The sequence below is a fragment of the Sporosarcina sp. Y838 genome, from assembly GCF_056786515.1.
In genome coordinates, this window is the sequence record NZ_JBXCJD010000023.1 from 1 (window position 1) to 45,354 (window position 45,354).

At 40.7% G+C, this 45,354-nt stretch carries 45 protein-coding genes, 3 tRNA genes, 1 pseudogene and 1 riboswitch; of the genes and pseudogenes, 32 read left to right on the forward strand and 17 right to left on the reverse strand.

Going from position 1 to position 45,354, the window contains the following annotated elements; all coding sequences use genetic code 11:
* Nucleotides 1-19: 19 nt before the first annotated feature.
* The 3 genes from AC1TO4_RS17525 to AC1TO4_RS17535 all read left to right on the forward strand — a co-directional run bounded on the left by AC1TO4_RS17525 (nucleotide 20) and on the right by AC1TO4_RS17535 (nucleotide 272).
* A tRNA-Asn gene (locus AC1TO4_RS17525) sits at nucleotides 20-94 on the forward strand.
* A gap of 7 nt (nucleotides 95-101) precedes the next feature.
* Nucleotides 102-192: transfer RNA gene (locus AC1TO4_RS17530), tRNA-Ser, on the forward strand.
* Nucleotides 193-200: 8 nt separating this feature from the next.
* A tRNA-Glu gene (locus AC1TO4_RS17535) sits at nucleotides 201-272 on the forward strand.
* A gap of 308 nt (nucleotides 273-580) precedes the next feature.
* Here the strand turns inward: AC1TO4_RS17535 and AC1TO4_RS17540 are convergent.
* Together AC1TO4_RS17540 and AC1TO4_RS17545 are read right to left on the reverse strand one after the other, a co-directional pair.
* The gene (locus AC1TO4_RS17540; protein WP_482106339.1) at nucleotides 581-1,321 is read right to left on the reverse strand and encodes a TraR/DksA C4-type zinc finger protein; all 741 of its coding nucleotides are present in this window, start codon (nucleotides 1,319-1,321) and stop codon (nucleotides 581-583) included.
* 178 nt (nucleotides 1,322-1,499) lie between these two features.
* On the reverse strand, nucleotides 1,500-2,414 hold the full coding sequence (locus AC1TO4_RS17545; RefSeq protein WP_482106340.1) for a 1,4-dihydroxy-2-naphthoate polyprenyltransferase: 915 nt from the start codon (nucleotides 2,412-2,414) through the stop codon (nucleotides 1,500-1,502).
* A gap of 208 nt (nucleotides 2,415-2,622) precedes the next feature.
* On the opposite strand from AC1TO4_RS17545, the gene AC1TO4_RS17550 reads away from it, so the two are divergent.
* From AC1TO4_RS17550 to AC1TO4_RS17570, 5 genes are read left to right on the forward strand one after another with little or no spacing between them, the layout of a single operon-like run.
* Nucleotides 2,623-4,008 (forward strand): isochorismate synthase, encoded by a 1,386-nt coding sequence (locus tag AC1TO4_RS17550; RefSeq protein ID WP_482106341.1) that lies wholly within the window; start codon nucleotides 2,623-2,625, stop codon nucleotides 4,006-4,008.
* Nucleotides 4,001-5,713: a 2-succinyl-5-enolpyruvyl-6-hydroxy-3-cyclohexene-1-carboxylic-acid synthase gene (gene menD / locus AC1TO4_RS17555; RefSeq protein WP_482106342.1), complete on the forward strand. Its 1,713-nt coding sequence runs from the start codon at nucleotides 4,001-4,003 to the stop codon at nucleotides 5,711-5,713. The genes AC1TO4_RS17550 and menD overlap by 8 nt, the downstream gene beginning before the upstream one ends.
* Nucleotides 5,706-6,551: a 2-succinyl-6-hydroxy-2,4-cyclohexadiene-1-carboxylate synthase gene (gene menH / locus AC1TO4_RS17560; protein WP_482106343.1), complete on the forward strand. Its 846-nt coding sequence runs from the start codon at nucleotides 5,706-5,708 to the stop codon at nucleotides 6,549-6,551. The genes menD and menH overlap by 8 nt, the downstream gene beginning before the upstream one ends.
* Entirely contained in the window at nucleotides 6,548-7,366 is an 819-nt protein-coding gene (gene menB, locus AC1TO4_RS17565; protein ID WP_482106344.1) for a 1,4-dihydroxy-2-naphthoyl-CoA synthase, read from the forward strand. Before menH ends, menB begins: the two co-directional genes overlap by 4 nt.
* A 53-nt stretch (nucleotides 7,367-7,419) precedes the next feature.
* Nucleotides 7,420-8,877: an o-succinylbenzoate--CoA ligase gene (locus AC1TO4_RS17570; protein ID WP_482106345.1), complete on the forward strand. Its 1,458-nt coding sequence runs from the start codon at nucleotides 7,420-7,422 to the stop codon at nucleotides 8,875-8,877.
* Between the two features lie 372 nt (nucleotides 8,878-9,249).
* Here the strand turns inward: AC1TO4_RS17570 and AC1TO4_RS17575 are convergent, their stop codons facing one another.
* Together AC1TO4_RS17575 and yidD are read right to left on the reverse strand one after the other, a co-directional pair.
* On the reverse strand, nucleotides 9,250-10,206 hold the full coding sequence (locus AC1TO4_RS17575) for a metal ABC transporter solute-binding protein, Zn/Mn family (RefSeq protein WP_482106346.1): 957 nt from the start codon (nucleotides 10,204-10,206) through the stop codon (nucleotides 9,250-9,252).
* Nucleotides 10,207-10,357: 151 nt separating this feature from the next.
* Complete coding sequence (yidD, locus tag AC1TO4_RS17580) at nucleotides 10,358-10,594, reverse strand: membrane protein insertion efficiency factor YidD (RefSeq protein WP_482106347.1); 237 nt, start codon at nucleotides 10,592-10,594, stop codon at nucleotides 10,358-10,360.
* A gap of 98 nt (nucleotides 10,595-10,692) precedes the next feature.
* Here yidD and AC1TO4_RS17585 point away from each other — a divergent pair, with 98 nt between their 5' ends.
* From AC1TO4_RS17585 to AC1TO4_RS17605, 5 genes are all read left to right on the forward strand, one after another.
* Entirely contained in the window at nucleotides 10,693-11,142 is a 450-nt protein-coding gene (locus AC1TO4_RS17585; protein WP_482106348.1) for a Dps family protein, read from the forward strand.
* Nucleotides 11,143-11,204: 62 nt separating this feature from the next.
* The gene (locus tag AC1TO4_RS17590; protein ID WP_482106349.1) at nucleotides 11,205-11,387 is read left to right on the forward strand and encodes a putative motility protein; all 183 of its coding nucleotides are present in this window, start codon (nucleotides 11,205-11,207) and stop codon (nucleotides 11,385-11,387) included.
* Nucleotides 11,388-11,474: 87 nt separating this feature from the next.
* Nucleotides 11,475-11,783 carry a transposase gene (locus AC1TO4_RS17595; protein WP_482100083.1) on the forward strand — a complete coding sequence of 103 codons (309 nt, stop codon included), beginning with the start codon at nucleotides 11,475-11,477 and terminating at the stop codon, nucleotides 11,781-11,783.
* A gap of 46 nt (nucleotides 11,784-11,829) precedes the next feature.
* Nucleotides 11,830-12,291 carry an NUDIX domain-containing protein gene (locus AC1TO4_RS17600; protein ID WP_482106350.1) on the forward strand — a complete coding sequence of 154 codons (462 nt, stop codon included), beginning with the start codon at nucleotides 11,830-11,832 and terminating at the stop codon, nucleotides 12,289-12,291.
* Entirely contained in the window at nucleotides 12,281-13,066 is a 786-nt protein-coding gene (locus tag AC1TO4_RS17605; protein WP_482106351.1) for an alpha/beta hydrolase family protein, read from the forward strand. The genes AC1TO4_RS17600 and AC1TO4_RS17605 overlap by 11 nt, the downstream gene beginning before the upstream one ends.
* 123 nt (nucleotides 13,067-13,189) lie before the next feature.
* Here AC1TO4_RS17605 and pckA read toward each other — a convergent pair whose 3' ends face one another.
* A complete protein-coding gene (gene pckA / locus AC1TO4_RS17610) occupies nucleotides 13,190-14,776 on the reverse strand; it encodes a phosphoenolpyruvate carboxykinase (ATP) (protein ID WP_482106352.1) in 1,587 nt (528 codons plus the stop codon).
* Between the two features lie 187 nt (nucleotides 14,777-14,963).
* A riboswitch (SAM riboswitch) is annotated at nucleotides 14,964-15,082 on the forward strand.
* Nucleotides 15,083-15,273: 191 nt separating this feature from the next.
* Between pckA and metK the strand changes: the two genes are divergently transcribed.
* The gene (gene metK / locus AC1TO4_RS17615) at nucleotides 15,274-16,470 is read left to right on the forward strand and encodes a methionine adenosyltransferase (protein WP_482106353.1); all 1,197 of its coding nucleotides are present in this window, start codon (nucleotides 15,274-15,276) and stop codon (nucleotides 16,468-16,470) included.
* 106 nt (nucleotides 16,471-16,576) lie between these two features.
* Here metK and AC1TO4_RS17620 read toward each other — a convergent pair whose 3' ends face one another.
* Complete coding sequence (locus AC1TO4_RS17620) at nucleotides 16,577-17,089, reverse strand: gamma carbonic anhydrase (protein ID WP_482100078.1); 513 nt, start codon at nucleotides 17,087-17,089, stop codon at nucleotides 16,577-16,579.
* 114 nt (nucleotides 17,090-17,203) lie between these two features.
* Here AC1TO4_RS17620 and AC1TO4_RS17625 point away from each other — a divergent pair, with 114 nt between their 5' ends.
* From AC1TO4_RS17625 to AC1TO4_RS17635, 3 genes are all read left to right on the forward strand, one after another.
* Entirely contained in the window at nucleotides 17,204-17,998 is a 795-nt protein-coding gene (locus AC1TO4_RS17625; protein ID WP_482106354.1) for an alpha/beta hydrolase, read from the forward strand.
* Nucleotides 17,999-18,054: 56 nt separating this feature from the next.
* Entirely contained in the window at nucleotides 18,055-18,621 is a 567-nt protein-coding gene (locus AC1TO4_RS17630; protein ID WP_482106373.1) for a histidine phosphatase family protein, read from the forward strand.
* Between the two features lie 162 nt (nucleotides 18,622-18,783).
* Entirely contained in the window at nucleotides 18,784-20,784 is a 2,001-nt protein-coding gene (locus tag AC1TO4_RS17635; protein ID WP_482106355.1) for a methyl-accepting chemotaxis protein, read from the forward strand.
* 197 nt (nucleotides 20,785-20,981) lie between these two features.
* Here AC1TO4_RS17635 and AC1TO4_RS17640 read toward each other — a convergent pair.
* Nucleotides 20,982-21,230 (reverse strand): annotated as a pseudogene (locus AC1TO4_RS17640) (transposase); the annotation flags it as partial.
* A gap of 394 nt (nucleotides 21,231-21,624) precedes the next feature.
* Here AC1TO4_RS17640 and lepB point away from each other — a divergent pair.
* From lepB to nhaC, 8 genes are all read left to right on the forward strand, one after another.
* Complete coding sequence (gene lepB, locus AC1TO4_RS17645) at nucleotides 21,625-22,152, forward strand: signal peptidase I (RefSeq protein ID WP_482100075.1); 528 nt, start codon at nucleotides 21,625-21,627, stop codon at nucleotides 22,150-22,152.
* Nucleotides 22,153-22,392: 240 nt separating this feature from the next.
* Nucleotides 22,393-22,938 carry a GNAT family N-acetyltransferase gene (locus AC1TO4_RS17650; RefSeq protein WP_482106356.1) on the forward strand — a complete coding sequence of 182 codons (546 nt, stop codon included), beginning with the start codon at nucleotides 22,393-22,395 and terminating at the stop codon, nucleotides 22,936-22,938.
* A gap of 63 nt (nucleotides 22,939-23,001) precedes the next feature.
* Nucleotides 23,002-23,190: a hypothetical protein gene (locus AC1TO4_RS17655; RefSeq protein WP_482106357.1), complete on the forward strand. Its 189-nt coding sequence runs from the start codon at nucleotides 23,002-23,004 to the stop codon at nucleotides 23,188-23,190.
* A gap of 252 nt (nucleotides 23,191-23,442) precedes the next feature.
* A complete protein-coding gene (locus tag AC1TO4_RS17660) occupies nucleotides 23,443-25,599 on the forward strand; it encodes an ATP-dependent helicase (protein ID WP_482106358.1) in 2,157 nt (718 codons plus the stop codon).
* On the forward strand, nucleotides 25,596-25,973 hold the full coding sequence (locus AC1TO4_RS17665) for a fluoride efflux transporter FluC (RefSeq protein WP_482106359.1): 378 nt from the start codon (nucleotides 25,596-25,598) through the stop codon (nucleotides 25,971-25,973). Before AC1TO4_RS17660 ends, AC1TO4_RS17665 begins: the two co-directional genes overlap by 4 nt.
* Nucleotides 25,970-26,320 (forward strand): fluoride efflux transporter CrcB, encoded by a 351-nt coding sequence (gene crcB / locus AC1TO4_RS17670; RefSeq protein ID WP_482106360.1) that lies wholly within the window; start codon nucleotides 25,970-25,972, stop codon nucleotides 26,318-26,320. The genes AC1TO4_RS17665 and crcB overlap by 4 nt, the downstream gene beginning before the upstream one ends.
* A 33-nt stretch (nucleotides 26,321-26,353) precedes the next feature.
* Entirely contained in the window at nucleotides 26,354-27,088 is a 735-nt protein-coding gene (locus tag AC1TO4_RS17675; RefSeq protein WP_482106361.1) for a thermonuclease family protein, read from the forward strand.
* Nucleotides 27,089-27,473: 385 nt separating this feature from the next.
* On the forward strand, nucleotides 27,474-28,862 hold the full coding sequence (nhaC, locus tag AC1TO4_RS17680; protein ID WP_482106362.1) for a Na+/H+ antiporter NhaC: 1,389 nt from the start codon (nucleotides 27,474-27,476) through the stop codon (nucleotides 28,860-28,862).
* Nucleotides 28,863-28,977: 115 nt separating this feature from the next.
* Here nhaC and AC1TO4_RS17685 read toward each other — a convergent pair whose 3' ends face one another.
* Complete coding sequence (locus AC1TO4_RS17685) at nucleotides 28,978-29,184, reverse strand: hypothetical protein (protein WP_482100067.1); 207 nt, start codon at nucleotides 29,182-29,184, stop codon at nucleotides 28,978-28,980.
* A 949-nt stretch (nucleotides 29,185-30,133) separates the two neighbouring features.
* Here AC1TO4_RS17685 and AC1TO4_RS17690 point away from each other — a divergent pair.
* On the forward strand, nucleotides 30,134-31,429 hold the full coding sequence (locus AC1TO4_RS17690; protein WP_482106363.1) for a hemolysin family protein: 1,296 nt from the start codon (nucleotides 30,134-30,136) through the stop codon (nucleotides 31,427-31,429).
* 94 nt (nucleotides 31,430-31,523) lie between these two features.
* On the opposite strand, the gene AC1TO4_RS17695 is transcribed toward AC1TO4_RS17690, so the two are convergent.
* Complete coding sequence (locus AC1TO4_RS17695) at nucleotides 31,524-32,057, reverse strand: isoprenylcysteine carboxyl methyltransferase family protein (RefSeq protein ID WP_482106374.1); 534 nt, start codon at nucleotides 32,055-32,057, stop codon at nucleotides 31,524-31,526.
* Between the two features lie 12 nt (nucleotides 32,058-32,069).
* Entirely contained in the window at nucleotides 32,070-33,149 is a 1,080-nt protein-coding gene (locus AC1TO4_RS17700) for a type III polyketide synthase (protein WP_482106364.1), read from the reverse strand.
* A 132-nt stretch (nucleotides 33,150-33,281) separates the two neighbouring features.
* On the opposite strand from AC1TO4_RS17700, the gene AC1TO4_RS17705 reads away from it, so the two are divergent.
* A complete protein-coding gene (locus tag AC1TO4_RS17705; protein ID WP_482106365.1) occupies nucleotides 33,282-34,286 on the forward strand; it encodes an LLM class flavin-dependent oxidoreductase in 1,005 nt (334 codons plus the stop codon).
* A 229-nt stretch (nucleotides 34,287-34,515) separates the two neighbouring features.
* On the opposite strand, the gene AC1TO4_RS17710 is transcribed toward AC1TO4_RS17705, so the two are convergent.
* Together AC1TO4_RS17710 and AC1TO4_RS17715 are read right to left on the reverse strand one after the other, a co-directional pair.
* Entirely contained in the window at nucleotides 34,516-34,962 is a 447-nt protein-coding gene (locus tag AC1TO4_RS17710; protein ID WP_482106366.1) for a YaiI/YqxD family protein, read from the reverse strand.
* Between the two features lie 60 nt (nucleotides 34,963-35,022).
* The gene (locus tag AC1TO4_RS17715) at nucleotides 35,023-36,348 is read right to left on the reverse strand and encodes a M28 family peptidase (RefSeq protein WP_482106367.1); all 1,326 of its coding nucleotides are present in this window, start codon (nucleotides 36,346-36,348) and stop codon (nucleotides 35,023-35,025) included.
* Between the two features lie 107 nt (nucleotides 36,349-36,455).
* Between AC1TO4_RS17715 and AC1TO4_RS17720 the strand changes: the two genes are divergently transcribed.
* Both AC1TO4_RS17720 and AC1TO4_RS17725 read left to right on the forward strand, forming a co-directional pair.
* The gene (locus AC1TO4_RS17720; RefSeq protein WP_482100061.1) at nucleotides 36,456-36,689 is read left to right on the forward strand and encodes a hypothetical protein; all 234 of its coding nucleotides are present in this window, start codon (nucleotides 36,456-36,458) and stop codon (nucleotides 36,687-36,689) included.
* A gap of 97 nt (nucleotides 36,690-36,786) precedes the next feature.
* Entirely contained in the window at nucleotides 36,787-37,290 is a 504-nt protein-coding gene (locus AC1TO4_RS17725; protein WP_482100060.1) for a DinB family protein, read from the forward strand.
* 256 nt (nucleotides 37,291-37,546) lie between these two features.
* Here the strand turns inward: AC1TO4_RS17725 and AC1TO4_RS17730 are convergent, their stop codons facing one another.
* Both AC1TO4_RS17730 and AC1TO4_RS17735 read right to left on the reverse strand, forming a co-directional pair.
* Nucleotides 37,547-38,575, reverse strand: coding sequence for a DUF4097 family beta strand repeat-containing protein (locus tag AC1TO4_RS17730; protein WP_482106368.1), 1,029 nt, complete (start codon nucleotides 38,573-38,575; stop codon nucleotides 37,547-37,549).
* Nucleotides 38,568-38,891 (reverse strand): PadR family transcriptional regulator, encoded by a 324-nt coding sequence (locus AC1TO4_RS17735; protein WP_482100058.1) that lies wholly within the window; start codon nucleotides 38,889-38,891, stop codon nucleotides 38,568-38,570. Before AC1TO4_RS17735 ends, AC1TO4_RS17730 begins: the two co-directional genes overlap by 8 nt.
* A 213-nt stretch (nucleotides 38,892-39,104) precedes the next feature.
* On the opposite strand from AC1TO4_RS17735, the gene AC1TO4_RS17740 reads away from it, so the two are divergent.
* Nucleotides 39,105-39,503: a hypothetical protein gene (locus AC1TO4_RS17740; RefSeq protein ID WP_482106369.1), complete on the forward strand. Its 399-nt coding sequence runs from the start codon at nucleotides 39,105-39,107 to the stop codon at nucleotides 39,501-39,503.
* Here AC1TO4_RS17740 and AC1TO4_RS17745 read toward each other — a convergent pair whose 3' ends face one another.
* Nucleotides 39,504-40,178, reverse strand: a complete 675-nt coding sequence (locus AC1TO4_RS17745) for a DNA alkylation repair protein (RefSeq protein ID WP_482106370.1) — start codon at nucleotides 40,176-40,178, stop codon at nucleotides 39,504-39,506. It lies immediately after the preceding gene.
* 321 nt (nucleotides 40,179-40,499) lie between these two features.
* Between AC1TO4_RS17745 and AC1TO4_RS17750 the strand changes: the two genes are divergently transcribed.
* Complete coding sequence (locus AC1TO4_RS17750; protein WP_482106371.1) at nucleotides 40,500-41,885, forward strand: leucyl aminopeptidase family protein; 1,386 nt, start codon at nucleotides 40,500-40,502, stop codon at nucleotides 41,883-41,885.
* 154 nt (nucleotides 41,886-42,039) lie between these two features.
* Here the strand turns inward: AC1TO4_RS17750 and AC1TO4_RS17755 are convergent, their stop codons facing one another.
* Nucleotides 42,040-42,924 carry a TRM11 family SAM-dependent methyltransferase gene (locus AC1TO4_RS17755; RefSeq protein ID WP_482106375.1) on the reverse strand — a complete coding sequence of 295 codons (885 nt, stop codon included), beginning with the start codon at nucleotides 42,922-42,924 and terminating at the stop codon, nucleotides 42,040-42,042.
* A gap of 74 nt (nucleotides 42,925-42,998) precedes the next feature.
* Nucleotides 42,999-43,580, reverse strand: coding sequence for a branched-chain amino acid aminotransferase (locus AC1TO4_RS17760; protein ID WP_482106372.1), 582 nt, complete (start codon nucleotides 43,578-43,580; stop codon nucleotides 42,999-43,001).
* 754 nt (nucleotides 43,581-44,334) lie between these two features.
* Here AC1TO4_RS17760 and AC1TO4_RS17765 point away from each other — a divergent pair.
* A complete protein-coding gene (locus tag AC1TO4_RS17765) occupies nucleotides 44,335-45,123 on the forward strand; it encodes an LCP family protein (RefSeq protein WP_482106376.1) in 789 nt (262 codons plus the stop codon).
* Nucleotides 45,124-45,354: the final 231 nt, after the last annotated feature.

A 45,354-nucleotide genomic window follows, 5' to 3' on the forward strand; every position in this document is an offset into this window, starting at 1 on the left:
GTCCACTTAGGCCCACCATTCCGCAGTAGCTCAGTGGTAGAGCAATCGGCTGTTAACCGATCGGTCGTAGGTTCGAGTCCTACCTGCGGAGCCATTTATATGGGGAAGTACTCAAGCGGCTCAAGAGGTGCCCCTGCTAAGGGTATAGATCGCGAAAGCGGTGCGAGGGTTCGAATCCCTCCTTCTCCGCCATATAATTTGGCCCCTTGGTCAAGCGGTTAAGACACCGCCCTTTCACGGCGGTATCACGGGTTCGAATCCCGTAGGGGTCATAATAAAAGCAGTAATACAAGTTTTTTATTAAACTTGCATTACTGCTTTTTTATTGTTTAGAAAGATAATTTTAATGATTGGATTTCATGTCTGGACTCGCCGTTTACTGCTTGTGGGGACAAGTCTTTTCCTACTACTATGAATCGGTACATTTGCTTAATTATCTTGTGTATTGTAAACCTGAATATACTTTTTTGACTTGGTTTTGTACTCAACAATTGCTAATAGATACAATGGAATCTACTTCCATTGTATCTAGCACCGTAAATTAAAAACCTATACCAATTGACTCAATTAACAAATTAATTCATTTTCTTTTGCCGTCAACATAACCATCGCTTTCATGATATGGAATGTCACCAAGTGGGGATTCAATACCTTCATTATCCAATTCATCTTCGTATTTGTCAGAAGCATCAGATCGTACAAAACCCCTTGATTGACCATTTATATCGGTGCCAATGAATTCTTCAATTTCTTCAGCTGCCCCGTCTGAAATCTCGTTGTCGTATAGTGTATTGTAGCTGGCGTGATCCCCACTAAAATCTGAAGGGGTTTCAGATGTACCGGATTTTGCAATTTCCTGAAAGCTATCTTCACTTTCCCGAGTTGTTCCCAACTTTCGATCGGCGAATGAGTTAGGGTTGGCCATGGTAAGAGTATCTTCTTCTACGGGTCTGTCTAGAGGTACTTCTTGCTCTGTCGCATGTTCAATGCAAAGAGTGGTATAAGGAACTGCCTCAAGCCGCTCAAATGGTATATCCGTTTGACATACTTCGCATTTTCCATAAGAACCATCCTCCATTGCTTGTAAGGCGTTTTCTACTTTATTAAGCTCAGAGCCTGCATGCACGTTCAGTGCTACGTCTTTCTCTCTCTCAAACAGTTCAGTACCCATGTCAGCAGGATGATTGTCATACATAGAAAGTTCTCCGACTTCTTCTAACGGACTATCTTTAATATCCGTTTCTTTTTCTGTTTTGGTTAAATGATCCATCATTTCATGTAACTCTTTTTTTAATGTCTCTGTTTGTTTCGCATCTAACATGTTTTGCCACGTCCTTTTCAGTAATAGTATCAGTATGCTCATTAATAACTTGCTTAATGAGCATGGAATGGATTGTTGTCTATTCTTTTTACTTTCCTTCTTGAAGTCCTTTTTAAACATTCGAACAAAAAAAGTCCGAGCCATCAGAGTGATGGTTCAGACTTTTTTTGATTAAATATTAAAAAAGAAGATGTCCAATGAAGATTCCAATGCCTAATAGTAATCCAAACAGCGTGTTTGTGATTGCAGTGTTTTTCATGGCAGGGTTCACATGTATGGGTAGGTGGCTATTTCGGAATACGGCGATTGCAGATGCCGGTTTTTTTAGACTTAAGAATACGATTAACGCCCATGGAGTGAGATGTCCAAAGAGAATCAGTGCCACAACCCAACCATAAGATACGATGAAAAATAGCATTAGGATGGTAATTGCATTAGAACGGCCAACTAGAATCGCAAGCGTCTTCCGTCCGCCTTCCTTATCTCCTTCCAAATCACGTATATTGTTTGCCATCATAATACCCGCGACAAGCAACATACTTGGTATGGATAGAAGTACTGCTTCTGTCGTGATCGTTCCTGTCTGAATATAGAATGCAATGAGGATAAGTAGCATTCCCATGACAACTCCGGAAAAGAGTTCCCCAAAAGGCGTGTATGCGATTGGATATGGACCGCCTGTATAAAAATAACCAATTATCATGGATATGCCACCGACCATTGCAAGCATCCACGACGTTTCCATGCATATGTATACTCCTATAAGAATGGAGATTCCGTAAAGCATAAAGGCAAGGTTCAACACCGTTTTCGGTTTAACGCCATTCCGGACAATTGTACCTCCGATACCTATGGATTGTTCTGTATCGAGACCTCTTTTGAAATCATAGTATTCATTGAACATATTTGTCGCCATTTGAATGAATATACTTGCAATAAGCATAGCGAAAAATAGAGGAAAATGAATGTCCCCATATGTCAACGCAATCATTGTACCGAGGAAAACTGGTGCAAAAGCTGCAGTGAGTGTATGAGGTCGGGTTAGCTGCCACCAAATTCGCCAACCTGAATCCGCTTCTATTTTCTGTTGCATTATGATTCTCTCCCTACATTTGTGATTAAGCCAAGAACACCCATGATTTCAGTCGTAGGAGGTTCATAATGACCTCATCCATTGTACTCCATAATTGGTGGAGTGAACAGAGAGACTGCATATTATGTGCCGAAACGCTACAGATTCGGTATAATAGAATAAAGGAATAAGCTCAAAATTTGACGTATGAATGTGCGGAGGGAAAATAATGAATCGGAAGTTGACCACTACCCGCGAATCTAAATTAAAAGTTAGTCAGCATGAATTGCGCTTTTTCACAGAAACTGTTGATGCGGATCGAATATCACCACTTGCATTTTTTGAGGCAGGGGATTCATGTTATAAAGATGAACGGTTTTATTGGCAAAATGCAGATAAAACATTAACACTTGTTGGAATTGGACATGCTACAGTATTGACCAGTGAAGAAACGGAGAATCGTTTTGAGGTTATTTCAGAAAGCTGGAAAAACTTGTGTGCGGCGCTTATAAAGGAAGAAAATGATCGGGAGCCTGTTCTTTTCGGAGGTTTCTCATTTGATCCTAAAAGTAATAAGGGAACAGAGTGGGATGCATTTCCATCTGCTCATTTTGTTGTGCCTGCTTTCCAGCTATCAATTACAAATGGCAAGACTGCCATCTCCATAAACCTAGTTACGAAAAGCAATGATGCTGCGGAGCAGTTTGAAAAGTTGCGCGAGGAAAGGGATCGTCTTATCCATATTGCACAAGTGGAAGAATTCGCTCTTCATACCAAGCCAGAAGTTGTATCTATTGAGGAGCTAGCGAAAAATCATTATATGGAAACGTTAGTTGATATTACAGAACGAATTAATAATGGTGAAGCGGAGAAGGTTGTAATTGCAAGAGCGATAAAATTAAACTTTAAAGATAAAGTACCTGCTGTCACGGCACTTCACCATATTACGAACGAACAACAAGAAAGTTACCACTTCGGTTTGCAAAAAGAAGGTCAACTATTTTTCGGTGCTACTCCAGAGAGGCTTATAGAAATATCAAACGGACGGGCGTACTCTGCATGTGTAGCAGGGTCTATCAAACGTGGTAAATCAGCGGCTGAAGACCGGAAACTTGGTGATCAACTTCTTGAAGATCGTAAAAATAGGGAAGAGCATCAATACGTTGTAAATATGATTTCACAAGTATTTGAAACTTTTTGTACAGATGTCAAAGTTTCAAAAGTACCGAAATTAATGAAAGTTCGTGATATACAACATCTGTTAACACCAGTTGAGGGGAAAGTTGAACGTGGGACTGATATTTTTAGCATGGTTCAGGCGCTCCATCCAACTCCGGCACTTGGCGGTGTTCCGACAGAAAAATCGATGGAACTGATTCGCACTGAGGAAAACATGGATCGAGGATATTATGCAGCACCAATCGGCTGGACGGATACAGCAGGAAATGGTGAATTTGCTGTGGCTATCCGCTCTGCACTACTCGATGGGGATAGTGCATATTTGTATGCGGGGGGCGGTATTGTGGCGGATTCTGAACCTGATAAGGAATACGACGAAACATGGGTGAAATTCAGACCGGTCATACGTGCACTTGGGGGTAAATTGAATGGATAACCGAATAGTTTTGACTGATTATGTTCGACGAATGACAAGTGCTTTGATGATGGCCGGTGTGAAAACTGTAGTCATTAGTCCAGGCTCTCGTTCGACACCACTCGCATATGCATTTGCCTCAACAGATGAGCTTGATGTGTATATGCAAGTAGACGAACGCTCAGCAGCCTATTTTGCACTTGGAATGGCAAAGGCCTCTTCTGATCCTGTCGTTCTCCTATGTACATCAGGTACAGCGGCGTCCAACTATCATCCTGCGATAACAGAAGCGTACTATGCGCGAATCCCACTAATTGTTATTACTGCGGATCGCCCACACGAACTAAGAGAAGTTGGAGCACCACAGGCAATCGATCAAATACGAATGTACGGTAAGCATGTGAAACATAGTGTAGACTTCCCACTTGCAGAAAAAAATACAGACATTGATGACTTTATCGACAGACATATAAGTCGGGCATTATCGGTAGCAACTACAGCTCCACGCGGACCGGTCCATTTAAATGTTCCGTTCCGTGAACCGCTACTCATTGATTTTGATCGTGAGATACCCAAAATGACTTTCCAGAAAAGGATTCAAAGTGTAGATAGTCTGGATCTAGAAACGATTCAACAGATTACCTTGTTGCTTGCTCGTTCAGAAAAGGGAATAATTATTGCTGGGGAAATGCCAGTAGGATTAAATAAAGAGCTTTTCTGGAGCTTTGCAAAAGCGCTGGAATGGCCGGTATTGTGCGATCCGATATCAAATCTTCGTACGGAAATACCAGAGCAATGCCGTTCACTATGTATTGATCATTATGATGCAATATTAAAGAGCGAGTTATTCAAAGGGAAATCTGTACCTGATACTGTGATTCGATTCGGTACACAACCGGTTTCGAAACCACTTTCACTATATTTGAAAGCAATGCGACCAGCGAACGTTATCACGGTTGATGAATCACCGGAATTCCGAGATTCACTTGGTATTGTTACCCATCATATCCAGGCTTCACCTGAAACGGTATTAAGAATATTGGTCGAAAAACAAAAGACATCTTTTTCGGAGTCGTGGACACTAGCGAATGATGCTGCATCTGCAATCACCGATGAATACACGGGAGTTGACGGAGATGAAGGGATTTTTGCAAAGTTGCTTTTTGAGCATCTTCCCTCCGGCAGCGACTTAATTACTGGTAGCAGTATGCCAATCCGTGATGTTGATACGTTTTTTAGGAAAACGACCAAAGATATAGCGATTTTTGCCAACCGTGGGACGAACGGAATTGATGGCGTTGTCTCGACAGCTTTCGGTGTCCACACCAATAGAAAGAGACCGGCGTGGCTATTAATAGGCGATCTGTCGTTCTTGCATGACGTCAATGGGCTTATTGTAACTCGTTTTCATGAGGTTGACTTGACTATTGTAATTATCAATAATGACGGTGGTGGTATATTCTCATACCTTCCACAAGCTGAAGCAGGCCGTCATTTTGAAGAATTATTTGGTACACCTACAGGGTTAACGTTTGGTCACATAGCAGCTATGTATGACGCTCAGTATGCAGCGATAACAACCCCAGAAGAGTTTGGGATAGAGTTAGCTAAAGTGAAAAATAAACCAGTGCGCATCATAGAAGTATTTACAAATCGACAGGCAAACGTCGTTGCACACCGTGACCTATGGAAACAAATTACCGATAGGATTGAGCAGGATGAGTAACAAGACGATTCGCATTCGGGGCATAGATATAAATGTAGAAATTTCGGGTGAAGAACAGTTACCCTCTGTCGTTCTACTACATGGATTCACAGGTAGCACTGCTTCATGGCGTGAAATAGTTGAATTATTCAAAGGTAAATACCGAACAATAGCTGTCGATTTGACTGGACACGGGAAATCGAGTATTCCAGATGATGTAAACAGATACACGATGGAACAGCAATTAGCCGATCTCGAGGAATTATTTACTGCTTTATCACTCAAACATTTCATATTGATTGGTTATTCCATGGGTGGGCGTATCGCTCTGGCTTATACAATTAATTATCCGGATCGGATTTCATCATTAATTCTAGAAAGCTCTTCTCCAGGTTTAAAGACAGAAAATGAAAGAAATGAAAGAAAAGCAGCGGATAAACGTTTGGCAGAAAGAATATTGAAAGATGGGTTACCTTCATTCGTCGACTTTTGGGAAAACGTTCAGTTATTTGCAACACAGAAAAGTTTACCTAAAGAAAAACAGATAGAAATCAGAAATGAGCGGCTAGGTCAAAGGGGTAATGGACTAGCCAACAGCCTACTCGGCATTGGCACAGGCAGCCAACAGTCTTATTGGGAATGTCTTGAGACGATCAATCTGCCTGTTTTGCTAATAACGGGAGAACTCGACACTAAGTTCGTAAATATTTCCCGGGAAATGCATGTTAAATTTCACAATGTCCGCCATGAAACGATAAAACACGTTGGGCATGCAATTCATGTGGAAAAACCGGGTACATTTGCTACAATGGTAGAGCAGCATGTTTCAGAGTTGAAAAATCGAGGAGGGTCACTATGACACGTCAATGGGAAACGATACGTACATACGAAGACATCAAATACGAACAGTATGGCGGGATTGCAAAAGTAACAATCAACCGTCCGGAAGTGCGCAATGCATTCCGACCTAAAACGGTATCAGAGTTAATCGACGCATTTTCACGCGCACGGGACGACCAGAGCATTGGAGTCATCGTATTAACAGGGGAAGGCGAGAAAGCATTCTGTTCAGGCGGAGACCAATCAGTTCGTGGTCACGGCGGCTATGTCGGTGAAGATGAAATACCGCGTCTTAACGTTCTGGACTTGCAGCGCCTAATCCGGGTTATTCCAAAACCGGTTGTGGCAATGGTTGCAGGATATGCAATCGGCGGCGGACACGTTCTGCATGTTGTCTGTGATTTGACGATTGCTGCAGAAAATGCAGTTTTCGGACAAACAGGACCGAAAGTCGGTTCATTCGACGCAGGTTACGGTTCAGGATACTTGGCACGAATCGTCGGTCATAAGAAAGCGCGTGAAATCTGGTTCTTATGCCGTCAATACAACGCACAGGAAGCACTCGACATGGGGTTAGTTAACACTGTGGTTCCTTATGAACAATTGGAAGACGAGACTGTCCAGTGGTGTGAAGAGATGCTTGGCATGAGCCCAACTGCACTTCGTTTCGTAAAAGCAGCAATGAACGCAGATACGGACGGACTTGCTGGACTTCAACAATTAGCTGGTGATGCAACACTTCTTTATTACACAACGGATGAGGCGAAAGAAGGCCGCGATGCGTTCAAAGAAAAACGTAAACCGGAATTCGGACAGTTTCCTAGATTCCCTTAATAAAACTGCATGAATACTTAAAGAGCTGCCTTTAATCGGGTGGCTTTTTCTGAATGGATGGTGATTGGATGATTCCAAATTGGTTAATACAGCGGGCATATTTAACGCCCGATAAAACAGCTTTTTCATTTAAGGATGATAAGTGGACATTTATACAATTAAAAAATCGTGCAATGACTCTTGCGCAGAAAATGAAAGACAATGGTTTAAATGACGGGGATCGAATTGCACTACTTGGGGCTTCCAATGCTGAAATGGTATTTGTCATTCATGCCTGTATGCTATTGGGATTAGAAATTGTCATGTTGAATAGCCGGTTGACGAAAAAGGAGATTGAGTATCAATTCGACGACTCAAGTGCTACCACGCTAATTGTAGCGGATGATTTACATGGCATGGTTGCTGACATGCCAGTACAGAAGTTATACTTTTCTGCAATTTACGCGAGCCCTGAAAGGCCATTTATTATTCAGGATAGTTGGAAAACCGACAGAACCATTACAATTATGTATACATCGGGTACGACAGGATTTCCGAAAGGTGTCCGTCAAACCGCTGGGAATCACGTTTCGAGTGCACTTTCATCCGTCCTTAATCTGGGGCTTAACGAACGGGATGCGTGGCTATGTGCTATGCCACTTTTCCATATTAGTGGCTTTTCGATTCTAGTCCGTTCTGTTCTTTATGGAATGGAAGTCGTATTGCAGGAGAAGTTCGATGCAGTTAAATCTGCCAGTGCAGTAGAGAATGGGTTAGTCACATATATGTCCGTCGTATCACTTATGCTTGATAAAGTTTTGCGTGAAATGGAAGAGAGGAATAAGGTTGCTCATCCTATATTCAAAGCAATGCTAGCCGGAGGTGGACCTCTTCCAATCGATTATTTGAATCGAGCAAAAGCCCTTGGAGTTCCAGTTCTTCAAACATATGGCTTAACGGAAACAAGTTCTCAAACAACAACTTTGGCGGCAAACGATGCCATCCGTAAGATGGGTTCTGCCGGCAAACCTTTGTTTTTAAATCAAATCAAAATCAAAAATACTGAAACACCATTAGAAAAAGGTGAAGTTCTAATACGTGGATCCCACGTCACACCAGGATACATCGGTCGTTTCGGAGGGGTAGATCCTTTGGAGGATGGATGGTTCCCGACAGGCGATATCGGCTACTTGGATGATGAAGGCTATTTATATATCGTTGACAGAAGATCCGATTTAATCATTTCAGGTGGCGAAAATGTCTATCCGGCTGAAATTGAAAATGTGTTAGTTGCGCATCCAAGTATCCGTGAGGCAGGCGTTTGTGCTAAAGAACATTCAGAGTGGGGAAGTGTCCCCATTGCATTTGTTGTCGTTTCAGGAACAGTAACGGCTGAAGAGTTAACATTATTTTGCGAAGAGCGATTGGCTCGCTATAAAGTACCGAAGGCGTTCCATTTTGTCGAAAAGCTCCCGCGTAATGGGTCTAATAAGCTAATGCGTCGTAAATTGAAAGAGTTGGATGGATACTGAATAAGGAGTCGTCTCAAGTAGGCAAAGCCTGCACCCGCACTAGGAGTGCCGCCTCTAGCAGGTTATTCACAAGTCTAAGTTTTAAACTTTCTATATAGGTTGAACTTATGATTCTTTCTACTTTCCAGTTGATTGGAGTGTAGAGCGGCGACTCCAGCGGGAAAAGCGCGTAGGAAGAGAAAATCACTCTTCCTTGGCAAAAAGCCCCGCAGGAACGTAGTGACGAGGAGATTGAAGCCGTGCCCGCGGAAAGCGTCCGCTCGGAACGGAAATCAACGGTTAGTAGGATTCTTTATTTCAACATATTTAGCAACAAAATAGGCTATCAAGCAACCCGGATTTAATCTGGATTACATGATAGCCTTTTCGCATTTACTTCGTATTTAACGCTTTCTCAAGCGTCTCAATATTTTTATTCATCAAAGTGAAATAGGTTTCATTATTTTTTATATCATCGACGGTTAATACGCCTAGATTATGAAGCATGAGTGACTCTGCTCCAATTTCATTTCTTAGGACATCAGTCAATTTTGAAGAAACATTCTGCTCAAATAATACATACTGAACATTCTGCTCCTTCGCTGCTTTAACAATTTTAGTTAATTGTTTTTGTGAAGGTTCGCTTTGCGAATTCAATCCCGCAATTGCAATTTGTTCAAGGCCGTATGAATTTGCAATATAACCAAAAGAAGCATGAGAAACAAAGAATGTCTTCGAAGGTGCATTCAGAGCCATTTCTTTAAATTTATCATCGAGTTCATCAAGTTCTAGTTTCAATTGTTCATAGTTCTCTTCAAATTCAATTTCCATTTCAGGCTTTGATACAATTAATGCGTCTTTAATAGAAGATGCAAGTTCAATACTTAGTTTTGGCGAAATCCATACGTGCGGATCAATGCTGCCATGATTATGCACTTCGTGTTCATCCTGTTCTGCATCATGGCCATGTGCTTCCTCTAGCGACTCTTCGGTTATTGCTTCTGCTGTTGCAATCATTTTGACATTTTCATTTATTAACGTTTTTTCAGCATTTTCGACAAATCCTTCAAGTCCCATACCGATATAGAAAAATAAATCCGCTTCTGCAAGTGACATCATATCTTTTTGTGTGGGTTCAAAAGTGTGCTCGTCCGTTCCAGCGGGATAGACAGACTTAACCTCTACGTGATCAGTACCAATGCGTTCAGCAAAGTATTGTAGTGGATAAACCGTAGTATAAATTGTTAGTTTTTCAGATTCACTATTCTCTGTGTTCTTCACCTTATTACCACATCCAGAAAGTACTATAATTGTGAGTAAAGAAAAGATGATTAGCAGTTTCCGGTTCATGCAAAAACCTCCATTTATTTAATAGTAATCATTCCGATTTAGAGAACTGACTTTTTTATCATACAAGAGCTTTTCTATTTTGGCAACTAAATAAGTGGTTTTATTATCATCAAAAAAAGACAGTTCGGCAGTTTTGCCTACCTGTCTTGTCCTAGGAATTATTTTTTTTTGAGTCTTTCTCAGGAACTGGATCAAATCCACCTTCATGAAATGGATGACATTTTGATATTCTTCGAACCGCCAACCAAGAACCCTTTAATGCACCATGCTTTTCCACTGCTTCAATTCCATAATGGGAGCAAGTTGGATAGAAACGGCAAGACGGGGGAGTTAAAGGCGAGATAACTTTTTGATAGATTTTGATAATGCCTATTACAATTTTTTTCATTTCATTTCTCCCTATTCGTACCTATATGTTTATTGTAGTGGCTTTAGTGGTAAATATAAAGAAGGACGAACTATATAATAACAAAGGGAGAGATTAATATGTCAAAAGAACTTATTGAAGAATTGAACGTGCAAGTATCAACATGGTCGGTGATGTATGCAAAACTTCATAATTACCATTGGTACATAAAAGGGCCTCATTTTTTCACATTGCATGCCAAATTTGAAGAACTTTATAATGAGGCTACGCTTCATATGGACGAAATCGCTGAACGTGTGTTGACGCTGGGTGGAAATCCGGTAGCTTCTTTAAAAGAACATCTTGAAATGTCTGTGGTGAAAGAAGCTACAGGAAGAGAAAAAGAAGACGATATGGTCAAGAACGTCGTCGATGATTTTGGTAAAATTATGAAATCGTTGAAAAAAGGTATGGAATTAGCTGCAAAAGATGGCGATGACATGACGGAAGATTTACTGAATGCAACTTATCAGAGCATTGAGAAACACCAGTGGATGCTAAATGCGTTCCTTGGGGAAGATAACAAGTAATTAATTTGCATTAAAATAATCAGCTTTATGCCGATAGTATACTAGTGAGGAGAGTGGTGTAAATGAATATGAGTTCCATCATGGCTAGTCAATTGAAAAGTTTGCAATCGACTGTCCGGTTGAGTGTTCTAAAAAACACACATTCAATGAATACGGCAGCTGCAACAGAAATGCTGAAAAGTTTAGCTGATCAGTCTGCTGCAACGCATCCTCATAAAGGTGCTTCGGTCGACGTTCAAACTTGATTTGCGAAAAAGCATGTATTCCCGTAAAGGGAATGCATGCTTTTGTTCATTTTAAGCCATGCTAAAAAGAAAAAAGGATGGGTTGGCATGGAAAAATACAATATGTACGTTTCAGTTGTACATCAGCAAATATATCATCACCCAGATGATTCACCGTGGGAGTATGAAGTTAAAATCACAGAAGAACATATTCCCGTATTCAATCGTTTATTTTCACAGATAGATGAACTTGAAATTCGGAACTTTATTAGGTCGCATCTACCGTTTTTACCGTATTATTATGGCCGGAATAATGAAAAGGTCGATCAACGTACGATGAGGATTTATGCACTTATCCATGAGTTCACCGATGAGCCATCGAAGCGATTCATCGAAGAACTTCCTTATTTTCGTTGATACTCATCCTGTCCTTCGTTAAAATGAACGAAAGGACGGGATTTTAATGCTGACATTTAATGATGTAAACGGTGGCCGTGTCGAGCTGTCATTTGAAAAGAATCGATTTAGTATGCCTGCTCGGCATGTTCTTGTTGTATTGAAATATAAAGAAAAGTGGCTTCTAACTCGTCATTTGGAGCGTGGTGTCGAGTTTCCAGGTGGCAAAGCAGAAGAAGGGGAATCAATCGAAGAAGCGGCCATTCGTGAAACGATTGAAGAAACCGGAGTTAGAATTACGGATGTGCAAAATTTTGCGGAATATGTCGTTCGAAGCAATATCACATTTTGTAAAGCTGTATTCACGGGAAGCGTTGTAGAAATTGATGAAAATCCAACACTTTACGAAACGAATGGCGCTACATGGATGACAAGTGAGGAACTGGACGCGTGTGATGAGTTAAGTTTTCATATGAAAGGTACGGGAATGGAAGCTTTAAGAAAGTGGGTGGAAGCACGTGAGTTATGATGGCACTATTATTCATCGGAAAGCCTATCCTTCGCCAAACCCAAACGTTTATCTTGAAGAAATCACTTATTTTTCGGATGGGCTGAGAGTGAAAGGGCTTATGGCGCAACCGCTTACGCATGGAACCTATGAAGGTATCCTTTATTTAAGAGGCGGTATGCAACATATAGGAATGGTTCGTCCAGCTCGAATTGCCCAGTTTGCTGCGCAAGGGTTCGTTGTATTCGCTCCTTACTACCGTGGGAACCGTGGAGGGGAAGGTCGGGATGAATTCGCAGGTGCCGATCGTCAGGATGCGTTGAATGCTGTAGACGTGCTGAAACAAAATCCTATGACAAACGTCGAGAGGATTCACTTATTCGCGTTTTCACGAGGCGGCATTATGGCTCTGTGGACCGCTATTTTGCGTGATGATATTACTTCGGTTGTTACGTGGTCGGGTGTTTCCGATGTCATTTTTACATACAAAGAACGGAAAGACATGCGGCGGATGATGAAGCGAGTTATCGGTGGAACGCCGAACAGCGTGCCTGATGAATACAGAAAAAGGACAGCGCTGTTTCGCGTAGATGAAATTACTGCACCTGTTCTTATCATTCATGGCATGATTGATGAGAACGTCTCATTCCAACAGGCTGTGTTATTGGAGAACGCATTGCGTGAACATAATAAAGTATACGAGACATGGTACTTCCCAGAATACACGCATTTCATTCCACCGGGCATGAATGCACAGCTTGTTAGAGATTTGACGAGTTGGATGAAGAGACAGTGAGTAGATCATTACTGATTATAATGATAAAAAAACAGGGTAGCACAATAAATGTGCTACCCTGTTTATATCTGATTGTCTTTACGCCATTCCTAGTCTATCGGATATAGACTAAGAGCAATCTTCTTATGCGATTGGTCCGCCTTTATACGTAATCTCTTCTGAAATCGAACCGAATTTCTTAAAGTTTTCACGGAACATAGATGCTAGTTCTTTTGCTTTAAGATCGTAAGCATTTCCATCAGACCATGCATTGCGTGGGTTCAATACTTCTGTCGGAACGCCTTCAATCTCTGTAGGCATTGCAAGACCAAAAATACTATTCATTTCTGTTTCAACATTATTTAGTTTACCAGCAAGTGCTGCACGAACCATTGCGCGTGTATACTTAAGATCCATACGCTTACCAACACCATATACGCCGCCAGTCCAACCTGTATTCACTAGGAATACTTGCGCGTCATGTTCATCAATTTTTTTCCCAAGCATTTCAGCATATACTGTCGCTGGAAGCGGTAGGAAAGGTGATCCGAAGCATGTCGAGAATGTTGCTTCTGGTGAGGTGATACCACGTTCAGTTCCAGCAAGTTTCGAAGTAAAACCACTTAGGAAGTGGTACATTGCTTGCTCTTTCGTTAATTTGGAAATAGGGGGCAGTACGCCGAAAGCGTCAGCAGTCAAGAAAATAATTGTTTTTGGATGACCTGCAACTGAAGGGTCAACGATGTTATCGATTGCTTGAATTGGATATGCTGCACGTGTATTTTCAGTCAAAGATCCATCATCGTAATTAGGAATGTTTGTTACTGGATCGATAACAACGTTTTCAAGAACTGATCCGAAACGAATTGCACCGAAAATTTCAGGTTCTTTTTCTTGAGATAAATTGATACATTTCGCGTAGCAACCACCTTCGATGTTAAAGACACCAGTGTCAGACCAACCGTGTTCATCGTCGCCGATTAATTTGCGGTTCGCGTCAGCTGAAAGTGTTGTTTTACCTGTTCCTGAAAGACCGAAGAACAAAGCGACATCGCCTTCTTCGCCGACGTTCGCAGAACAGTGCATCGGCATGATGCCATTCTCAGGTAGGAAGTAGTTCATGACAGAGAAGATTGCTTTTTTCATTTCACCAGCATATTCAGTACCACCAATGAGAACGATGCGTTTTTCCATAGACACAATAATGAACGTCTCGGAATTCGTACCGTCAACTGCAGGATCCGCTTTAAAAGAAGGAGCTGAAATGATAGTAAATTGCGCTTCGTGTTTCGAGAGCTCTACTTCAGTCGGGCGAATAAACAATTGATGGACGAATAGGTTATGCCAAGCAAATTCATTCACGACTTGAATGGATAGACGTGAAGCTGGATCTGCACCAGCGAATCCTTTGAAGACGAACAGTTCGTCTTTAACTTTTAAGTGTGTAAGCATTTTATTATATAATGAGTCAAATACATCAGATGAAATCGGACGGTTTACGCTGCCCCAATCGATTTTGTCTTTGGAGGACGCTTCCTCGACAATATATTTATCTTTAGGGGAACGACCTGTATACTTCCCTGTTTGAGCCGTGACTGCTCCATCGGAAGTCAGTTGAGCTTCTCCACGTGATATCGCTTTTTCAACAAGTTGTGGTACTGAAAGTTGAATTTTTATATTTTCACCGGAAAGAAGGTTATTTAGATCGTCGCTAATCTTTGCTGTAATCATAATTATGTACCGTCCTTTACTCATAGTCCCATATAATTGGGTGTCATGTCATCACATTTCTTAAATAGTATAACACATTAAGAATAATAATCTATATTAATCAAAATCTCAAGCAATTAGTTGTAAAATCGGCAAAGAAATTTGACAGGGAACAAGTTTTTTCGTAGCATATATAGTTGAACGGATACTCTTATCCCGAGCTGGTGGAGGGGTCAGGCCCAATGAAACCCGGCAACCTGCAATGACTTATTTGTCTGCGCAAAGGTGCCAAACCTGTAGCAAGGCACAGTCCTTGTATGATAAGAGTGAAAGGTGCTTTTAAAATCATGCCTTTCCTCATGTATTAGTACGTGAGCGAAGGGCTTTTTAATTTGTTTAGCCCTTTATCCTCGTGTATAGAGCTCGCAGTGGCTTGTAGTCTTTCCTGAATCCGGGAGGACTCTACATGGGACATATGAGTACCGTATCAATCTCGTAGGATATAAGGAGGAAAAGACATGACTAACCGCCGACTGTTTACTTCAGAATCGGTAACTGAAGGACATCCAGACAAAATGTGCGACCAAATTTCAGATGCTATCCTTGATGCTATTTTGGAGGAAGATCCAAATGCACGCGTAGCATGTGAAACGACAATCACTACAGGACTGGTACTCGTAGCAGGTGAAATCACGACGACTACATATGTCGATATTCCAAAAGTTGTGCGCGAAACTGTTAAAGGCATTGGTTACGTTCGAGCGAAATACGGATTTGATTGGGAAACGTCTGCAGTTCTCACTGCGATCGATGAACAATCAGCCGATATTGCTGCGGGTGTTGACCAAGCACTTGAAGCGCGTGAAGGATTAATGACAGATGACGAACTTGAAGATATTGGAGCAGGCGACCAAGGTTTGATGTTTGGTTATGCTTGTAATGAGACACCAGAACTGATGCCATTACCAATCAGCTTAGCCCATAAACTATCCTTTAAACTTGCACAAGTACGTAAAGATGAAACACTTTCGTACCTAAGACCGGATGGGAAAACGCAAGTGACTGTAGAGTATGATGAAAATAATATACCCGTCAGAATTGATACGATTGTTATTTCAGCACAACATCATCCTGAAGTGACACTTGAGCAGATTCAAAGTGATATTAAGGAATTCGTTATTAATCCAGTTGTACCAACTAATTTAATTGATGAAGAAACAAAGTACTACATCAATCCGACTGGCCGATTTGTAATAGGTGGACCTCAAGGAGATGCGGGTCTGACTGGTCGTAAAATCATTGTTGATACGTATGGTGGTTATGCACGTCATGGCGGTGGGGCATTTTCGGGGAAAGATCCTACAAAAGTGGACCGCTCAGCTTCATACGCGGCTCGTTATGTTGCAAAAAACATCGTTGCAGCAGAACTTGCAGACCGCTGTGAAGTCCAGTTGGCTTATGCAATCGGTGTAGCTCAACCTGTATCGATTTCGATTGATACATTCGGAACAGGTACCGTTGAGGAGAGTAAACTCGTGGAACTGACACGTGAACTCTTTGACCTTCGTCCAGCAGGTATTATTAAAATGCTTAATCTCCGTCGTCCTATCTACAAGCAGACGGCAGCGTATGGTCACTTCGGCCGCACGGATGTTGATCTGCCATGGGAACAAACGGATAAAGCTGGAGCTTTGAAAGAACTAACAGGGAAATAATTATTGAAAATGCCGGAAGCAAGGACTCCTCCTTAGCTTCCGGCATTTTTTATCATGTGTTATTATCCTTCAATAAAAAAAGCCGCCAATCAATGGCGGCAATACATCACTTTTGTAGACTCTTATAATATTGCCCTTTTTCCGCGTATTCACGAACAATTCTTTCCATATCTGCACGGTCGTCTTCATTCAGTTCCCGAACAACTTTTGCCGGTGAACCGAGTGCTAACATATTCGGTGGAATCTTCTTACCGGGCGGTACTAGACTGCCCGCTCCAATAAATGCCCCCTCGCCGATTTCAGCCCCGTCTAGAATGATGGAGCCCATGCCAATCAGCGCCCCTTTTTTTATAGTGCAGCTATGTAGAGTAACTTGGTGTCCAATCGACACTTCGTCCTCAAGGATTAGTGGAGAGTGCGGGCTTTGATGTAGGCAGCACAAGTCTTGCACGTTCACTTTACGTCCGATAATTGTAGCTGAGACATCACCGCGAATCACAGTATTGAACCAGATTGACGATTCGGCACCAATTGTTACATCTCCAGAAATTGTTGTATAATCTGCAATGAATACGGATGGATCGATTACGGGTGTTTTATCTTTGTAGGGATAAATCATTCAACTCTCCTCATTTCTTTATGTAGTGTATAATTATCGTAACAAAGATTAGGATTTTATAGAAGGTTAAGAGTTAAACAATAGAAAGAAAATAATGTAATAGGTAAGGGGAAGATGACCGTGTGGAAATGGGAAGCGGAAGGACAGCCTAAAGCTGTCGTGGCGATCGTTCATAATGTGTACGAACATCATAGTAGAAATGCTTGGCTAATTCAGAAGCTTCGGAATAGTGGTTTCCATGTCGTGGCAGGTGATTTACCTGGACACGGAGTAGAAAGCCAAGGAAAAATCCACAACGAACAGGTTGATACATACACTAAATATGTGGAAAAGTTAATAGAGGTCGGTCTCGGTGATAATCTCCCTTTTTTTATTATAGGACATGGAATGGGTGCGACGTTCGTCATGCGTCTTTTGCAAAGAAAGAAAATTGAGTGTGCAGGAGTTGTATTCAGCTCGCCTTGGTTGGCGCTGCGTCACCAACCGCCGAAATTTTCGAACGTACTGACTAAACTTTCATCTTCTACTAAGCTGGATCATGAAATTGATGTTGAAATGTTGACTCGTAACAGTGAGTTATATGAAGAAATACGGTCAGATGAGAATTATGGCACTGAAAGCACGGTATCTTGGTACAAAGAGTTACAGGCATTCATGAAATTGGTGGTACAGCACGAAGGAAACATGCATGATACTCCAGTTTTAATGCACATTGCGGAGGAAGATAAAATTACGGATACCTCCACTGTGAAGAAGTGGCTCATTAGGCAAGATCTATCTGAATTACAGTACAAGCAATGGAAGCATTTGTACCATGATATTTATCAGGAACCAGAACGAGAAGAAGTTTACTTATATACGGAGTCATTTATGAATAATGTACTGAGATCTGTTGGATACGTCGTGTGAGAACTGCATTGAATTTTTCTAGCAAAGGAGAGTTTAATATTACGACTTTTGGATTTGTGAGGCATGGAGTTACTACGTGGAATAAAGAAGGACGTGCTCAAGGGAGTACTGATATCCCGCTTGACGAAGAAGGAATTGAAATGTCTAACCGAGTGGCAAAAAGGCTTTCAAGCGAACAATGGGATTTCATCTACACAAGTCCCTTAATGCGGGCAGCAAAAACAGCAGAAATCATTGCTGAAAGTAGTATTGGAATTCCTCTGATCGCTGACAACCGCCTGCGTGAATCAGGGGGCGGCTTAATCGAAGGAATGACGGAAACGGAGCGCGTTGCAAAATGGGGTCATTCGTGGAGAAAGCTTGAACTGGGGTTCGAACCGCAAGAGGAAATTGTCTCACGCGGTTTGGAATTTGTTAAGGAAATGAACGCGGCATATCCTGGAAAAAGAATCCTAGTTGTTAGTCACGGCGGATTTCTCGGCCGTTTGATCAACGAACTAGTTCCCCATAAAGACTTGAGAGAAAATCTTGAAAATACTTCACTTACAATCATTGAGCTTCGAGAAGAAAGAAACATGTGCGAATTATTTAATTGTACGAAGCATTTACAAATGGTTGATTAACAAAGCGCCAGCTAATGGCGTTATTTTTTTTGAGGAAAAATACTATCTGAACCGTTGATGCGATGCGATTCTGGAATAGTTCAAATAATAAAATAATACTTCAGTCTTAGTGTCTTTTAGACTATACTTGAACTAAAAGGAATAATGAAAAGGGGAAATAGGATGAAATCAATTCGCACAAAAATTGTAGCTGGCGTTTTTTTACTATTTTTTGTTTCGGTTTTATTCATTTATGGCGTTGTCAGTACGCAGATGGAGAAAAATGCTACCGCAAATGTATTGAATAACAGTCAAGTCACTATTAAAGAAATGAATTATTCAATACATAACTTTCTGATGCAATATGAATATGCTTTAGGAATGGTGTCAGAAAACAGTAACGTTATTGATTATATCGATACACAAACTGGAAAAGAAAATGTAACGGCAACGTTAGACAAAGGGATAGATAATGCTTTTTCAAGTTATCGAAATAATTTATCTGAAACTGAAGCAATCTTTTTTGGATTTGAAAATAAGCATACAAAACTTTCTGGAGACACTCCTCCGCCGGAAGGATATGACCCGACTTCACGAGGATGGTATCAATTGGCAAAGGAAAGTCCTAACGAAGTCATTTGGACAGATCCTTATATTGACGCATTTACGGGCGGCTACGTCATAACGGTAACAAAAGGAATAATGAAAGATGGCGAATTTGTCGGAGCAATTGGGGTCGATCTTCTATTGACATCTCTATCTGACAGAATCGGCAAAACGGATCCTGGCTTTGATGGTTACCAGTTCATTTATGATGCAACAGGCGTAGCTGTCGTTCATCCTGTTACACAAGGAGAGAGCAGCATCGAAGAGAAGCATGTTGCCTCACTGTATACAGATGGGAAAACAGACGGAGTAATCGAGTTTACTGAAAATGGTAGAAAAAAGATTGGTGTTTATGAGACGGTGGACGGTTTTGATTGGAAAATTGGAACGGTTTATGATGTAGGTGCCATAAAAGGTTCCGTAACTGAGGCACGCAATCTAATTTTAATCATTGCGCTTATTACAGAATTGGCCGTCATTGTTGTTTTGTGGATACTTATATCACGGCTTATCAGACCTCTTTATACGTTACAATCGGCAATGGACAAAATGGCTGATGGGGACTTACATGCATATGCCAAAGTGAACTCCAAAGATGAATTTGGTCAACTGGCAACTAATTTTAATACAATGGGTTCGAAAATAAGAGATTTAATTACGCTCGTAAACAGTTCTGTCAATGAAGTCCGTCTCGCTGCAGAAAGCTTAAGTGCATCCGCGGAAGAGACGAATGCCGTAAGTGAGCAGATGGCTGGAGCAATTGATGATATTGCGTCTGGTGCAACAAAGTCTGCGCATGATACTGAAGACGTTACGAAAACGGTCGACCACTTAGGTAATCAAATTGTTGGAATCCAAGAAAAAGCCAGTATTATGACAGGGATTGCCAAGGAAGCTGAGGTAGTCAATAAGAGCGGACTTAGTCAAGTCAATCAACTGCAATCATCGTTCGATGGCTGGAAGAATAACCTACAGTCGATGGCGGATGTCGTTGGTGAGTTGGAAACAAAAGTCGGAGCAATCGGAGTCGTGATGGAAACGATTACTCAAATTTCTACGCAGACGAACTTGCTGGCACTTAATGCGAGCATTGAAGCCGCACGGGCGGGCGAACATGGTAAAGGCTTTGCTGTGGTAGCGGATGAAGTGCGTAAACTTGCAGAACAATCTGCTCGAGCTACAGAGGAAGTGAAAGCAACTGTTATGGAGCTTCAAAATGGTTCTCGTCAAGTTTCCATGCAAATGAGAGAAACGGGAGCGACATTCGAGGAACAAGGAAAAGTGGTAGAAGCTACACAAGTGACGTTCGGTGATATATCCGAACTGATGAATAAGTTAGAGCAGTCAATTAGTAGTGTCTACGATGAGGTCAATAAAGTAGTTGAGCATAAAGAAACGGTCATGCAGACAATTGAAACAATGGCGGCAACCGCTGAAGAAACAGCGGCTGCAAGTGAAGAGATTAGTGCGTCGACAGACGAACAGCTTCGAGCAATCCAAGAGGTGGCACAAGCCGCGGACACATTGTCGGAGTTAAGTGACGACCTCTATAAAGCAATCAGTCATTTCAAAATCTAAAAATAGCATTCATAACTGAACAAAGCACTGTCTACGGACAGTGCTTCAGACTGTAGACAAAAGGGCTGGAAATCAAATTGATTTCCAGCCCTTTTGTCTTTTTAATGTTTTGTTTGCGAAAAATAGCCATATTCTATCACTATTTTTATTTCAATTACGCCGTAGCTGGCGTTTTTCTAGGTCCGGTTGGCGAGCTTCTAAAGATTTTGGGCAGAGAAAGTTAGCATCGCTTGTATAGACAATTTTAAAAGCCCTCTAGGGGTTGTCCATCGCATACCATGCTTCTCTTTGGCATTGGCAAAGACGCGTTCGACCGTCTTTTTTCGCTTCCCATATATTTCTTTGATTTCATAGTGGTGTCTAAAGTCTCCCACTACATCCAGATAGTCTTGCCAGATGTGTCGCTGAATTAGCTTTTGTTGGTTCTTACTGTTTGTGCATCTTGCGCTTCCCGTTCATGAATTTGATTCTTCGTCATCATATCCATCACCTCATTTGATACTTAGGAAACACTGTTGATTGGAGCGGAGAGCGGCGACTCCTGCGGGAACAGCGCGAGCTGAAGACCCTGGACTGAGCGCAGCGAGGGAAGCGGCTGAAGCCGTGCCCGCGGAAAACGTCCGCTCGCAGCGGAAATCAACTTTTCAGGCTTTATTCCATTGTAAAAGAAAAAAGACTGTAAGCACTGTCTTCGGACAGTGCTTTATCAATTTAGAAAAGAACTTTGACGTTTAGCAGGAAAATTGGATTAAGAATAGAATATAGAGCATAGGTAGTTGTTAAAAGGGAAGTCTTGTTTTGTGCAGATAAAAAACAACGAAAAGAGTTGGGGGTTATTAGATGAAAGAAGGAGAAAAAAGCGATCTTATTTCATGGATTCAATCATTAGCAATAGTCTTCATTATTGCAATTTCCGTACGGCAATTTCTCTTTACACCGGTAGTTGTTTCCGGTCAATCGATGCTGCCAACTTTTGAAAATGATAATAAAGTCGTCATTTCAAAGGTATATAAGATTGATCGCTTTGACACGATTGTTTTTCATGCTCCCAATTCTGACGATGATTTCATCAAGCGAGTAATCGGTCTGCCGGGCGACGTAGTTGTCATGAAAGACGACATACTTTACATAAACGGCGAAGAATACGAAGAGACCTATCTCCGAGACATGAAAGAAAATGTTTTCGAAGGACAAAAATTAACGCAGGACTTGAAGGTAGAAGTACCAGAAGGTTATTTGTATGTCCTCGGCGATAATCGGAGAAACAGTACAGATAGCAGAATCATTGGCTTCGTTGATGAAAAGTCGGTTGTGGGTTCGGTGAAATTCAGGTTCTTCCCATTCCAGGAAATAGGAATTACTAAGTGAAGCATCAATCCAATCATTCTTTCATCCTCGGGATTGACGGTGGTAGTGGATCAGGGAAAACTACGTACGCTCTTACATTGCAGCAACAGTTAGAAGGTTCAATTGTCTTTCACCTTGATGATTTTATTCAGAAAAAGAAAGTCCGATATACCTTTTTCCTGCTGAAGAAGTGTATTTACAAATGTGTAATCCGCATACGCTAGCAGATGAAATTCGATACGACGTGAAAGGGAGTTTCTAATGACATTTCCACTTTTAAAAACCTCACGCCTTCTATTGACTGAAGTCACACCGGATCATGCACCAGCGCTATTTGAGGTTTTTTCAAATCCAGAAGTAATTAAGTATTATGGAATGGACTTGATGAACGAACAGGCTCAGGCAGACAAAATTATACAGCATTTTAGGACCAATTTTGAAACGGAAAAAGGAATCCGCTGGGCAATTATGTTGAAGGATAGAAATCAGTTCGTTGGCACAATTGGTTTAAATATTCTAGCACTCGGTATGAAAAGAGCCGAAGTCGGATTCGAAATACATCCAGATTTCTGGAGAAGTGGCATTACGTCTGAGGCACTGCAAGAAGTTCTGCATTATTCATTCACGGAACTCGGCCTTCATAGGATAGGCGCAGTTACATTTCTAGCAAACGATGCATCAATCGGACTTTTGAAGAAACATGGGTTCATAGAAGAAGGAAAGTTGCGCAGTTATTTATTTCAAAATGGGCATTCGCACGACGCGCTAATGTTTTCTCGAATCCATAACGATGGGTCTGTTAAATGAATAAGAACACTCCGATGAGGGTATATTTTTACTGACGAATCTCGAATAGGGGAGTGAAGAACATTGCCACAAGACGAAAAAAAGCCGATGTCCGATAAAAAGACGGGTGGCTTGAACCAAACCGAAACGACTGGCAAAGAATTTTCAGATGAAGAGCGTCATACAAACGAAGTCGCTTCAACTGAGTACACAGGCGGCGGAGAAGGAAAAAAGGATTTGAAAAATGACCGACTCGAAACGGGCGGATTTTAACAGGGAGGAATGAAGTTCAATTCCTCCCTGTTAAAGCCTCCGGCGGATGTCACAGATTTTGAAGGGAGTTAATTGAGCAAGCTCAATTCAAAATCTTGACGCAATCACACCGAGGCGTGATTGATGATAATTTAGAGGGTCTTTGCACATTCATTGTGTAAAGGCTTTTTGTTTGGGTAACGCTGGATTCCTCTACAATTAAGCATTCTTATGGTAAATTAAGTACAGCTGAAGTAAAAGGAGTTACATACCATGAATGACTTTTTCGAACGTAAAAAGAAAGAACTAAATATAGATTTAAATGCTGTGCAGAAGAAAGCGGTAACGCAGACGGAAGGCCCGCTTCTTCTATTGGCATGCCCAGGTTCGGGGAAAACGACGACGATGATTATGCGAATTGGTTATTTGATTGAAGAAAAGAAAATTAACCCAAAACGCATAAAAGCAATTACATTCAGCCGGGCATCTGCGCGCGATATGACAGAGCGTTTTACACGGTTTTTCCCACTGAGTTCCAGAGTCGACTTTTCGACAATACATAGTTTGGCATTCAACATTGCACGTACGTATTTAGAAAAAATCGGTACAACTTATGAACTGATTGAAGGAAGCGGTAAAGGACGTCAGTCAGTCAACAAAACTTTTTTATTAAAAGGGATTTATAAAGAAGTATTAAAAGAGGATTGCACGGATGACGAATTGGCTTCACTTTCCACATTCATCAGTTCCATTAAAAACCGGCTAATTCCTATTGGGAAATGGGACGATCTAAAAGGACCTGTCGAAAAGGCGGGCCGTATTGCAAAGAAGTATGAACAATATAAGATGCGTACAAAGGGTCACTTACTTTTGGATTTCGACGATATGCTGACGACTGCAGAACAGGCACTTCGGGAAGACGATGAGCTAAGTGAACATTTTCGAAACCTCTATGATTACCTTCTGACAGATGAGAGCCAAGATACATCACTTGTTCAGCACAAGATTGTTGAGCATCTAGTGGCGCATCATGGCAATCTTTGCGTTGTCGCAGATGATGATCAGTCAATCTATACATGGCGAGGCGCTGAGCCGGATTATCTGCTGGACTTTAAACGTGTCTATCCGGACGCCCAAGTGCTGATGATGGAGCGCAACTACCGTTCGTCAAAAGAGATAGTGGAGATGTCTTCGAAGTTCATCAAACGCAACAAAACACGCTATCCAAAAGAAATGCACACTGAAAATGACAAGTTAGGACCCATTTATATTAAACAACTGAACAACCCGAAACAGCAGTTGGAATACGTGACGTACGAACTGCTGGGTGAAAAGAATTTGAATGAGATCGCCATATTGTTCAGGAATAACTCATCTTCGACGATGTTCGTAAGCGAGTTGCACAGGCGGGGGATTCCATTTTATATGAAGGATGCAGACGATAAGTTTTTCTCGCATTGGATTGTTGAAGACATTCTGAATTTCATGCGTCTCAGTTTTAATGTGGAACGAAAAGATGTTTTCGCAAAAATCATTATGAAAATGAATTTATTTATCTCACGAAACATGCTTACTACGTTTGAAAATACGGAAACGACGGGGAATGTGTTTGATGCCTTTATTCAAACGGTTGAGTTGAAAGACAGCCAAGTTAAAAAGTTAGCGGACTATAAAAAAGGCTATGCTGTGATTCCTGACATGCGCCCTGAACGAGTAATTCAGCTAATTCGCAACGATTTTGGTTATGAGGCGGGACTAAAAAGTAGGGCCGAAAAATTCGGCTATCGATTCGATAGTCTCCTACGCATTTTGGACACGCTTGAAGGCATTGCATCACAACTCCGAACGATGGTGGAATTTGCAACGCGTTTGAAAGAACTAGAACAAGCTGTACAAAATGCTAAATTCAATGCCCCAGAAAATGCAGTGACATTATCAACGTTTCATAGCGCAAAAGGGCTTGAGTTCAGACGTGTATTCATGATTGATTTACTAAAAGGTATTATCCCATCAGAGGAGGACGAAGGGGACGGGGCAATGCTTGAGGAAGCGCGTAGGCTCTTCTATGTCGGCATGACACGTGCTAAAAATCGTCTTGAATTGCTTTCATATGGGCAGGACGAAGGAAAACCTAAAGAAGATTCGAGGTTTCTGAATGAAGTGCGAAGCCTCCTATTGAAACCGGGAGAAGTGAAAAAAGACCAGAAACCGATGAAGATTACAAAAGCAGAGATTGAACTTAACCCTGACGGTATACAGGATAGTGAGGAACTCAAAGTCGGAATAGCAGTTAAGCACAGAGTCTTCGGATATGGTGAAATCATCCGTCGTGAGGGTGAAGAAATTCATATTCAATTCGGTGAAACAGAGAAAAGGCTTGACCTTGATACTGTGATATCTCTAAGGCTACTTGAGAAAGTTGCCACATGAAAAAGTTGTTGTGGATTGGGTTGGCGGGAGCGACTGGTGCAATTATGCGGGTGGCGATTGGTCAAGTCATTTCCAGCGATTCAGGATTCCCTATTTCGACTCTTACTGTAAATGTGATTGGAACATTTTTATTATGTTTCATCCTCGCAGGTGCTTTTCGCTCACTTTCAACACATAAAGAATTTCAAGCCGCAGTTACAACTGGTTTTCTTGGTTCATTCACAACAATTTCCGCTTTTAGCATGGAAACGGTTTTACTCGTGGAACAAGATCAATTTCTGCTAGCTGGACTGTATGTCATTATAAGTGTATTTGGTGGAATTTCAGCAGGTGTCCTCGGCTTTCATCTTGGCGGTAAGAAGGTGAGCCCATGACTTTTTTTGAATTATTGATGGTTGGAATCGGAGGTTTTTTCGGTGCTGTCACTCGGTATTTCATTTCCTCTAAAATGAATGGTGAAAAAACCTTGCCTATGGGCACATTGCTTGTAAATCTGACAGGGTCTCTGCTGATTGGAATCATTTTAGGGCTTGGATTACCTTTGTGGGTGAAATTGCTATTGGTCTCAGGATTTGCTGGGGCACTGACGACGTTTTCTACGATGAATAAAGAACTAATCGAACTTTGGAAAAATGACAAAAAGCATCAAACAGTACTGTATTTGCTGTTAACATATGGGGGGGGAATTGCGCTGGCAGCCCTCGGTTATTACATAGCGTAAATTTAATTTTTTTTACGAAAAGGAAAGAGTTATATGGCAAAGGTAAAAGTGAATAAAATTTTAAAAAGCCCGTCAGGTATCGTCAGTATCATTGTTGTCTTAGCCGCTTTAGTTATATATAATCTGTTCTTCCCGGAAACATACCCAGAACCAAACCGCTCGGATTTGATCCCTGTCGAACTTGTAAAGACAATCGACGGCGATACGATTAAAATTATGTATGAAGGCAAAGAACAAAATGTCCGTTATTTACTCGTAGATACCCCGGAAACGAATCATCCGCGACTCGGTAAGCAGCCATTCGGCGACAAAGCAAAAGAGCGCAATCAGGAGCTTATGAACAGTGGGAAACTTGAAATCGAATTTGACATTGGCGGAAAAACAGACAAGTATGACAGACTGCTTGCCTATATTTACATTGATGGTGTAAGCGTCCAAGAAAAGCTACTTGAAGAAGGTCTTGCCCGCGTTGCGTATGTTTATCCGCCGAACACACGACATCTCGACGCCTATGAAAAAGCGCAGGCAAAAGCGAAAAAAGCGGGAATTGGTATCTGGACACTTGAAGATTATGCGACAGATCGCGGATTTGACAGTGAAACTTCTGTTGACAAGGAAGCCGTGAAGAAGCCGGTGTCGGATGCTGGAGAATCTTTCAAAAATTGTACAGAACTGCGCAAGAGCTATCCGAATGGTGTGAAAAAAGGCCATGCTGCATATTCCGAAAAAATGGATGGCGATAAAGATGGCTTTGCATGTGAACGTTGACATTTCGTTTAAGAGTTAGATAAAACACTCAATTTCGTGTTTTCGTAATCCACTTGACTTGCTCCAGTAACATGATAAGATTCAAATCAATTACATTCGAAATAACTAAAAGTAATAATTAAATAAATGTGAGAGATGGTCCAGTAATCAAATTGTGAGCAGCAGCTAGAGACTGAATGGCAGGTGTAAATTCAGGCAGCAATATGTATGAAGTACGCCATCCGATTTTCTCAACGACTAATGAAGTGGATGGCCGGTTCAGGACTGGTTCGTCAATTAGGGTGGTAACGCGGAGAGCTCCTTCGTCCCTTTCCAAGGGATTGAAGGGGCTTTTTATGTATCCAAAAGTACTTTTAAGTTTTCAACCATCGAGGAGGATTTCATCATGTTTAAAATAAAAGCAATTATTTCGCCGACTTTTGCAGAGGCGGCAACACTTGTAGCAGCAATTGTGTTAATGATTAGTGTCAGTATCGTTAAATTTGAAGCAGTTCCGCATATGCCAATTCTATTTTCCATAATGTTATTGGTCTGTTATGGACTGATCAAAAAAGTGCCTTACCGTAAACTTGAAGGCGGTTTAGTAGAAGGGGCTGGAGCCGGAATGAGTGCGGTCTTCCTGTTTTTCTTCATCGGAATATTGATCAGTAGTTGGATGATGGGTGGAACGATTCCAACGCTAATCTATGCAGGGTTTAATTTGATCACACCATCCTTTTTCTTTGCAATTGTTTTTATAGTCACTTCAATCATTGGTCTTTCAATCGGCAGTTCTTTGACTACGGTTGCAACGGTCGGTGTTGCATTTATCGGTATGGCTACAGTGCTTGACCTATCAATGGCGATAACGGCAGGAGCAATCGTTTCTGGAGCATTTTTCGGAGATAAAATGTCGCCTCTTTCAGATACGACAAACCTTGCTTCTTCGATTGTGGACGTAGACTTATTCGAACATATACGAAATATGGGCTGGACAACAATTCCTGCTTTTGTTATTTCATTGGTTATCTTCGGTATACTTTCCCCGAGTACCACGGTGACTGAAGTCGATAAAATCGCCTTTTTCCAGGAAGGGCTTTTAGAGACAGGGATGATTCATTCGTATACGGTGATTCCGCTAGTCGTTCTTGTTATTTTTACAATCATGAAAGTTCCTGCGCTACTGACATTGGCAGTAAGTGCCGCCAGTGCGGTCGCAATTTCATTTTTCCATCAAAGCTATAGCGCGGCACAAGTGTTCAAAATCTTATTCAGTGGCTTTGTTTCAACGACAGGGATTGAGGACATAGATGCGCTGCTCACTCGTGGCGGCATGGAAAGTATGATGTTTACTGTTGGGTTAGTATTATTAGCGCTTAGTATGGGTGGATTGTTGTTCACGCTAGGGATTGTTCAATCCCTGCTATCCAAAATTGAAAGTCTATTGAAAAAAGCGTCTTCTGTGATTGCGGCTTCTGCGTTAACCGCAATTGGCATCAATGTGTTGATCGGTGAACAGTATTTATCGATATTACTGACAGGCCAAGCATTTCAATCACAATTTGAAAAGGTGGGTCTCACGGGCAAGAATTTAAGCCGAGTGATGGAGGACGCAGGGACAGTCGTGAATCCATTAGTGCCTTGGAGTGTCTGCGGAATTTTCATCACGGGAATACTTGGCGTCTCTACGATGGAGTACTTGCCATTTGCATTCTTTTGCCTGTTATCACCTATATTAACGGTTTTCTTCGGATTTACTGGGAAAACGTTGACCTATCGGGCTGTAGAAAAGTGATGAATGAGTAGAATTATGTAACGGGAGAGAGCATACCTCATTAGGTAGTGCTCTTTTTGGTGTGGAATTATGATCGAAGGGAAATACAAGCAATAGCGTATTCTTTTTGCACAAATTATTCTAGACTTCGTTTCTCTGCAATTCTGCAATCCAATGCTGCCCCCGCAATGAATCCTGGAATACCTCCACCTGAAATAGAAACAAACACAAAGGACATTTTAAATGTGCCGTATACGCTATAGAGCGCAGTACATACCAATAGACTTGTTCCAAAAAAGAAAAGTATCGAGTATAAATATGTGATGGCTAAATCATTGTTCATTTGTAGAACCTATTTTTCTTTTTTGATACGAAATGCTGATGTATAGTCGTTTTTCTACTCATTTATTTCACGCCTTTCATCCTATGTTGGGGCCGCTTCATTACTGTAAAAGTAGCGTGACTAACGTAAATAAAAAGATCGGTATAGCAAGTTGCAGTTATTACGCTCATATATTTTACTACTTTATAAAATCTTTGCCTAGATTTCCTAATTTTATTCGACAATGTAAAGCTAAGGCTAAATCTATTTCAAAGTTGTGTGTTGAAGTCGTATGATTTTAACCATTAATCATGAGAAATGACGACTCTTCCATAAGAATCATGCTTAAATACATCCATTCAATTAGCCAGCCATATTTTAAGACATATTTAGGTGAATTTTTGGGTATATCAATTAAGAACTTTGTATATTTAACGAACATTATAAAATTGTTTGTTCAGGATACATATATTATTACATGAAAATGGTAAACTAGAAGCATCACGTGAGAGTTTGGAGGCGAGCCTATTGGGAAGGATAAACTAAAAATTGCGGAATTAGCCGGTAGTGCAGCTGTATCCAAACGGGGAATTGATGATAATACAAACTTGAATCCTTTAAAACCGTCACGTTCCGACACAGGTAATCGTTTTTTGAACTTTCTGATGTTGATCTATTACAGAAAATCGTACATATGAAAGGATAAGGGTTCCCCTGTCAAAAACATCCGATTCTTAATTCTAATAATCGGATGTTGGAGAACGCACTCCTAATATTAACTAAGCTTCAAGAAGTTTTGGATTTAGTGAAATGAGTTAATCGGGAAAATGCTTCAAATAATCAAAGTATTACTCATAATACTTTTCCGGTATTTCAAGCTATATACCAATTACATGTATAATTCAATACTCGATAGTAGCAAACAATCATTTATGGAGGTGGAAGCCTTGCATCACGTAAGGTTATCATAATGGAAATAATAAACTTAGTATTAGTCGCATTACTTATCGCTTTAACAGCATTCTTTGTAGCAACAGAATTTGCATTAGTGAAAGTTAGAAGTTCAAAAATTGACCAACTCGTTTTAGAAGGTAAAAAAGGGGCTCTATCTGCAAAACATGTAACGACTCATTTAGACGAATATCTTTCTGCCTGCCAATTAGGAATTACAATTACGGCTCTAGGGCTCGGATGGCTTGGTGAACCGACGGTAGAGACAATGCTACATCCTTTGTTCGAAAGGTTCGCTGTAGATCCATCTGTCTCTCAGATTCTTTCCTTTGTCATTGCCTTTGTCTTCATCACTTTCCTACATGTTGTAGTGGGGGAACTTGCTCCGAAGACTATTGCGATCCAAAGAGCAGAAGCACTGACATTGCTTTTTTCTAAACCAATCATGTGGTTCTATAAATTAATGTTTCCGTTTATTTTTGTGTTGAATGGATCAGCTCGTTTGCTTATCGGTCTATTCGGCTTTAAGTCAGCATCGGAACACGAAGTTGCTCATACGGAAGAAGAGTTACGGCTCATTTTGTCAGACAGTTTTAAAAGCGGAGAAATTAACCAGTCCGAACTGAACTATGTCAACAAAATGTTTGAGTTCGACAACCGAATTGCAAAAGAGATTATGGTGCCACGGACTGAAATGGTAACGTTCTCCTCAGATGTTTCTTTCGATGAAGTCGCCTATACAATCCAAGAGGAAAGATACACACGATATCCCATTTACGAGGGGGATATAGACAATATCATAGGTTTCATCAACAGTAAGGATTTACTATACTTCACCCTCGGCGATCGCTCGTCGTTACAGACATTCTCCATTAAAGACTTGTTACATCCAATACCAATGGCAATCGAAACATTGCCAATCGATGAAGTTCTGAAAAAAATGCAAAATGAACGGTCCCAATTATCGCTTGTAATCGATGAATATGGCGGCACGGCTGGAATGGTAACAATCGAAGACATCCTTGAAGAAATCGTCGGGGATATACACGATGAATATGATGCAGATGAAATCGCGGAAATCACAAGGATTTCAGAGAACCATTATATCGTCAGCGGTAAAGTGTTGATAGAAGAAATCAATGATTTGCTTGGGATATCACTAGAAATGGATACGGTGGATATGATTGGCGGATGGTTCTTAACACAGAGTTCCGATCTTAAAGAAGGAGAACGGATTGAGCAAGACGGCTTCATTTTTATACTCAATGAACTAGAAGGGCACCAAATACACTATATAGAAATACAGAAAAGTTGATAGAATTTCTATTTGTAAATGACCATATAAATGAACAGGGATACAAAAACGCCGATGAATTCTCATCAGCGTTTTTGTTGTTTAGAGGAATGGTTTAATCGTGCAGTGAAAAGGTCTCTTTATAATTTGTTGATTCCTTCAATGCTTTCTCTTCCGCAGGAATTCGCACCGACAACATCCATACATTCAACAGAGAAAAGACTATTGCTGTTAAATATGCGCTGAACAGTAGTGGAAGGACGAGAAGTTCGGTAGCGACAATTATATAATTCGGATGACGTACCCACTTATAAGGCCCTTTTTGTACAACAGTAGCACCTGGTAGGATGATGATTTTCGTATTCCAAAACTTCCCGAGTGAAGTAAGACACCAGATTCTTGCCGCTTGTGCGATTAGAAAAATGACGAGAAATATAATCCATAGTGGAGACAACGCTCTTTCGAACAAAAAGACCTCTGCCAGGAGTGAAATAAAAAAAACGATATGCATAGATACCATTACGGGATAGTGGGCAGCACCCGCTTCAAATGCCCCCTGACTGCGCATCCATTTTTCATTGCGCTTCGCGATAAAAAGTTCGATGAGGCGCTGTAAGATGACAATTGAAATGACAATCGGAAATAACATTAGCATCAACCCTCATTCCCATTTCAATAGTAGCAATTCACCGCAAAATCCTGGCCCAAGAGCAGCCATCAATCCATAATCACCAGCGACAGGTTCGTTTTCCATGAATTTTTCTAGAACGTAGAGAATAGTTGGTGAGGACATATTGCCATTTTGACGCAGTACGTCGCGCGAGATATCCGTTTTAGTTTTATCAAACCCAAGTGCGGTTTCATAAGCTTCGAGTATTTTTTTACCACCAGGATGTGCAACGAAATGTGTAATATTGTCTTTAGTAAGTCCTTGTTCACTGAGAAATTCATGAACGAAAGGGCCGAGCCAATTTGTGATGATAGCAGGAATGCTTTTTGAGAAAACAACATAGAGCCCAGTATTTTTCACATCCCAGCCCATGACCTCCTCAGAATTGGGCATCAGTTTTGACGTAGTGGCAATCACTTTAGGCATTGCTTTAGTAACCTTTACCGACGATTTCTCTCCAGAAACCAACGCACAAGCAACCCCATCGGAAAATAACGACACACCTACCAAATTGCTTTTTGAATAATCGTCTTTTTGGAATGTCAAACTACATAATTCAACAGAGAGTACGAGGACATTCGCCTCAGGGTATGCAAGGCAATATTCATAAGCTCTGCTAATCCCCACCGCGCCACCAGCGCAACCCAGTCCCCAGATAGGAATACGTTTTGCATTATCACGGAAAGGGATCTTATTCATGATGCGTGCTTCAATACTTGGAGTTGAAATTCCGCTGCTTGAAATGAAATAAATGGCGTCAATCACAGACGGTTCAATAGGACTGTCGAGCTTGCCGTTTCCTTGAAGGCACGATAGTACGGCTTGTACACCGAAGTCGACCGCATGTTGAATATATAAGTTATTGCGCTCTTCAAAGTCATGCTCTTTGCCATACCATTCAATGGGCATGCATACATTGCGAGTCTCGATATCTCCATTTTGAAATACATTTAATAGTCTTTCTATATCCTTGTATTTCTCACTAAAAAGAGAACGGGTCAGTTCAACTGCCTGTTCTTGTATTACTTCATGCGGGGGTTTGAAAGTACTAACTGAAATAATTTTCGGCATAGGTTACCTCCCACTCATTATCTAATACATATTACCTGAATTTGACTTTGTCAAACGTCTTATTTGAGCGTCCCTACCATCTAGCTACTATACTTCGTGTAAAATGGTGACATAATGATTGGAGGGAATACAATGACCATCAAACTAAGTATTTTGGATCAATCACCGATATCTGAAGGTAGCAACGCTATGGAATCATTAAAACAGACAGCAATACTTGCACAAAAAGCCGAAGAATGGGGTTATACTCGTTTTTGGGTTTCCGAACACCATGACACGACAACACTAGCGGGATCGTCACCGGAAATACTAATCGCTCATCTGGCTTCTGTAACCTCTAAAATCCGACTCGGAACGGGAGGTGTTATGCTGCCTCATTATTCCGCGTACAAAGTTGCAGAGAATTTCAAACTCCTTGAAGCACTCTTTCCAGGTCGGATTGATGCGGGCGTTGGGCGCGCTCCGGGTGGGATGCCGCGAGCGACATATGCCTTGCATAATGGAAACTATCGGGATGTCAATAAATTCCCGGAACAAGTGGATGACTTACTGATGTATTTGAACGATTCTATCCCAGCCGAACACGCATACTATGGCTTGAAAGCCACACCTATAACGGAAGAGGTACCGCCCGTTTGGATGTTAGGATCGAGTCAAAGCTCTGCCTTTCTTGCCGCTGAAAAAGGTCTACCCTATATGTTTGCACAGTTCATTAACGGAGAAGGCGGTCCCGCATACGCGAATCATTATCGCAAAAAGTTCCAGCCTTCCGTATATTTGCAAAAACCTAAACAAGCAGTTGCTGTCTTTTTTGCCTGTGCAGAAACGGAAGAAGAAGCCGAACGGATCATCTCTTCACTTGATTTATCCAGGATTATGCTAGAACAGGGCATGCGCTCCAAAGGCACACCTTCGCCCGAAAAGGCGCTTGCATATCCATACAGTCATTTTGAACAACTACGTGTTTTAGAAAATCGTAAACGGATGATTGTAGGTACACCTAAAATGGTCAGAATAGAAATAGAAAAGATTGCAGAAGAGTACAATGCGGATGAAGTGATGCTTGTGATGATTGCATATGACTTTCAGGATAAGCTAAGGTCTTATGAATTGATTGCCAATGAGATGCTTATCTGAACGAATGTACATACATTAGCGTACGCATAACTTGTACGAAAGATGACTAACTTAGGAAAAAGCATTGCTTAGGCGGTGCTTTGTAATTTTTGGGATTAAATATTATGTTATTCACAAGTCATAATTATTTTTATACAACATTATTAAAAAGCACCGCAAAATTGCGATGCTTTTAGTGTTACATACGTTTTTTTCATCTGATAAAATACTTAGATAGCGTTTGTTTACCTTATTTGTTTACAAGTTGTGTACATAACTTTTTAAGACTCTCTTCGAACTTCAAATCACTCTCTTTTGAGCGTTTCTTTGGACCACGTAAGCGTCCGCCAGCCATTCGGACTTTTTGTGCAGTATGGCGGGCGTACAATAGCTGATCGATATTGTCCTCTGTATAAAGGCGTCCATTTTGATCGATTGGATGCCCTTTTTTTGCTAGGACCATAGCAGCTAAACCGTAATCTTGTGTAACGACAATATCATCTTTTTGCACACGATTTACAAGAACAAAATCGACTGCATCTGCTCCCTTAGAGACTATTATCGTCTCGGCCCCTTCGCGATGCATTTCATGTGTCGTATCGCAAATGAGGATGCAGCGGAATCCGAAGGTCCCTGCTATTTGAATCGTTTCTTTTACAACCGGACATGCATCCGCGTCGATAAGAATTGTCGTCATGGGACGTCCCCCTTTATACTTTCTTATGCGTAATTCTTCTAAAAAAGAACCTTCAACTTGTCATTCTCTATATACGTCTGGCAAAGTTAATTCAAAAACGGAGGAACCGACGATTTTCGCAACGTTTTGTAGACGTTCCTTACTTAACTTTTCAATTGTGTCTTCAGGAGTATGATACCATTCTTCAACAGGATCATAAATGAACAGCGCTGCATCGATTCCCGCATCATGAAATGGAACATGATCACTTCTGTCCCCAAAATCAGTTTCGATAGGGTCTCCATAGAGTTGTTCATTCGCTTTACTTGCGGCTTTTGTAACAGTATTATCCGATCCATCCATCGTTTGAATGGTTAAATCTCCGGCATAAGCACTTCCAACCATATCAAGATTGAACATTGCGACAGAGCGCTTAATTTCACTAGGAGACATCGCATTCACATACTTTTTAGACCCATACAATCCTTCTTCTTCAGCGCCAAAAAGTAAGAAACGGATTTCTTTATTTGTTGGAACGGTTTTGAACAACCGTGCAAGTTCTAAGACAACTGCTGTGCCGCTAGCATTGTCGCTCGCACCGGGTGCATTTGCGACAGAATCATAGTGGGCACCAATTAATACAATTTCATCATTGACTTCGGAAACAGGTTGTTTAGTAGCTATCAAATTTTGCGATTCTTCTATTTGAATAGAGGCACCACCAATTTTAACTTCCGCATTGATAGGGCTGCTAGTTTTAACTAAGTTTACAAGTTTTGTACCTTCCTCATAATTTAGAGCAAGCGCAGGAATGAAATCGTCATAATGTTCATCGCCGAGTGACCAGTTATCAATCTCCGACTCATCAGGGAAATAAAGAATGATTCCCTCCGCACCGGAATCTGCTGCTAGTAAAACGAGTTCGTAGAAAGGTGTATCCTTAACCGCAACAAGTACAATTTTTCCTACTACGTCCACTTTTTTATAGTCGGCTTTTAAACCATGGCCCACGTCAATCAATTGTCCTTTGGCGTGACCGTCAACTGAGTATTGAAACGGAGAAGGTGAGAGCGTGCCATCAAACCCTTCAACGACAATGTTGTGAAATTTAGGCATGATATATCTCTCAAACTCAAAAGGTTGAACTTCAACTTCATAACCAGCCATTTTAAGTTGGGCTGTTATAAAAGTAGCCGCTTGCAGTTCAGATTTCGTGCCTGCAACACGGGGTTCTAACGATAATTCTTTTAGGGAAGCGTAAATGTTATTAACGTTTACATTATTGCTAAAGTCAATATGCATTTGACTGAACTCTGGACTTTCCACGACCTGTGTTTTAGATGAACAGGCTGTTAACAGGACAATACATACGAGTAGTAAAGAGAATAGCCTTTTTTTAAAAATCATAGGACTCCTCCAATCTGATTAAGGAAATTATAGCATGACCATTCAGTTTCAATATAAACAGGTAAGGGAATAGTTACAAAAAGGCTAAAGTGGAAGGAGTGAACTGAATGTTTAAAAAACCAGAAGATGCGCGAATGACACGTGAAGAATCGGAAGGATATGGGCGCCATACAGATGCTAAAAACGCAAGATATGAGCATGTTGAGTTGGATAATGATAAAGACAACAATGCCACTTCAGCTAGTACCCCTCTAACTGAAGAGGAAATCGTCAGGCGGGTAGGCGAACAAAATTATAAAAATATGAATGATGATAAGACATCGGCATCCATAAATAGCTAAAAGAGACAGCTTCTTTGTTAATGAAAACAAAGGAAAACGACTATCACATGTCGAATGGTCCTTAAGATAATTAGTATATAACTTGGAGGCGCTGTAGATGTTTAAAACAATTGAAGAATTTCTTGTTAACTGGGGTCATGAAAGTGGCTCTACACAAAAGATTCTAGACACATTGACAGATGAATCACTTCGACAAGAAGTATCACCTGAAGATCGCACGCTCGGTAGAATTGCTTGGCATCTCGTTACAACACTTGACGAGATGGTATCGCGTACAGGTCTTGAATTTGATGCGACTCCCCATGACGCTCCTGTTCCAGGAAAAGCTACTGATATTGCAGATGCCTATCGTTCTTCAAACAATACGATGGTTGCGGCAATAAAAGAACAATGGAATGACGATATTTTGCATGAAAAGAAAGATATGTATGGAGAGCAGTGGACGATTGGCACCGTCCTAAATATATTAATAGCACACCAAACGCATCACCGTGGTCAAATGACTGTTCTTATGAGACAAGCAGGTTTACGTGTACCGGGTGTATATGGACCGTCTCGCGAAGAGTGGGCAGAGTTTGGCGGAGAAGCTCCTAAAGTCTAAATATATGAAAAGCTGCTCAAAATCAGTTGATGATTGAGCAGCTTTTCTTTTAATTATTGGGGGGTATACGTATCTGACAAAGGTTTTTATATTGAACTATAAAGAGAGAAATAAAATATTTGCCTAGTATATTTGTGGGTTACTTTAGCCGCATTGGGGGCAATGAGTATTACCGACCGCTCGAATCTGTACCTGGACCGCTCAAAACTCGCTCAGCAACAATCCAAAACCCACCGCTAACCAACAATATCCATACTTACTTAACCGTAATCCGTCCATTATCGGTCTTTAAACGAATCGTATGCTCTCCGGCACCGATAACCGTCCGTAAATTCCGTTCTCCAAAGACATCAATTCCGCTATGACTCGTCTTCGCATGTATTGTAACATTTTTCGCGCTTTCACTTGATTCAATAAGGATGCTTCCGTTATCTGTTCGTAAATCCATATTTCGATCAATACTATCTGTTTGAACGATAATTCGTCCATTATCCGTACTTCCGACAATGGATCCTGATACATGTTCCAAAACGATTCGCCCGTTATCCGTTTCTGTTGCAATACTGACCGCATCTACATAGCGCATTTCAATCCGTCCGTTATCCGTTTTCGCTGTTATCTGTTCAACTTGTGCTTTATCGACTTCAATTCGCCCATTATCCGTTTCAGCATTCAATGTCGTTGCTGCAATTTCTTTTAAATGGACTGCTCCGTTATCAGTCTTCGCTTGGATTTTCTTGGCAAGCAGTTTCTTAGCGGTAATTCGTCCATTATCCGTCTTCATAGCAATTTTTTGATAAAGTTTAATTGGAATCATGACATTTAGAGTCACTGCCTTAAAATTGAAATGAAGCATGAATAACCAGTGACGCAAACCTTTGAGTCTGATGAACAATGTGTCTTCAATAACTTCAGCCGACAGCTGCAATTTCTCATCCCAACCAACCAATTCAACTGTGGTAACCGAACTGTCGGATGGACTTACCACAATTGACCCATATTTAACATTGATATCGATATTGTTAAAATGGTTATCTGAAATTGTAATCATTTTATTTATTGGTGTCACTTCTACTTCATTTTTAGAGAACGAATGGGAAGCTTGCAATTCTTCAGCAATAGTTTGAGGGGCTCCTAAGGAAGCAGCAATTTCACTATCTGATTTTCCATCTTCACGTCCATTTGTAAAGTATTCTCGGATATCTAGAATAATATCGTTCAGTTCCTCTGCAGGTAGCCTTTTTAAAGCATTTTGAAGTTCAACAATAAATTGATTTTCAGTCATTAATAACGCCCTCCTCGATTAATGTATTCACGCCATCCGTGAAGTTTTTCCATTCAGCCAGTTGTGCATGAAGATAATCCCGGCCACTATCCGTCAATTTGTAATACTTGCGGGGAGGACCTTCCGTCGATTCCTGCAGGTAAGTTGTAAAATAACCTTCCTTGGTCAATCGACGCAGTAAAGGATATACTGACCCTTCTGAAATGGATATTTGATCCGAAATCTTCTGCACGAGTTCATATCCATACCGATCTTGTTTATCCAGCAGTACAAGCACACACAAATTCAACACACCTTTTTTAAATTGCACATTCACTTAATTTCGTCTCCTTTCGCTATTAATCAATGAATAGTACCATACCATGCGATGTACTTAATGACACCAATATATCATATGGTATTGTTCACTACAAGGTACCGATATAAAAATTATATAAGTGAATCCCATTTTAGCAACGGAACTTTCATTAGGGAGAAACGTAGTACATGATAGCAGTTGATTAAATGATAATACCGAGGGGGTGATAAGTTGAAGAAAGTCTTAATGATAATCTTTTCTGTACTGTTACTAACAAGTTGTAGTCAGGGAAAGCCTCATCACAATAAAGAACTCGAAAAAGATATTATCTCCATAATGAATGAAAAAGTAGCGGTGGAAATCAACTTGAATAACATGACGGATTTCATATGGGACAAAGCATTCATTATCCGGCCTTATACGACTAATCAAGCGATAAAGGAGCTAATTGGCGCCAAAAACCTGAACAATATGGAAATCCGTGATGATATAAATACTATTATTTTTAGTAAAGCAGGTAAACCGATTCAATATGTGGAAATACCTCGGTATACGGATTTTGTAGTAGAAGACGATACAAAACCGATTACACCGGAAGAAAGTATCTTGAAATTTGAAAAGACCTCATAATCATTTAAAATGTTTCAGCGCTTCTCGCTTACTAAGCGGTTTTAGAGGATGTTTTTCAACAAATGACATCACAAGATCTGGATCTGTTTTGGCATATTCCCTTAATGCCCAGCCAATCGATTTTTGAATGAAGAATTCCTTTGAAGTAGAATGCTGTTGAATGATTCTAAAAAGCAAATCTGCGTCTGTTTCTTGTTTGAATTTTAGTTGATGGAGAATCGCAGAACGGTTAGTCCATATATTGTCTGAAAGAGACCAATCTAGCATCACTTTTTCTCCATATTTACGATTGATTTTCACTACATGACCAACGAGAGAAGGGGCAATCGAATCTACGCTATCCCACCATGATTTAGACTCAATTAGCTCCTTTAAAACAGGGAAGTCATCTATTGATAACTGTTTTTTTAACTTATCAATAAGCGCGATAGCTGCGTACTGATACTCACGTTCTGGAAGATTATACAGTTTCCATGCTTCAACAAAAAGTTCCCCACGTTCAGGTAAGGAGAATTCGGAAAACTGTTCCTTTAATAATACTTTGCGAAGTGGACTTTTAATACCAAGGAAAGGAAAATGGTTTTTCAAATAAGCCACCATTGGTCCTGCCTGTTCAGTGTTTCGATTCGCTTCAAATTTCTCGATAATTCCTTTATGATCCCACGCTTTTTTCAATCCAGCTACCTCCCAGAAGTTTTAATTAAAGTGTAACATACTCACATACATGCAGCCTTTAGACAGAAATACATTCAAAATCGTTTGGAGTCACTCAAATGAAAAACGAGAGTTACTACGTAGGTTGAGGAACACTCGCGTTATTCAATGCGCGATTGGCGTAATGGAAAAAATGGGCTGAAATGGTTTCTCTTATCTTTAATTATGGTTCATTCACAAGTCTTACCCTCTTTCTTTTGGATAAAAGAAAATTCTGCGAAATGGAATAATTTATGGTAAACTATTTTAGAAGTCGAAATAATTTACCCAGGGGGAAAATGAATGACTATTGAAGTAAAAGTTATTTTTTCGAGCAATCCAATTGTTTCAGATAATGCCACAGTCAACCAATTTGTTGCCAATCAAAAAGCAGGACATTGTTCTGTATTAATTGGAGAAACGCATTATATCATTGTGAAAAAGTGCAAAGAAAAAGAGATGACACTCGAAAAAGTCCGTGCTACAGCGGGTAATATCGCACGCGATGTAACCGCTCAAAGAGTGGATAAAGCAATAGTGGACGGTGTGGAACTTTCAAATTCATTTACTGTGTTGGATAAAGAATCCATTCTGACAGCTTTCTCAGAAGGATGGGAATTGGGATCTTATCAGTTCGTAACCTATAAATCAGCAGTCACACCATTCCAAACTGAACTCCATATAACAGGCGACGAAGCGAAGCCTTTCGTTGAAGTGGGAAAAATTCGTGCGGCAGCAACAGCATTTTCACGTGATTTAATGAATGAAGTATCGAACGTTTTGAATCCTGAAACGTTTCCTGAAGTACTGAAGCAAAATTTTGAAGGCACAAATGTCGAAGTCAATGTGTTAGACAAAAAGAACCTTGAGGAAATGGGAATGAACGGGGTTCTGACAGTTGCTCGGGGTAGTATTTACAAACCTTCATTTGTTGAACTCATCTACAAAGGCGACGCTTCGAAACCGCTTGTTGCACTTGTGGGTAAAGGCGTGACGTTCGATACAGGCGGCATCAGCTTGAAGAGCGGCAAAGATTTAAGCGACATGCGTATGGACATGGGTGGGGCAGCTGCTGTTTCTGGTGCTCTTACATTGTTGGCAAAGTCGAATGCAAAAGTGAATGTCGTGGCATTGATTCCAATCGTGGAAAACATGCCGGATAACACATCTGTTTTGCCCGGTGAAGTTATCACTTACAAAAATGGTTTGACAGTGCAGGTGGGTAACACGGATGCAGAAGGTCGCCTCATTTTAGCAGACGCACTCATTCGTGCAGGTGAATGGAAAGCGGAATACATCGTGGATATCGCTACGCTGACTGGTGCAATCGTCAATGCACTCGGAACTGAACTAGGAGGCGTATTCGGTGATGAAGAACTGTCTGCACAAATGAAAAAAATCGGTGATCAAAATGGCGATTTCATCTGGCCGATGCCATTAGTCGAAGCATACGATAAGTCGCTCGACAGTGATTATGCGGATATGAATAACATCAGTTCACTTGGCGGGGCTGGCTCGATTACAGCGGGATTATTCCTACGCCGTTTCGTACCGAAAGAGAGTAAATGGCTGCATGTTGATATGGCGGGGATGATGAGTAAAACCAGCGCATCAGGCTATTATGCTAAATCTGCTACAGGGTATGGTGCGCGGTTACTGGCTGACTTTACAACGCATATCTCAAAATGAAAGAAAGTGCTCAGTTATACTGGGCACTTTCTTTTTCCTTATTCAAAGTCTAAGTAGTAGAGATGTGGCTGGAAATACACATCAGCAATCAGCGCTAAATCCGTCTTTTTATGAATCAAATGATGAACTCACCAAAAGGGATAAGGCACTTTCATTATTCGCAAACTAATACTTGTCTGATGAAATGTCCCTTTTTAGCAACACAACGATCGACGATAACGAATCCGGCTTCTTCAAGCATATGATCAATCGTTTCAATCGTCACGACAACAACTTTTTTAGTGAAACGGCGTGACTCTATTAATATATCCAGCTGTTCTCCTGGTGTAATATGCGTGAATAAATTATAAGGCATATCAATGATTGCGACGTCATAGTTGTCAACGACTTCTGCAATAGGTCCGATTTCTACATTGCCCTCGAGTCCAAAATGAACGATGTTTTTTCTAGAACCTAAAACGACGCGCGGGTTAATGTCTCGGCCGACGATGTTAATGCCCATTGATAGTGCTTCAACTAAAACTGTTCCAATCCCACAACAAGGATCGATTGCTCGAATCCCTTCAGGATGAGGCACTGCAATATTGGCAACTGCCCTGGCAACACGTGTACTTAGCGCAGTAGAATACATATGCGGTTTTTTCTGATGAAGAAACCAGACAGATTCACTTTCGACATGCTTCCCAAAATACCATTTGCCATTCAATAGGACGATGCCGAATGACTTTTCGGGAGAATTCACTAAATCAGGGGTGCCATTGATACGCAGTCCGATTTCACGTTCGATTTTCCGACGTTCAGGATGTCCAATTTTAGTAGTTGTATCAAGGTTGGTCGTATTTAAGCAGACAACTCTAAATGTAGATTCACCTAAATCATACTGTTCGACTTGACGAGAAACTTCTTCAAGACTGTCACCAACATAAATAATTTCCAGTCTTTCTTTCATGAATGCACTTCGGCTAGGATAGATTTTAATCGAACTTATCAATGCAGTGGAAGGTACATCAAAACCGAAAAAAGATCTCATTTCGAGCATACACAGATCATGCTCATCAGTATGTTGCGTATATGTGTATAGAAAGTTCGAATCGTTCACTCATTTCCCATCCTTCACTGCGTATCATCCATAGCCTCAACCAAATTAAATATAAAATTGTACATTAGTTGTAGAATCTCTATAAATGACAATTCTTCACTAAATCCATCTACGTAGTCTAATGCAAAGTTCATATCCCAAAGTCCGTCTTCACTCGAAAACATCACACTGTATTTCGTGCCATCTCCATTTAAGTGTGTGTCGAGATATGCTTTCATATCATCGCCGTATTTCTTTTGCAATTTCAGTCCAAATAAAGCGGTATACGTTTCAAAAACTTCATCAAATTCAAGTACGACCGCATCGACTCGAATGACTTCAAAAGCACTTGATTCTAAGTAAACGAATTCATTCAGATGACTTTTTAAGTATAGAATATGCTCATTTAAAAAGGACTGATCTTCTTCACGAATTAAATTTTCCGTTTCTTTAACACATCGTTCGATAGCACTGAATTTAAAGTCTTTCTCAACAACTGTTACATCACTAGGTATCAATTGATGCTTCTCTACATACTGTTGATCAATTTCAAATAACTCAATTTTACTATCAAGCGTATTTTCTGTAATATACTTATCCATCTGTTTTTTTAACACAATCAGTCATCTCCTTCATTGAAGAGAAATTAAAATGGTATCCTCTTATATAGTAGTATATCCTAAATTGGACTGTTCGGCTTCGAATTTGTAACTGGCATTATGTGTGATTAATACACAAGAGGTTTATAAGAAATAACTAATAAGTTGAAGAAAACTGAATTAACATTGTTAAGATTATTAGCGTTGACAAAGTGTCAATGCATCTATACAATTCATCATGTGCGAACTGTACTAATACATACCAAGTATTATAGATAGGAGCATCACCCATGACAGCAGACATGTTTAAAACAATTCGCTGACAGTCTGAAAGTTCCTTTGACTCAATTAGTTGAAGCTTCTGGTTTCGCGGTTAATGAAAATGGTTCAAAACTGCTTCTAAGAAATCGAATCTCCTGAAACAGGTCAGCATATATATGACTTTAAATTGCAGATTTTTCCAATAGGTTACTTGGAAGACGCGATTGCTGTACAATTAACAATGAATACTTTATCAAATAACTAACAAACAGGTAAATGATAGGTGGATCTATATATGAAAAGAAGCGATAGAAGAAAAAAGAAGCATAAAGGGCTCAAAAAGTTCTTTTTAGTAGTTGGATTGTTGGTGTTACTAGGAATTGGCTATGGGGTTTATCAATACTCTAGCGGTTTGTCACTAGCAAACAGTGGCTTGCTAAAGGATGATGAAACAAATTTTGATGAATTCGAAGGCGCGGATTCGAAATTTGGTGAGATTAATGTCCTGTTAATGGGTAGTGATGCTCGAGGCGATGAGAAGGATGCACGATCAGATTCTTTAATGATTGCTCATTACAATCAAACAACGAATGAAGTGAAAGTCGTTTCCATTATGAGAGATACATATGTGGAAATTCCAGGTCACGGAAAACAGAGAATAAATTCTGCGTTTTCAATTGGAGGTCCGGAACTTGTTAGAAAAACGATTAAGCAGAATTTTGATGTAGATGTTCAATACTATGCAATCGTTGACTTTTCGGGATTCCCAAAAATTGTAGATGTTATTGCTCCTGACGGAATAGAAGTGGATATACCATATGCAATGTCTCATGGTATCGGAATGACACTACAGCCGGGAAAACAAGTTTTATCTGGTGAGCAGCTGTTGGGATATGTCCGTTTCCGTCACGATATCAATAGTGATTTTGGGCGAGTAGAACGACAACAAGAAGCATTGTCTAAATTGAAAGAACAAGCAGTGAGTGTTCATAGTTTAATGAAAATACCTAAGTTACTTGGAGTTGTAAATCCTTACGTTGAAACAAACGTTGATAACAGAACGCTACTAACGATTGGGAAAGGCTTACTCAAAGGTAAATCTAAAGAGATGGAGTCGTTAAGAATTCCTGTTGCAAATTCGTTTGAAAATGAACGTGTTGACGTGGGAGAGGTTCTTAGTATTGACTTTGAAAAAAACAAACAGGCACTACAGGAGTTCTTATCATCAGAAGGCAATACGGATGACACAACGCTAGATGAAAGTGAACCTGAAGATAACAAAAATGAGTACAATCAATAAAAAGTTGAATAGAAAGTTAAATCGGAAAACGCGCATGTGTTATTAACACGTGCGCGTTTTTTTGCGTGCGCCCAGCATGGGCGTAGTCTGTAGGGTGCAAGTCCCGAACTGTGAAGGCAGAAGTAACAGTTAGTTTAACGCAAGGGTGTCCATGGCGACGTGGAATCTGAAGGAAGCGAGCGGCAAACCTCCGGTCTGAGGAACACGAACTTCATATAAGGCTGTGTATGA

What these genes read in the sequence shown, in the direction of transcription:
- AC1TO4_RS17540 (WP_482106339.1), bottom strand. Translation starts at nt 1,321, where the DNA reads ATGTTAGATGCGAAACAAACAGAGACATTAAAAAAAGAGTTACATGAA.
- AC1TO4_RS17545 (WP_482106340.1), bottom strand. Translation starts at nt 2,414, where the DNA reads ATGCAACAGAAAATAGAAGCGGATTCAGGTTGGCGAATTTGGTGGCAG.
- AC1TO4_RS17550 (WP_482106341.1), top strand. Translation starts at nt 2,623, where the DNA reads ATGAATCGGAAGTTGACCACTACCCGCGAATCTAAATTAAAAGTTAGT.
- menD (WP_482106342.1), top strand. Translation starts at nt 4,001, where the DNA reads ATGGATAACCGAATAGTTTTGACTGATTATGTTCGACGAATGACAAGT.
- menH (WP_482106343.1), top strand. Translation starts at nt 5,706, where the DNA reads ATGAGTAACAAGACGATTCGCATTCGGGGCATAGATATAAATGTAGAA.
- menB (WP_482106344.1), top strand. Translation starts at nt 6,548, where the DNA reads ATGACACGTCAATGGGAAACGATACGTACATACGAAGACATCAAATAC.
- AC1TO4_RS17570 (WP_482106345.1), top strand. Translation starts at nt 7,420, where the DNA reads ATGGATGGTGATTGGATGATTCCAAATTGGTTAATACAGCGGGCATAT.
- AC1TO4_RS17575 (WP_482106346.1), bottom strand. Translation starts at nt 10,206, where the DNA reads ATGAACCGGAAACTGCTAATCATCTTTTCTTTACTCACAATTATAGTA.
- yidD (WP_482106347.1), bottom strand. Translation starts at nt 10,594, where the DNA reads ATGAAAAAAATTGTAATAGGCATTATCAAAATCTATCAAAAAGTTATC.
- AC1TO4_RS17585 (WP_482106348.1), top strand. Translation starts at nt 10,693, where the DNA reads ATGTCAAAAGAACTTATTGAAGAATTGAACGTGCAAGTATCAACATGG.
- AC1TO4_RS17590 (WP_482106349.1), top strand. Translation starts at nt 11,205, where the DNA reads ATGAATATGAGTTCCATCATGGCTAGTCAATTGAAAAGTTTGCAATCG.
- AC1TO4_RS17595 (WP_482100083.1), top strand. Translation starts at nt 11,475, where the DNA reads ATGGAAAAATACAATATGTACGTTTCAGTTGTACATCAGCAAATATAT.
- AC1TO4_RS17600 (WP_482106350.1), top strand. Translation starts at nt 11,830, where the DNA reads ATGCTGACATTTAATGATGTAAACGGTGGCCGTGTCGAGCTGTCATTT.
- pckA (WP_482106352.1), bottom strand. Translation starts at nt 14,776, where the DNA reads ATGATTACAGCAAAGATTAGCGACGATCTAAATAACCTTCTTTCCGGT.
- metK (WP_482106353.1), top strand. Translation starts at nt 15,274, where the DNA reads ATGACTAACCGCCGACTGTTTACTTCAGAATCGGTAACTGAAGGACAT.
- AC1TO4_RS17620 (WP_482100078.1), bottom strand. Translation starts at nt 17,089, where the DNA reads ATGATTTATCCCTACAAAGATAAAACACCCGTAATCGATCCATCCGTA.
- AC1TO4_RS17625 (WP_482106354.1), top strand. Translation starts at nt 17,204, where the DNA reads ATGACCGTGTGGAAATGGGAAGCGGAAGGACAGCCTAAAGCTGTCGTG.
- AC1TO4_RS17635 (WP_482106355.1), top strand. Translation starts at nt 18,784, where the DNA reads ATGAAATCAATTCGCACAAAAATTGTAGCTGGCGTTTTTTTACTATTT.
- lepB (WP_482100075.1), top strand. Translation starts at nt 21,625, where the DNA reads ATGAAAGAAGGAGAAAAAAGCGATCTTATTTCATGGATTCAATCATTA.
- AC1TO4_RS17650 (WP_482106356.1), top strand. Translation starts at nt 22,393, where the DNA reads ATGACATTTCCACTTTTAAAAACCTCACGCCTTCTATTGACTGAAGTC.
- AC1TO4_RS17660 (WP_482106358.1), top strand. Translation starts at nt 23,443, where the DNA reads ATGAATGACTTTTTCGAACGTAAAAAGAAAGAACTAAATATAGATTTA.
- AC1TO4_RS17665 (WP_482106359.1), top strand. Translation starts at nt 25,596, where the DNA reads ATGAAAAAGTTGTTGTGGATTGGGTTGGCGGGAGCGACTGGTGCAATT.
- crcB (WP_482106360.1), top strand. Translation starts at nt 25,970, where the DNA reads ATGACTTTTTTTGAATTATTGATGGTTGGAATCGGAGGTTTTTTCGGT.
- AC1TO4_RS17675 (WP_482106361.1), top strand. Translation starts at nt 26,354, where the DNA reads ATGGCAAAGGTAAAAGTGAATAAAATTTTAAAAAGCCCGTCAGGTATC.
- nhaC (WP_482106362.1), top strand. Translation starts at nt 27,474, where the DNA reads ATGTTTAAAATAAAAGCAATTATTTCGCCGACTTTTGCAGAGGCGGCA.
- AC1TO4_RS17685 (WP_482100067.1), bottom strand. Translation starts at nt 29,184, where the DNA reads ATGAACAATGATTTAGCCATCACATATTTATACTCGATACTTTTCTTT.
- AC1TO4_RS17690 (WP_482106363.1), top strand. Translation starts at nt 30,134, where the DNA reads ATGGAAATAATAAACTTAGTATTAGTCGCATTACTTATCGCTTTAACA.
- AC1TO4_RS17695 (WP_482106374.1), bottom strand. Translation starts at nt 32,057, where the DNA reads ATGTTATTTCCGATTGTCATTTCAATTGTCATCTTACAGCGCCTCATC.
- AC1TO4_RS17700 (WP_482106364.1), bottom strand. Translation starts at nt 33,149, where the DNA reads ATGCCGAAAATTATTTCAGTTAGTACTTTCAAACCCCCGCATGAAGTA.
- AC1TO4_RS17705 (WP_482106365.1), top strand. Translation starts at nt 33,282, where the DNA reads ATGACCATCAAACTAAGTATTTTGGATCAATCACCGATATCTGAAGGT.
- AC1TO4_RS17710 (WP_482106366.1), bottom strand. Translation starts at nt 34,962, where the DNA reads ATGACGACAATTCTTATCGACGCGGATGCATGTCCGGTTGTAAAAGAA.
- AC1TO4_RS17715 (WP_482106367.1), bottom strand. Translation starts at nt 36,348, where the DNA reads ATGATTTTTAAAAAAAGGCTATTCTCTTTACTACTCGTATGTATTGTC.
- AC1TO4_RS17720 (WP_482100061.1), top strand. Translation starts at nt 36,456, where the DNA reads ATGTTTAAAAAACCAGAAGATGCGCGAATGACACGTGAAGAATCGGAA.
- AC1TO4_RS17725 (WP_482100060.1), top strand. Translation starts at nt 36,787, where the DNA reads ATGTTTAAAACAATTGAAGAATTTCTTGTTAACTGGGGTCATGAAAGT.
- AC1TO4_RS17730 (WP_482106368.1), bottom strand. Translation starts at nt 38,575, where the DNA reads ATGACTGAAAATCAATTTATTGTTGAACTTCAAAATGCTTTAAAAAGG.
- AC1TO4_RS17750 (WP_482106371.1), top strand. Translation starts at nt 40,500, where the DNA reads ATGACTATTGAAGTAAAAGTTATTTTTTCGAGCAATCCAATTGTTTCA.
- AC1TO4_RS17755 (WP_482106375.1), bottom strand. Translation starts at nt 42,924, where the DNA reads ATGCTCGAAATGAGATCTTTTTTCGGTTTTGATGTACCTTCCACTGCA.
- AC1TO4_RS17765 (WP_482106376.1), top strand. Translation starts at nt 44,335, where the DNA reads ATGGGTAGTGATGCTCGAGGCGATGAGAAGGATGCACGATCAGATTCT.